This is a genomic window from Butyricicoccus faecihominis (assembly GCF_024462775.1).
Classification (GTDB): Bacteria; Bacillota; Clostridia; order Oscillospirales; family Butyricicoccaceae; genus Agathobaculum; species Agathobaculum faecihominis_A.
In genome coordinates, this window is the sequence record NZ_JANGCE010000026.1 from 1 (window position 1) to 56,179 (window position 56,179).

Here is a 56,179-nt window from a genome sequence, read left to right on the forward strand (position 1 = left end):
AGAATGACAAAATTGGTAGCATTCTTCGCTTTGCAACAGTTTTCTATTCATTTGTAAGAACTTATTTTACAGCCCCTTTGCACAGGGTGTGGATAATTTGAGCGCGGCGCGCAGGGTGAAAACGGTGCCGTCCTGCCGGACATCGAGCGCGCCGTCGTAGCGCTCGGCTACGCGGCGCATGGCGGGGATGCCGAGACCGTGGCTGTCTGGATCAGTTTTCGTGGTGGAGAAGTTGTCTCCGGTGTGCAAGAGGGCGGAATTGCTGCACGAAAGGATGAAAAGCCCTTTTTTGACCGCGAGGGAAAGCTCTATGAACCGATCTTGGTCTTCGGGGAGCCGGTCGCAGGCCTCGATAGCGTTATCCACCGCGTTTGTGAGCAGGGTGCATAGGTCGGCGTCCGCCATGCCGAGAACCTCCGGCACATGGGCGTGACAGCGCACGCGGATTCCGCGATCGCGCGCGGGACCTAGGCGCGCGGCCAAAATATCGTTCACCAGAAAGTTCTCCGCGTAGTACAGGGGCGGCAACGCGTCCCTTTCGCGCCGGAGCGAAGCGAGGTAAGCGCCGAGCCGCGCCTCGTCCCCTGCTTGATAGAGTGCGGACAGCGTGTCCACATGATGTCTCAATTCGTGCCCCAGCGTGCGTACCTCGTCGATGCCGCGCCTCATTTGGGCCGCGCTTTCGGCGGCAAAACGGTTTTGCAGCGCTTCGGCGCGCAGGTCGGCGCTTTCCCGCAATAGGTCGGCGTTGCGGCGCACCATTAGTGCGCCGAACAGCAGAACCAGTGCGAATCCGGCGTATTCATTTTGCCAAGCGCCGTAGATCGGTTCAAAGGCGTTGGAGTCGCCGATACCCGCGAGCAAGCTCACGCCGAGCACGCCGCAGGCGGAGAGGATGAAAAACACCGTGCCCCCGCCGCCGCGCGCTAGGCCGAACGCCGCGCACAGCGCGAAACCGGCCCATACGGCTATTTTGTACCCATCGACCAGCGCGCCATATAGGCCGATCAGCCCGGCCGCGTGCGGTAAGATCCAGAGTACGGCGGCAAAACAAAGAAGGCAAAGCAACAACGAGAGCGGGCGGAAAAACCGCCGGTACCAGATACGATGATCGACACCCGCGGCGATCGCGGCCAGCGCCGCGGCTTGCGCCAGCACCAGCAGCCACGAAGCATCCTCTACGGCGTACCACAGCCGCGAATAGCCGCAGAACCGCCAGACAAAGGGATGGACGCAGTGCACGGCAAACGCAAGGCACAGTAAGCCAAAGTGGAAAAACAACCGATCGCGCGAGCGGGTCAGCCACAAGCTGAGCGAAAACAGGGCGAGCGTGAGCGCCGCGACGCACAGCACCGCGTAGGTGAGCGTGCGCGTGAGCAGCAGCCGGTCCATCACCGCCGGGGCGGCGAGGGCGGGGGGATAGGTCAATCCGCTGTAATAGTGCGAACGGTTGACGGTATCCAGTTCCAGCACGGTTTCGCCGGAAACGGGCACGCTGACTACGCCCGCGCCTGTTGCGGCGGCGGGCGCGCCGTTGATGCGAAGCGTGTATTCCGTAAAAATCGGCGGCAGTTCCAAAAGGAGAATGCGCGGCGCGCCGTCATAGTGCAGGGTCAAGCGGTAGCGCCCCTCGCCAAATGGAGAACCGCCGCCGGGCAGGAAAGAAAAATTGGAGTATTGGCCGATGAACACGGTCTGCCCGTTCAGCTCCCACCCGTCGATGAGGAACAGCGGGCGATCAAGATCGGCTTCGGAAAAGGAGAAAACGCCGTTCTCCCCATAGGGCGGACCGGCGGTGTACTTGTTGTCATAGCGGAAGGTTAGGGCCAAAAGCAGCGCGAAAAGGGCGAGCAGAAGCACGCTCCGCAAAACGGAGCGGTATATTTTTGTATCAAGTTTCTTCATCGCGCGCCCCCCTTTTTACCTATACCGTACCATGGAAACACAGGCGCCGTCAACCGCCCCGCGCTGCATTCGTGCCGCGTTTCAGGGCGCGAAGATTATGAAGGATGAGAACGTATTGGACAATCAGGCGCTGATCACCTACCTGTCCGATACGTTGTGGGGCATTGCCCCGTGAAACACTGGGCGGCGGCGTGAAGTGGCCCGCGATCTATGCGCTTATGCGCGATCAGATCAGCGACCCGCGCTATATTTACCCCGGTACGGTGCTGCGGCTGCCCGCGGCATAAGTGCGCGGAGGATTGATTCAAGGCAAGAGGGCGTGGAAAACCGTCAAGGTTTTCCGCGCCCTCTTGCCTTGAATTTAGTGGTGGCCGTGGTGCGAATGGCATACGGCAGCAGTGGAGCCGGTGTAATTGCAGCCATCGTAATTCCGGCACGAGCCGGTGCCGGTGCAAGAACCGTCGCACACGCCGTTTACCATGCAGACGGACGAATCGCACTGGCGGGCGGCGGCGCGGTGGTGGCCGCCGTGCGCGCTCGCCGTGCCGATGAGCGAACAGACGATCATAGCGGTGACCGCGACGCTCGAGAGCAATCTTCTCATGGGGTTCACCTTCCTTGTTGTTTGCCCCATTATACACCAGCGGCTGAGAAAGCGCAATCGCTTTTATGGCACAAGCAAAAGGGCCGGGACTTATGCCCGGCCCCTGCTGCCGTCAAGGATACGAAAAACCAAAATATGCGAGTAAGCCGTTATAAATGCCCTGCGCGAAGCCGTAGGGATCATCGCGCAGCTTGTTGGCGTCGTTTACGTTGGTCAGGTACGCCAATTCGACTAGGATAGAGGGCATATTGGTACGGCGCAGCACGTATAAACTGGGGTTTAGCCGCACGCCGTTGTCCCGCGTGCCCACACGCTCCACAATGCCGTTCAGCACATGCTGGGCCAGCCAGTAGGATTGGGAGTACTGCTGGTAAACGTAGACCTCTGTGCCGTTGATGGCCGGGTTGGTATTGGCGTTGCAGTGGATGCTGATAAAGTAATTGGCCGGCCAGCTGTTGGCCATGTTGACGCGCGTGGCAAGGCTCGTGGCGTTGCTGGTGCCGAGTACCTCATCCGGCGTGTTGCGGCTGAGCCGCACCTCGAACCGTGGATCGGCGCGGAGCATGTCGGCCAGATAGTGCGAAACGGTGTAGGTTACATCCTGTTCGCGCAGGCCGTTGCCTTCGGCCCCCGTGTTCGGGCCGGAGGGGTTGTGCCCCGGATCGATAAAAATTTTAATAGCCAAGGTAAAATCACCTCGCTGTATTTTATGCCGCGCGCCCGCCCGCGGTGCGGCGGGGAGAGTTTACATTTATCCGCTTGAATCCTCATTCGCCATGCGTTATACTGGCGCTTAGAAAGGATTTCGATATTTGTGGAACTGAAAATTGAGCCGGTATCGGCAAAAAACCGGAAAAGTGTGCTGGCGCTCACCGCCGCGCCGGGGCAGGAGGGCTTTGTGGAAACGCCCGCCGCATGCCTGCGGGAGGCGCGGCGGCTGCGGCTATGGCGGCCCGTGGCAATCTTAGCGGAGCAAACGGTGATTGGCTTTGCCATGTACGGTTTTTTCCCGCGCGAGGGCGCGAACGGCCGCGTTTGGCTGGATCGGCTGCTCATCGGCGGCGGACAGCAGGGCAAGGGCTACGGCAAGGCGGCCATTGGCCTGTTGATCGACCGGCTGCGGCGGGAATACGGCTGCGGCGAGGTATTTTTGAGCTGTTACCCGCAAAACACGGCGGCCATGCGGCTGTATCAAAAGCTAGGCTTTGCTCCAAACGGGGAAAAGGATATAAACGGTGAGGACGTGCTGGTGCTGCCCCTTGCCGAAACCGGTAACAGCGGCAAGCCCGGCGGCATATCGTGATAACAGATGGGGGCGTACTTACCTTAATGTAAAGGAGGGAATAGTATGTGCCGCCTGTCTGGAAGAAACCGCCGGTGTTGCTGCTGCTGTTGCTGCTGCCGCACGCGCTTTATGTCGGATGCTGCAAACGTTGATTTTGAAGCGATCCGCAGAAATGAAATTGCCCAAGGCCGGCTGAAGTGCTGCAAATGCTGCTGCTGCCGGTAATAGCATAAAGAGGCCGCTGCTTTCTGGTAAGCAACGGCCTCTCCTTTGCGCGGGTGGTTCGGTTGTATCATTTATAGAAACGGCTTCATCTGTTCGACGTTCGACTGTTCCGTGTGGAGCAGCTTTTCGGCAAGGCCGCGCACCTGCTTATCATCGCCCGCGTAGTCGTGCAGGTGCTTTAGGCCCTTGGTAATGCCCATGTTGTTGCCCTGAATGACCATTTCCGCGATCTTGGACGAGGAATTATCGGTCAGCGTTTCTAGGGTGGACATGACTTCGCTGGAAACGCGCGCCATAAGGCCGGGGTTTTTCGGCGTTTCGCCCTTGGAACGCAGCATGGAGCCGGATTGTTGCGCAATATCCTGATACTCCACAATTTGCGATTCGACGGCTTGGCGAAGCTTTGGGTTTTCTATTTGGCTGGTCACGTTTTGCAGACCTTCTATGCCCATTTCGGCGGTTTCGTGTACATATTGAAGCAGTTCAATGTCTTGCATTTCTTTCACCTCGGTTAAAAATTAATCCCCACAAGAGGATAAAATAACGAATAAAATAGGGAGAATATAACCACTTTCTTTTGCTGAATGAAAAAACAAGAAAAGTGGGGAAAACTATCCGTTTAGAGCGGCGTTTACCGCGTCGCCAAACGAGCGGGCGATCAGCTGCGGGCGCGTAATAGCGCTGCCGACCACAACGGCGTGCGCGCCAAGGCGTATGGCCTCCGCCGCCTGCTCGGGGGTGTTAAAATTGCCTTCCGCAATGACCGGGTGGCGGCACTCCGCGATCAGCCGACGCAGCACCTCGAACTTGTCCAGACCCTTGGACTGCGTGGTATAGCCGATCAGCGTGGTGCCGATATAATCGAAATCCAGCTTGTCGGCGCGCAGGCCCTCTTCCGCGGTAGAAATATCCGCCATAAAGGCTTGGCCGGGCCAGCGCTTGTGCAGGGTGGAAAGGAAGGTTTCATCCTGATCGATGGTCGCGTCCAGCGCGATGACCTCTGCCCCGACGCGGACAAGCGCTTCGATCTCCGCGTCGGTCGGCGTGATATAGGGCGCCATGCCGGGGTACTCCCGCTTGATGATGCCGATCACCGGCAGGGGCACAAGGCTGCGGATTTCGGCCACATCCTCCGCGCCGTTGGCGCGGATACCGGCCGCGCCGCCCTGCTGAGCGGCCACGGCCATGCGGCCCATAATGAAGGGGGAGTGCAGCGGTTCGTTTTCAAGCGCCTGACAGGAAACGATCAGGCCGCGCGGCAGTTTTTTACCCATATCAGCCCACCTCCCCGATGATCTCGTGGATTTTTTGCTTGATCAGGTCGGCCTTCGCGCCCCAAACGGCTTGGATACCGCCGCCCTTTACCTCTAAGACAGCCGCCGCGCCAAGGGATTTGAGCGCGTCCTTATCCACCTTGCCGGGGTCCTTCACGGCAACGCGCAGGCGGGTGATGCAGGCGTCCACGTCCTCCAGATTATCGCGCCCGCCAAGGGCTTCGATCACGTAGCGCGCGGTGTCGTGAAGCGAATCCTTGGTGGTCACGGCTACCTCGTCGTCCGCGTTTTCCTCACGGCCCGGCGTAGGCACATTGAAGCGGCGGATCAGGAAACGGAACAGCAGGTAGTAGATTACCGCCCACAAAATGCCGACCGGAATGACCAGCAGCCAGTTGGTGCGCTCGTTGCCCTGCAAAGCGCCGAAAAGCGTAAAGTCGATCAGGCCGCCCGAAAATGTGTTGCCGATGCGGATGGAAAGCAGATCGGCAACGAGGAAGGACAGACCGTCCAGTGCCGCGTGCACCACGTACAGCCACGGCGCGATAAAAAGGAACATGAACTCGATCGGTTCGGTGATACCGGTGAGGAACGAGGTCAGCGCGGCGCTGAGGAACAGGCCGTATACGGCCTTGCGGCGTTCCTTGGGCACGCAATGGTACATGGCAAGGCACGCGGCGGGCAGACCGAACATCATCGTCGCGAAGCGGCCCGCGAAAAAGCGGGTGCCGTGCGTGAACAGGCCCACATGAGTGGGATCGGCCAGTTCCGCAAAAAAGATGTTCTGCGCGCCGACGATTTGCTGGCCCGCAACCATCTCCACGCCGCCCAACTCGGTATACCAGAACAGCGGATATACCATGTGGTGCAGGCCGACTGCGCCGGTCAAGCGCAGCAGGAAGCCGTACAGGAAGGTGCCGATCGGGCCGAGCTTTGCGATAACGCCGCCCAGCGCGACAAGGCCGGTCTGTACGGGCGGCCAGATGAGGAAAAACGCCATACCGACGAAAATAGCGGCAAAGGACGAAATGATGGGGATAAACCGTGAGCCGCCGAAGAAGCCTAAAAAGGCGGGCAGCTGAATGCCGTTATAGCGCTTGTGGAAAAACGTGACGATCAGCGCGATCACGATGGAGCCGACCACGCCGGTGTCAATCGCGTCCGCGCCGGGGTGGAAAATATCCAGCATCATGGCGATCGTCGCGTTCATGACGAGGAAGGAGACCGCGGCGGCAAGGCCCACCGTGCCCTTGTCCTTCGTCGCAAGGCCAACGCCAAGGCCGATACAGATGATGAGCGACAGGTTGCTGAAAACCGCGTTACCGGCGGCGGACATGATTTGGAAAACCGCCTGCAACGCGAAGTGGTTTAGGAAGGGGTAAGCGCCGACGGTGTTCGGGTTGGATAGCGCCCCGCCGATGCCGAGCAGCAGGCCCGCCGCTGGCAGGATCGCGATCGGCAGCATAAACGCCTTGCCCAGTTTTTGCAGTTGCTTAAACATACGCATTCCTCCGCAATTTGGATTGGGTGTTAGCGTGCCCGGTTTTGGGGAGAAAAATGCGCAGGGGAGAAACGACCAATGACTTAAATATAGATAAGCATAGGTATCTGACAGCAGATCGCCCTGAATTATACTATTTGCATAATTCAGGGCGATCTATTTTCCTTTATTTAAGAAGTTCCCTAATTAGTTGGTCTTACTAGCTTGGTTCAACAAGCATTGATCCGCTTGCGTAACTCTGTAATCAGAAAATGAAAACTTGGGGATTGATTAGAGTCTAAACTCATATGTACGCCGATCATTTCTGCCCATTTGGCTTTTTCCTTCCCTATTTCTCGATAGGACGGGCAATCCTTTTTCATTCGCTTTAAGCCCCCGGGATAAATTGCTTCCGCAAGAAGTTCCCACGTCCCACAAATCGAGTCCTGCTCATAGGTATGAAGAATTTGCAGTTTTGCATTTGGATAAGCTTTCGCAAGCGCGGTTTCATCGCCTAGTAGCCAAGCTTCTACTTCTTCTACTGCAATGCAAAAAATGTGGTCAACAGTTATATCGTTTTTAATCGCAACTGTTTCAAGTTGCCGTCTAAAGTCTTCGGTGTTATTATCATCATTATCCAAGATAACAAAAATAGCAGAAGGTATATTTTGCAAACTTTTGTTAAAACCCCTTAAGTACGTAGCTAAATCATTCAAAAGTTTGCCAGTTCGTGTCTCCTTTACCGTATTCTTTTTGGTAAAGCCACCGATTCCTTGAAAGGCTTTGCAATTATACGTTATTTGTGAATTCTCATCTTGCAGCTTTGCCATAAGCGCTTGAATGAGTTTCTCGCTTGACTGATCCTCTAGAAGAAACTGAATGTGCATGGTATTATATCCCCCGTCAGCCAAAATATTTACTATACCATAGATCACCCATAAAAGCGCCTTCGTCAACTAAGTCAGTAACGAAGTCGTAATCAGAAGCCCTTGCGGCAGTCGAAAAGCCATCGACACTTTTTTCTAGTACCCAAACCTGTTCTGGTGATAAAGCGTTTACAAAGAAAGGACTGTGTGTCGTAACAAATAATTGCTTTCCATAACCCGCACCGACATTTTTAGCCATTTGAGTCGCTAAGTCGGCTAAATATTGATGGTAGAGTCCGTTTTCGGGTTCCTCAATAAATACAAGTTGACGCGGATTTTTTTCGTGCAACAGAAGATAATAGGCAAACAACTTTAAAGTGCCATCTGACATGCGCTGCGAAAAAAACGGCTCGGTAAATCCGCTCTGATAAAATTCCAAAACCATTTGGCCATTTTGTAGCTTAACAGGCTTGATTTTGGTTATATTTGGAATTTTGGTTTGAATATCTATAAGAATGCGCTCAAACTCTTTCGGATTTTCGCGATACATATATTGAGCGACATTGTTTAGGTTGCTTCCTTCTCTATTGAGATAAGGTGCGGGAGCTGCAGACTGAATTTGCCGTGCAGTATCCGGAGTAAAGTAACACAAATACCAGCTCTGTAAAAACGCAAGGAATTTTTCAATACGAAAGTACTGTTTCATTGCACCTAATGTTACAATACCTAGTTTACGAGTGTCGTTTAACTCTACATCAACTTTATTGCCGGTGATTTTTCCTTCATCATCTTGGCCGCCTTCAGACCCTTCGAAGGCATAGCCTTTACCATCAATTAAATATAAAAATGAGAGAGGACGGCCCATTTTTTGAACACGCTGCCTAAGTCTTTCTTCTTTTACATAAGGGCGGTCGTTTTTATCTTTGTCAATTGTTAACTCATAAGTGATTGGGCGTGTATTGCTTGTCTCACGATAATATATTTCAAAGTGAAGCGGCTGATCAGTTCCTTGTGAAATAATTTGATCATATCCCCCGCGATTCTTTGCATCACATGCACTTTCAACATCGGTAGCAAGGCAGTCTGAGATAAAACCAAAAGCATCGGCTAGCGTGCTTTTTCCGTTTCCACTTGGTCCAATAATTGCAACCATATTACCTAGTGGTGTTCCACCACGATCGCTAAGTAATTGTCCCATTTTTATACTTTTTAAAGAGCCATAATTTTGAATAGCAATGCCTAATATTTTACCCATGCGAGTACCTCCCAATAACATTGTAAAAGAACTAAAACTTATTTACCGCACTACTAAGCTTTTTAAGCAAAGCCTTTTTTATATAGGTTGTGATTAGTATACCACGATATTTGAATTTAAAAAAGCCTGTAGCAGTTGTTTTTGATAAAATTATCCAAGTTGCTTTTTTGAATAGGAAATAATTATCTGTTATAATTAGGCTGTGCTACAGAAAGAGCTAGATGCATACTGTCAGTTATCGTCAGGTTTAGACGTAGACAAATACATCAAAGGGTAATTGACATTTTACCTCTTGTGCATTAGAATAAATATGTAAAGGGGCACTGTCGGCAGACGGCTGACCCGGAAATGCGTTACAAAGTAGCCGCTATCTCTTGGTCGGAGGGGCGGCTACTTTGCATATGTGATAAAAATATGTAGCAAGATGATTGCACATATTGAAATTCGCAAGAATTTCGGTATATCCATATACACCACCCCTTTCAAAAGGAGTGGTCAGCCGCCTGCCCCGTCTGGTAACAGTGCCCGTAACTATAAAATACCACGATTCGACAAGAAGCGCAATGATAGGAATATAAAAACAGAACCGCAGGTCAGTTTGACTTGCGGTTCTGTTTGCGTTAGCGGCTATTTTCGTAATATGCGATCAGGCATTCGGCTAGGGGCGTGGTACGGTTGGGAACGCAGCCCAACTGGCGAAGGCGCTGGGCGGCGTAGCCCGCGAAGGGGAGGAAACGCTCAGTAACTTGCTTGGACTTCTGGTAAGCGGCGAGCGTTTCGGCAAGCTGGGTTTGGCGGTGCAGGCCGACGTATAGGGAGCTGAGTCTATGATAGCTGATTTTTGCTTGGCGGCGTGTTGTGACAGCGACGGGGGAAGAATCAAACGCCTCGCGCTTTTCATCCAGCGTTTGCAGGAACGCGTCCACATCCTGTGGAGAAAACCATTCAAGCAGGGCTAGGGTTTGTCCGAAGGCATAGTAAAACCGGTTGCCAAGTTCTATGAAATCTGTAACGAGATAAAAGTGCACTTCCACGATGGCGGTCTGCGCGGTATTCAGTTCATCAAAAAGCACGGCGGTTTTGTGAATGCATTCCAGATCCGCCGCGACGTAGTCGGGATTGGTTTTGATGAGAAAACGGTGTGTGCAGTCGAAATTTTCCCAATAATCATCCATATCGTTGCCGTTATTCGATAGAGATTGGAGAAAAGGCGTGTAGTTGGTCATGATTTGGCCTCCGGTGCTAGTTCATGTATTCAAGTGCGCTGCGAATCATTGTGGTTACAAGTTCGATTTGTCCGGGGGTAGCGCTTGACCAGAGCTGTGACAATACTTCAAAGTCGGTCAATTCGTTTTTCGTCAAGGTATCTTCCAACAAGTAAGTAGGTGAAACCTCTAATAGATTACATAAGGTAATAAATACCGGAAGGCTGGGTATTTTTCGGCCAGCTTCAATTTGGCGTAGGTACGTCGCATTGATATGACACATTTCAGCCAAACGCTCTCCGGTTAAATCTTTATTTTTGCGTGCGGCCTTGAGCCGCAACCCCATGAATTTTCTGTCCATATTATCCTCTTGTCGTGTGAACAAACTCTTTTTTAATGTATACTACTAGCTTATATGAAAGGTGCTTTCGGTGGTAGATTCTTGAGGAAGGGGCCTAAAAGCCTGTGGACTACGAATATTGGCTTATGGAGTCTATTATACACGAAAGTATATGCTAAAAGGACATCTAGCGAATGTCAAACGCAAAAAAGTTGCATTTTTTCAGGTGGCTCGCTGCGCTCGCGATGAAATGCGCGGCGGTAGCCGCGAAGGACGGTCGCGCCGCCCGGCGCGGGGGCAAAGGGGAAGGAACAACCATACGGTTTTTCCTTCCCCCTTGACCTCCATTCTTTTCCCTTCTCCTGTATGGGGGCGGCGTGTGCCGCCCTTTTGTTATAGAAACAATTTGTGGCGGTGCCGGATCGGGTGCCTAGGGATTCAGTGGACGGGTTGCTTTGCTCGGCCGGACCGGCCTGTTATGCGCGCCCACATTTGCTGGCGCTTCGCTTTCGGCGGGCTGGGGCAGCAATGTCATTCATATAAGGTCAGGCAAGACAAAAAGGTAACGCAAACACAGAACATGTAGGGCGCGACGCCCTCGGCGCGCCGAGAGCGAAGCACCGGGATAAGTGAGAGCATCAAACAGGCTGGTACGGCCGAGCGAAGGGACATGGTTTCTCAGCAAGTGTTACGTCCCTTCGAGACGGCGCGCCGAGGCGTGGTCCAGACCAGCTTCTCTTGGCCTTCGGCCAATTCACCTTCTCGCGCCCTGCTAGCTCGGTAATTCCCTTGTTTTTTCCTATGCGTTTCCCTTAACTAAATGACATTGCTGAGGTAAGCCCGCCATTATCGCGGCTACTGCCGCGTATTAAATTATGAGCGCAGCGAACTACCAGCGTTCACGATATGATGCTGTCCACGAGCTGCTGCATCTCGGTTTTGGAGGTGACCGCGTGCGTGCGGTTCACGATCTCGCGGCGCTCGCTTTCAGGCATACTGCTGAAGCGGCGGTAAGCATCCTCGTTTTGCATCAGCGCCATGCCGAAGCCCATGGGAAGCTCGCGTAAAATATCCATTTTAGTGCCCTCCTTCGCTGACGATCTGTTCCAGTACGGCGATCAGATCGTTCAGGGTATCGATTTGCACATCGCGCGAGAGAATCTCGTTTTTCAGATCAATGGAAAGGGTCTCGAACTGCGGCTGGAGCCGCGGGGCGATATGGGACATGTAAAACACCTCGTTTGAATTTTATTTAGCGGTAGTATGTGCCGTTTACGCCCCGCATATAACATAGAAAGGCACGGATAAAAGGGGCTGATCGTATCAAAAAGTTTGTTCACCATATTCCGATCGCGTTGATCGGCGGGGTGCTGTACATGGGCGTGGAGATGCTGTGGCGTGGCAAAACACACTGGACAATGGGTGTTTTGGGCGGCTTGTGCTTCGTTTTGATCGGGCTTTTAAACGAAACGCGCGGCAAGCGCCCGCCGCTATTGCTGCAAATGATAGAAGGGGCGTTCATCGTCACGGCGCTGGAGCTTGCGGTCGGGCTGATTGTGAACACGCATTTGGGCTGGAACGTATGGGATTACAGCGATATGCCGTTTAACTTTCTCGGCCAGATCACGCCGCAATTCACCTTTGCGTGGTTCTTTTTAAGCGCAGCCGCCGTTTGGTTGGAGGATCGCACGCACGTCGTTTTGCGCGACGCGCGCGACGAAGCGGAAAAGTTGCTGAAAAAATAAAAGCCCGCCCTTTACAAACCGGGCGGCGCAGGTATAATAAAAGCAACTAGAAGATAAGGATGTGAACAAAGATGCTGGAATATCCCGAAGTAACGGCGCGGGCGGAAGAACTGCGCGCACATGTGGCAGGCAAGCGGATCAAGGCGGTGCTGCCGCCGACAAAGCCGCATAAATTTTGTTGGTTTAGCGGAGAAGCGGGGGATTATGAAAAAAAGCTTGCGGGAAGCACGGTTGCCGGCGCGGAGGGCTTCGGCATTTTTGTAGAGCTTGTTTTTGACAACGGGCAGCGGCTTTGCATCAACGACGGGGTGAACGTGCGCCTTGTGGACAGTGGGGATAAAATAAAGGACTGGCAGCTTTTCCTTGCGTTTGAGGACGGCGCGGCGCTGGTATTCACGGTGGCGATGTACGGCGGCATCTACTTGCACACGGGCGAGTACGACGATCCGTATTACCTGAAAAGCAGAAAGGCGCTCGCGCCGGGGGACGACGGCTTTGCCGCGTACTACCGGCGGCTGCTCGAAGAGAGCAAGCCGAATTTAAGCGCCAAGGCGCTGCTTGCGACCGAGCAGCGCTTTCCCGGCATCGGCAACGGCGTGGCGCAGGATATTTTATTTCAGGCGGGTATCCACCCCAAACGCAAGCTGGGCACGCTGACCGAGCCGGACCGCGTGCGGCTGCTGGAAAGCATCCGCTCTGTTTTGGCGGAAATGGCGGCAAAGGGCGGGCGCGATACGGAAAAGAACATTTTTGGACAAAAGGGCGGCTATCAGACCCGCATGAGCAAAAACGCGCTTGCGGGCGGCTGCCCCAAATGCGGCGGCCCGATTACGAAGGAAGCGTATCTTGGCGGTTCGGTGTATTATTGCGCCGCGTGCCAGCCGCTAGAGCCATAAAACCATAAAAACGGGCGACCGGCGGTCGCAATGTCATTAAGATAAGCTTTACCCGATTGTCATTCTGAGGAACAGCGTGACGAAGAATCTCGCGCGAACGCGCGATTTCGGTAAATTCCGCGCGTTCGCGCGAGATCCTTCGCTTCGCTCAGGATGACAAACTTATAAAAATTTCTTAACTGAATGACATTGAACCGCCGGTCGCCCGTTTTTTTATGATTCCGTATCGGCCGCGCGGCTTTTGCGCAGGCGTTCTCTGCCGGGACATTTTTCGGGGTCTACCTTCCACATGCAAAGCGCGCAATTCAGGCAGCGGCCCGGGTAGCGTCCCGCGTTCACATCGTTTGCCCAACTGTAATTCACCAGCGAGCCGCGGCCGATTACTACCATATCCACCGCCGTTTCCCGCAAAATTTCTTCCGCCTGCTGCCCGTCACCAATCTGGTAAACGGCGAAAACAGGGATGGAAACGGCTTTTTTCACGCATTGCGCGCCGTAGATGCAGGAATTGAACGGATAATCCATGGGCTTTGTCAGTTCGGCTTCCCAATCGCAGCCATAAAAAGCATCGATAAAATCCACGCCCTGCGCTTCCAGCCACCTCGCGTTGCGTATGCCGGTTTGCAAATCGGGTTCAAACGCGCCCATGCGCACGCCTAAAATAAACTGCGGCGGCGTGACGCGCCGGATGCCTTCCAGAATATTGCGCAGCATGAAAAGATCGCGCGCGTTATAAGCGTCGGCGCGGCGGTTAATCTTGGGGTTCATAAATTCGCTAAGTAAATAGCCGTGGCTGGCATGGAGTTCCACACCGTCATACCCGGCTTGGTAAGCGCGCTTCGCGCCGTCGATGAACTGCTGTTCGATCGTATGGATTTCGGCCACAGTCAATCCGCGGCCCGCGCGCTCCTGCCCGTTACCCGTGCAGCGGTACGCGCTTGGCGCGACCTGATATGACGGCTTCGCCCCCAAAAGCCCCGCGTGGCTGAGCTGGATAATGGCGGGCATATGCGCGCGGTGCAGCACATCCGCGATGCGTTTCAGACCGTCGATCTGCCCATCTTCCCAAATGCCAAGCTGATCGAGCGTCAGGCGGCCTTCCCGGCAAACGCTGGTCGCTTCCTGTATCACCAGACCGGCGCCGCCATTCACAAGCGCTTCGTAATGCGCGATCCGTTTGTCGGTCACGCTGCCGGTATCGTCGCTCCACGTATAAATGACCAGCGGCGGCACACAAACGCGGTTTTTGATCGGAAACCCTTTTAGGTCCCATTCGCTGAACAGATGTACGAACCGATTTTCCATGCTACTCATTTCCTTCCTGCTTCAAAATGCGCATTTAGAGGAGCATTCTACTTTCATGATAGTCGCGCGCCCCCGCCATGTCAATATGTAGGGCGCGAAAAAAAGGGCACTATCCATTAAGAATAGTGCCCTTAGACTGATATAAACTGTGTTTATTGCAGGGCTTCGATAGAGGAAGCCAGCTTTGTGAGATGTTCGCGCAGGCTGTCCGCCTTGGCGCGTTCGACCGCTACGACCTTTTCCGGGGCCTTGGCGGTGAAGCCGGGGTTATCCAGCTTCTTCATGACAAAGGCGAGGTCGTCCTCTACCTTGGCCTTTTCCTTGAGCAGGCGCGCGCGCTCGGCTTCAAAGTCGATCAAATCGCCCATGGGCATATAAAGCTGCGCGTCCTCGGTGACGACGGAGGCCATTTTGGCCGCGTCCGCCGGGGCCTGCGCGATCAGCTCGATCTCCGAAGCGTAGGCCAGCTTGGGGAAGAAGCCGCTGCCGGCGTTGAAGGTGGCCGTCTTTTCGGTCAGGATCAGAACCTTGGCCTTTTTGGAGGGCGGCACGTTCATTTCCGCGCGGCGGTTGCGGATGGCGCGCACGGCGTTCATCAGCGTTTCCATCTGCGCTTCCTCGGCGGCGAAGTTCAGTTCTTCCTTATATTCCGGCCACTGGGAAATCATGACGCTTTCGCCCTCGTGCGGGAGCGCCTGCCAGATGGTCTCTGTGATGAAGGGCATGAACGGGTGCAGCAGCTGCATCGCGCCGGAAAGAACGTAGCACAGCACCTTCTGCACGTTCTCGTCCCCCGTTTGCAGGCGGGTCTTGGCGATCTCGATATACCAATCGCAGAAGTTGTCCCAAATGAAATCGTTCAGCTTGGACGCCGCAAGGCCCAGCTCATACTGGTCGATGTTGCGGGTAACCTCGCGCGCAAGGGTGTTGAACTTGGAAACAATCCACTTGTCTTCCAGCGTGAGGGTCTCGGGCAGGTCGGCCTTCTCTATGGTCAGGTTCATCTGGATAAAGCGCGAAGCGTTCCAAATCTTGTTGCAGAAGTTGCGGGACGCTTCCACGCGCTCGGTGGAGAAGCGCATGTCGTTTCCGGGGCTGTTGCCGGTGGCGAGCGTAAAGCGCAGCGCGTCCGCGCCGTACTGGTCGATCACCTCGAGCGGGTCGATGCCGTTGCCAAGGGATTTGGACATTTTGCGGCCCTGCGCGTCGCGCACCAGACCGTGGATATAAACGGTATCAAACGGGGTCTCGCCCATGTGCTCCACGCCGGAAAAGATCATGCGGGCGACCCAGAAGAAGATGATATCATAGCCCGTGACAAGAACGGAGGTGGGGTAGAAATATTCCAGCTCCTTGGTCTTTTCCGGCCAGCCGAGCGTGGAGAACGGCCACAGCGCGGAGGAGAACCAGGTATCGAGCACATCCTCTTCCTGCCGGACGTTGTGCGAGCCGCACTTGGGGCAGGTGTGGATATCTTCCTTGGAAACAATCATTTCGCCGCAATCGTCGCAATAGAACGCGGGGATGCGGTGGCCCCACCAAAGCTGGCGGGAGATGCACCAATCGTGCACGTTTTCCATCCAGCGCAGATAGGTCTTAGAGAAGCGGTCGGGCACGAACTTGGTTTCGCCGTCCGTAACGACCTTCATGGCGGGCTTCGCAAGCGGCGCCATTTTCACAAACCACTGGGCGGAGGTCATGGGTTCCACCGTGGTGCCGCAGCGGTAGCAGGTGCCTACGTTGTGCTCGTGCTCCTCGATCTTAACGAGGTAGCCGCCCTCTTCCAAATCCTTGACGACGGCTTTCCGGCACTCGTAACGGTCCATGCCGTTATACTTGCCGCCGTTTTCGTTCACGGTAGCATCCTCGTTAAAGACGAGGATCTGTTCCAGATCGTGGCGCTGGCCCATCTCGAAGTCGTTCGGGTCGTGGCAGGGCGTCACCTTGACGCAGCCGGTGCCGAACTCCATATCGACGTATTCATCGCCGAAGATCGGAATTTCACGGTTCATGATGGGCAGGATGCAGGTCTTGCCGATCAGGTGCTGATAGCGTTCGTCGTTCGGGTTGACGGCCACGCCGGTATCGCCCATGAAGGTTTCCGGGCGGGTGGTTGCGACGATCAGATCGCCCGAGCCGTCCGCGAGCGGGTAGCGGATGTGCCACAGCTTGCCGGGCTGGGTTTCGTATTCGACCTCCGCGTCGGATAGGGCGGTGGTGCAGTGCGGGCACCAGTTGATGATGCGGTGGCCCTTGTAAATAAGGCCCTTGTGATACAGATTGACAAATACCTCGCGCACGGCCTTGGAGCAGCCTTCGTCCATGGTGAAGCGCTCGCGCTCCCAGTCGCAGGACGAGCCGAGCTTTTTCAGTTGGTCGATGATGCGGTCGCCGTATTTGTTTTTCCAATCCCAAACGCGCTCTAGGAACTTTTCGCGGCCAAGGTCGTAGCGGGTCTTGCCCTCTTCCTTGCGAAGGGCTTCCTCTACCTTGATCTGCGTGGCAATGCCCGCGTGGTCGGTGCCGGGCATCCACAGGGCTTCGTAGCCCTGCATGCGCTTGGTGCGGATGAGGATATCTTGCAGGGTCTCGTCGAACGCGTGGCCCATGTGAAGCTGGCCGGTGACGTTCGGGGGCGGGATAACGATGGTGAAGGGCTTTTTATCCGGGTTTACCTCGGCATGGAAATAGCCCTTGTCGTTCCAGAAGCGGTACAGCTTGTCTTCTACCGCTTTGGGGTCATAGGTCTTGGGCAGTTCGCTCATAAATATGATCTCCTTTAAAAATGTGGCGGAAAATAAAAAAAGCTCCGTCCTATGACAGGACGAAGCATGGCTCCGTGGTACCACCTGATTTTCCGGGCGCTGACCCGGACACTCAACAGCCCGTAACGGGGGCCTGCCGGAACGGCTTACATACGCTTCAGCCGTTCTGCTCGGAAGCGACCTTCTCCCCGTCCGCCCAAGGGCTTGCACCAGCCGCCCTCTCTCTAAAAGGCCCGGAAGCGGGAATACTCCTCTTCTTCGCAGCATTTTTCTGCTATAACTTTTTTAGTATAGCGGGAAAAGCGGGGTTTGTCAAGTCAAGGCGGGCAGTTTCCTTCATTCCGTGCGGCGCATAGGATGAAACTGTCACTATCCTTAGGCTTCGCAGTATGGTATAATTTTATGTGTAAAAAACTGCGATTTAAGGGTAATATGGTAAGCCGATATTTTGAGATAAGAAACGCCGCCGATATGGGCAGGAGGGCACCTGATGAAGAAAAGATGGACCGCTGGAATACTAATTTTGTGCATGGTGGTTTCCTTGCTGCCGGGTACGGCGCTCGCGGCGGAGGAACAAGCGCCGCCCGCTGTCTACAGCGAGGGGCAGAGCATCGATTATGAGCGGCTGTACACCACGGCGGGCGCGACGGGCGGGGTGTCCATTATTGGGCTGAACACCGATTATGTAAAGACTCTCTCGCCTGACGAGGATGGGATCACGCGTATTCCGCTCGTTATTCCCGCGCAGATTGGCGGCAGAGATGTGGTGGAGATCGGCGCTGAAGCGTTGGGCAAGCATAAAATGAAAGATCCGGTTTATGAAAACGTGCGGTTTACAGAGATCGATCTGTCGAACGCAACCGAATTGCAGAAAATTGGGGAAAGAGCGTTTTACAATATGACAGGTTCCTATGAGGTGTACGAGAAACTGGACAGTACGCTGACTATTCCCAATGGGATCACGACGATCGGCAGTAATGCTTTTGGTAATCTTAAGGGTTTGCACGGCGACCTGCTTTTGCCGGACAGCGTGGAAACGATAGGCGACAGCGCGTTTGCTTGGACCGGGCTGGACGGTACCTTGAAACTGCCGGATAATCCGGCGTATACCAAGGTAAGCATGCAGTTTGCGTATGAATCGCCGTTGACGGCGATCGCGGGGCTGACGGCGGAAGGCGCTTTTCCATCCGCTATCACGGAGCTGGGTAAAAACGCGTTTGGGGATACCAATATAACGGGCGACGTGGTTTTGCCGGATACGATCACGATCTTAAACTCCGCCTTTCAGGGGTCTCAAATTGATTCGCTGTATGTGCCGAAGAGCGTAACGGCCATTGCTTCGACAATCATTGCGAGCTGCGACCAATTAAAATGGGCGCGGCTGGATTTTGATTCCACCATTCGTGTTCTAAAAGCGGATGATATGAACACAGAAGCTAGGTTTATGGGATGGGGCGATTACAGAAGCGATTTAAACGTCGTTTTAAATAATAAGGAAGCGTACGACTATTTAAAGGAAAAAACGTATTCCGCATATCAAAATAGGCTTACCTACCAAACCACGCTGTCGTTTTCCGGTTTGGACAGCAGCTACGACCGGCCTGTGCTGTACGACCGGCCTATCAACTGGGAGCTGAACAGCGACGGCTACACGTATTTTGAAAACACGGATTACAAATTTCCCAAGGGCGCGGGGAACGCGTGGAGCTTTACGGAAGGCGACGTGATTAACACCGTGGCCGAGACCGACAAGGCCACGGGCACGGTGCTGTATCCGGTAACAGCCGAGCCGAAGGTGACGATCACGACCAGCGGCGATATCAAGAAGGTGTATGACGGGGAAACCACGTACTTCACGATCACCGCCACCCTGCCCGAAGGGTATGAACTGAAAACCTCGGCCACCGCGCAGCCCGGCGACTATTTTATGCATTACCAGTGGTATAGCTGGTCGCAGGGCGTCAACGCGCCGGTGGAATATACCAAGATCTATTCCGGGCCCGCCAACGCCATTGGGTTTTCCGATGTGGCGGACAGCATGGATGGGCAGTACGACAGCAATAATATCGCCCACGGATATTATGTAATAGCGGTTTTTTATAAAAGAAACGAGTCCACCAATACGTTGCTGCACCGGGAAGATATTTATTTCAAAGTAAGCATTACCAAGGCCACCCCGACCGTCGCGCCGGAATATCCGGCGGTGTCGATCGCGGGCAAAAAACTGGCCGATCTGCCGCTTGCGGCGGGGAAGGACGCGGGCGCGGGAGTGATCGCTTGGTCGGAAGCGGAGGAAACCGTCCGCGAGGGCGGCGGCGAATATAACTGGGTGTTCACACCGGAGGATACTGAAAATTATGAGACCGTGACCGGCGCGGCGAACATCACCGGCAAAAAGGGCTATTCCATTACGATAACCGACAGCGCGGGCGTGGGCGCGGCGGGTTCGCGGGTGCACGCGGACGACGCGGTGAGCCGGTTGGAAACACAGGGAGATCAAACGACGCTTTTCGTTATTCCCGATGAAACAGTGACCATTTTGCCCGGCTCGCCCGCGGCGGGCAACGGTATCGGCGCGGTCACGGTAAAGACGGCGAGCGATGGCGCGCCGGTCGCCGCCGAGCGGCAGGAGGACGGCGCCTATACCTTTTCCATGCCGGACGCGCCGGTGGCAGTCACGGTCACCTATCGGCAAGAGCACACGGTAACGGTAACAGCGGGCGCGCACGGCACGGTCTCGCCCGCCGGAACGGTAAGCGCGGCGGCCGGAGAAGCGCTTACCCTTACCTTTACACCGGATTATGGCTACAAGCTGGCCCGCGTAACGGTGGACGGCGCGGCGGTGCCGGTCAACGGCAATACGTTTACGCTGATTCCGGAAAAGGACTGCGCTATAGAGGCCCTATTTGAACAACTGGTGGTAGACGATCTGGATGAAATCGTCGATAACCTGCCGGAGGCCCCTTCGAGCGGAGACCAAAGCGAGATCGACGCGATACTGGACGCAAAAATGCACTATGAAGCCGTGAAGGATGAGTTGGAAGGCGCGGACGAAGCCGCCGAAACGCTCAACGACAAATTGGCGCAGCTGCCGAACGTGAAGGTGCGCGTGGAGGCCGACGCCGCGCCCGCCGCGCCGCAAAACACGGGCAGCCTACTGGAAAACATGACGAGCGAGGACGCGGAGGCGCTGAAAACAGGCGCGGCCGCGCAGTTTGAGATCGTGCTGGAGGTAGCGGAGGCGAAACCGGAGGACGCGGTGCAAGAATCGATCACGAACGCGCTGGGCGGCGCGTCGGTCGCAAGCTTTGCGGATGTGACGGTGAAAAAGATCATCACCGACGCGCAGGAGAAGCAAGAGATCGTGGAGCTGAGCGAGCTGAAGCGGCCGGTCGAGTTGGTATTCCCGATCCCGGCGGAGCTTCGGCAAACGCCCGGCAATATCAGCCGCGAATTCCTCATTTTGCGCACGCATCAGGTTGACGGTGCGCTGGTGACCGAGGCGCTTCTGGATGAAGACGACAACCCGAATACCTACACGGTGCGCAGCAGCCGGTTTTCCGTTTATACGCTGGCCTATCAGGATATGCAGCGGGAAAGCTCCGGTTCGAGCGGGAGCGCGACCTATCGGGTCGCTGTGGCGGAGGGCGCGGCGCACGGCGCCGTAACGGTGGACCGGTATTATGCGGCCCGAAACGCGGCCGTGACCATTACCGTGAAACCGGATGCGGGCTATACGCTGGGTGAGCTGACCGTGACCGGCCCGAACGGCAAAACCGTGGCGGTGACGGATGCGGGGAACGGCGTTTACAAGTTCCAAATGCCCGCGGGCAAGGTGACGGTGGCGGCTTCCTTTTCCGCATCGGATGGCTGCGCGTACAGCGACCACTGCGCGGCAAAGCGCTTTACCGATGTACCGCCGGCGAGCTGGTACCATGAAGCGGTGGATTACGTGGTGGGGCACGGGCTGATGAAGGGCGCAAGCGACACCGCGTTCGCGCCCGATGGCGATACCACGCGCGGCATGCTTGCCGCGATCCTGTACCGGCGGGAGGGAAGCCCCACCGTCGGCGCGGAAAGCGCGTTTACCGATGTGGCAACAAACCGGTATGATACCGCCGCGATCACTTGGGCCAGCGCTGAGGGCATTGTGACCGGCTATGGCGGCGGCCTTTTCGGGCCGGACGACGCGCTCACCCGCGAGCAGCTTGCGGCCATTCTGTACCGCTATGCGCGGCTGCGGGGGCACGATGGTTCCGCCGGGGCCGACCTGTCCGCGTTCAGCGACGCGGCGCAGATCAGCGCCTATGCCACGGACGCGATGCGCTGGGCCAACGCCGCCGGACTGATCACCGGCAAGGGCGGCGGCCTTCTGGACCCGAAGGGAAGCGCCAAGCGCAGCGAGACCGCCGCGATCCTCATGCGAATGAATCGGTATTTGGAAGCGTAGGGCGGCTGAAAATAAAGCAAAGCCAAGCGTACCCACCTTGAAAGTGTGGGCACGCTTGGCTTTTATTTTACCGATGAAATTGGGTTTTTTAGGAATGAAATAGACTATAAATGCGCCAGCTGCGCACGACATACGTTGGATTCATGAACAAAAGAGATAATATGGAGTCGGTATGACAGTCGACAAATTGAGAGAAAAAATTATAATTTGTATTGACATTTAACTAAGCTAGTTATAGAATATAAACATAAAAACACCTTGAAGGTGAATCGATATTTGAAAAGGTGAAAACACTGGGGATTGAGCAGACGGGTCGCTTTTTTTGACTTGAATCCGCTAATCAATTTGAAGATTGTGGGTTGCTTCCAAAGGAACCGACCTGTAATCATAAAAAGCTGTTAGATTAAGGAAAGGGTGTTGCGTATGATTGCATTAAAAAATCCACATAAAACCGAAAGGCTGGACACCTTGCCGCAGAGCGGCAACTCGGATTTGTGTGGATGCCTTAATTATAGCATGGTTAGTAGAAAAAAGCAATAGATCATAATTAAAGAGAAATGCATTGTCCATATAACTATAAAGAGAAAGGGATTTTTTCATCGCTATTATTTACCGTAAAAATCTTCTTGTTAATGAATAGACGTAAGAATTTAATGAGATGGTTTGACGATAATAGAGTATCCTGAAATGAATTACTAAATGACAGTCAAGCTTTTTAGTAGTTATATAGACAATTACCAAAGCTGTACGATTGAGCATGACAATGAATTATTTAGACTACTGAACAAACCTTATTAGATGTACAAACAAATAGGAGGATACTAAAATGAAAAAAATTAGAAAAATGCTGTCACTCATCTGTGCACTTACTCTAATGTTTGGTGGAAGTAATGCTTTTGCGGCTGCGAATGAAGTCCATGAGTTGGTTCCGGTTCCACCGGTTGATAGCGAAATCATGCCCTTTGGAACGGATTACCCTACAGTTTCTAAACCCACATACGATCTTTCGTCTGAAACATATTCTTATGATTGCAAAGAAATTATGAGCACCCTATATACCGATGCATGGTTTAAGGGTTCATCTACCATGGTTGTTAAAATTCAAAATTATAAGTGCACATCTAATCCGGAATTTGGTGGTGGAAGTATTACCGTAAGAGTGTATAATACCCATAATGAAGTCGTTAAAACGAAAACTGTAGATATGGCCTTGACAACCAGCGCAACAGTTGATTTTTCTGGCTTAAAAGCGGGAAGCAAGTATTTTGTTTCTTTTAGTGTAGGTGGAGGTCTTGGCTATAAGTATTCCTTTTATGGCACTATATCTAACTGGATTTAAAATATATGAAAAAGCATGGTCACAGGATAGCGGTTTTGGTTCTGCTACTATATGGAATTGTTTTGGCGCGGCTCAAGATATGGAAAAGCATTGGAACGTTTGGAGAAAATCCGACCCGACATAGGGAAATCGTTAACCTTTTTTCAGATGGATTGGTTGAAATTGAATGGAATCCTTTTCATACTTTGCAGCTCTCCTGTACGACTATTCCTGAGCTGATGCCTGTTGTGCTATTCAATTTTCTGATTTTTTTGCCTGTAGGTTTTTTGTTGCCGCTATGCTTGCATTCTAAGAAGTGCGGTCCTTGTTTGCTTTGGTTTCTTATTATAAGCCTGATATTAAATCTGACATCATTTGCGTTACAACATAGTATTCTCGATCTGGGTGACATACTTCTGAATGTACTTGGTGGTTTATTTGGATGGGCACTCTATACCTTGCTAGTCAAAAAAATGAACCAAAAGCAAAACGAGCGGATAAGTACAAATTGACCACTCCTACATCAATTCTATCTATGCAAAAAGCTTCTCTTTGAAAAGGGAAGCTTTTTGTACGCTATGGGTGAGTTTTAACGTGCGGTTGGCCTCGGTAGCGATATGAGGTGGTGGTGTGTCCCAGCCCTAAAAGATGTAAATATTCAGATTTTCATTGACAAGCGGTTGGGCTATATATACAATAAAATCAAACGAATCATGATAAAGGTGAACTGATATCTCTGTGGGTGAACAGAATGACATACGGCATAAAGAGCTGACTGCATGCCTCTGAATGGCAAAGGAGATGGAAAAGAAATCATGAAGAAAATATTCATCGCTTGCGTTTGTTTTGCTGTGCTGGGGCTTGTCGGTTGCGGTGCGGATGGCGCAAATACATTACGGATCGAACAACGGGAGATTAGTATTCCGTCGGAAATTTCCGTAGTTACGTCTCTTGAGGACAGACAAAGTACCTTTATGAAAGATGATATGGTATGTGGCGGTATCCGGTTTTACGAGGTGACAGGGGATCGGTTAACGAGTGTTGAGTCCCTGCTCAGTGACCGGGATCAATTTGATACGTCCATGGATAAAAAACAGTTTTTGTGGGAGATTACGGCTGACGAGGATTTGAAAAACGCAGATCCCTTTTTTATGTCCAGTTCGTCTTTCGGCGCAATATACGAAGTAACCTATAAAAACGCGGAAGGGGAAGAGACAACACACTATTATTTCATAGCTTCCGATACGGGGTTCTATGATGTTTTTAGCGTTGATTCGCGTATGCAGGAAGGGACAAAAACGAAAATTCTTGAACAATTTCGTTTGCAGGACGAGTGAGCAGGCGACAAGCAAAAGGAGCGACTAGACAAAATTCTACAAAAAAATAAAAGTTTATGTTGACATTTGGCCGGACTATATATACAATAGAAACAGAAAACGGAACACCTTGAAGGTGAATTGATATCTTGGTGGGTGAACAAAATAGAACCGGCGTTTCTGGTGCGGTCTGCAAAGCGCCGCGTTGGGTTCCCCCCGCATAATAACGACCACTCCTATCATTTCTATCATAGCAAAAAGCTCCTCCTTTAAAAGGGGAGCTTTTTGTATTCTGCCAAACCGCTCCGCGAAGGCAGGCAGCGTTTAGCAAAATTTTAAAAATTTTGGCAAATACGGTTGACAGATAGAGCGGTTCGAGATACAATAAAAGCACAAAAACACCGCATGGGTGATTTGATATTTGTAAAGGTGAAATAAATGCGAAGCATTAAATTGTCAAACTCGGAAGAGATATTAATGAATATTTTTTGGCGGGAAAACGTGCCGCTTACCAGCGCGCAGCTTGTCAAGCTTTCCACTGACCAAAATTGGAGCAGTAACTATATTCATAAACTTCTTAGTTTGCTGCAAGAAAAAAAGTTTTTAACGATGTGCGGCGTTTTGCAAGAAGGCAAACATTACTCCCGGCAGTTTACACCCTGTTTTGATAAAGAACAATATATATCAAAAATCTTAGAATCGCAGGGTGTGGGCACGGCTTCTTTGGCAAAAATTGCAGTTGCTCTTGTGAAAAAGCAAGCTGGTGAAAAACCGGACGATAAAAACGAGCGACTGATCAAGGAACTCGAAAAAATGGTAGAGCAATTTGAAAAACATAATGTAAAGAAACCGGATGGAGACAAAAATAATAAATAACATTATAGAGATGTGACATGCAAATAACTTTGTTTTCTTTTCTGTCGGCAGTTCTTTGGAGCAGCGTTTTAATCATTGCCATTTATTTTTTGCGGAAAACACACTATAAGCATTACTTCGGTATGTTTACAATCGTGCTGTTATACTTGTTTTGCGCCGCCAGAGTATTTTTGCCGCTGGAATTTCCACATGCGTATATTATCAATGATCAGACCGTTTATCCGCATATTTATCAAGCGCTGACAAACGATGACGGTTTCGTTAAGGGAATATCATTATTACACGTTCTGTGCGTGATTTGGATCGGCGTGTTTGGTGTTTTGCTAATACGCTATATTCATAATTATTACAAGGCGTCGAAAAGCATTGAGCAATATGCTGAAATCTGCGGTGAGCATGTGCAGCATCTTGTGGACGAAGTAAAACGCATTGTCAAAAAGGATATTGACGTTTCTGTTTTCATAGTGGATAATATTGATACACCGTTTGGATTCGGCATGTTCCGAAAAAAGATATTACTGCCGCGCATAGATTATTCCGAAGAAGAATTACTGTATATCCTGTTGCATGAATATATCCATTTTGCCAATCGGGATATTTTCGTCAAGCTTTTAGTTTCGCTTTTCTGCATGATTTTCTGGTGGGATCCGGTAGCCCATTTGCTGAAACAGGACTTGGAACAAACTTTGGAGATCAAGTGTGATTTGTCGGTTGCAAAGTGTTTGAACATGGAAGAACGCGCATGCTATTTGCGAACGATTATCAGCACGCTAAAACATAGCAATTTGCAGAATACGCCGCCATGTGCAGCAACCGCGTTTTTCAATGGCAATGGGAATGCAGAGGTGGAGGTCAAAGAGCGCTTTAGAGCGGTAATGAACTGCAATAAAGGTAAGGTTTATCAAGTAGCAAATACACTAATCATGTGTGTATTTGTTTTATTTCTTTGTTTATCATATTCTATTATTCCACAGCCTATATTTGATGCGCCGGAAAGCACCGAGCAGGATGCAGTGGATTTCGATCCGTCCTCATCTTACATAATACAGGATAAGAACGGAGGCTATTGGCTTTATGTGGACTCGGTTGAACCATTCAGCATTCCTGAAAACGAAGCTGAGTTTTATCAACAAACAGGTATTCAAATTGTAAAGGGGTGAGATAGATGAAGAAAAAGATTTTGCTCGCTTTGGGAGTTGCTGCCCTTCTTGCCAGCTCGATTCCGGCAGGCTTTGCCGCAGATTTTGCACAGGCACCGGTAGCGGCTGTCAGCACCAACAGCGAGGTGAACGGCGTTGAACCACGTGCAGATATTATTGAATATAAGTATCGCATCTTGGGAGACAAACGGCAATATCGCCGCTGGAACGCAACGCGCGGTTACTGGGTCGATCCCGAGTGGATTGATATTAATTAGTAACAAAAAGCTCCTCCTTGAAAAAGGGGGAGCTTTTTTGTGCCAATGCCAATCAGTTAAGAATGAGCAAGTAATAACTGGGTAGCAAACACCCTTTGGGCTCCCACCAACGAGGGCATATGCGTAAACTTAAGCAGCGTATGCATAGAGCGATCTTTGGGCTTCCCCCGACGAGGGGAAGCTGGCACGGCGAAGCCGTGACTGATGGGGGGGCGCATGAATTGGCAGCAAGATGTGCGTGGCTGCCTTAAAGTGCGCTATTCGTTAAGCCCCCCATTCGTCACGCGCCTGCGGCGCGCGCTACCTTCCCCTCGTGGGGGGAAGGCCAGAAAGCGGTCTTTGCCCCCCGCGCGTTGCTTAAGTTTACGCTTATGCCCTCGTGGAGGGAAGGCCAAAGGGATGCGCTAGGAGTCAGTTATTATTATTTTAATGACATTGGCTTTTTTGTGCTTTATCCTTTGCTATCCGCTGTCCGTCAGTTGGCCGCGCAGGTGGGCGATGGCGCGCTTTTCAATGCGCGATACCTGCACCTGCGACACGCCGATGAGCTTGGCGACCTGCTGCTGGGTCAGGTCGCGCGAGAAGCGCAGGGCGAGCACCTCTTGGTCGCGTTCGGGCAGGGTGCGTATGGCTTCGCGCAGCGAGAGATACAGGCAGGCGCGCTCTTCGAGTCCGTCGTCGCCGATCAGGTCGGATAGGTGGCCGCCGCCCGAAAGCTCGCGCTCAAAGGAATCCACCGTTACGTTGGACTGTTCGCAGGCCGCTACCTCTTCCGGGGTAAGCCCGGCGGCTTCGGCGATTTCAGAGATGGTGGGGGAATTGCCGGTTTTGGCGGTCAGCTCGGTTTCGATGCGGTGCAGCTTGGCCGAACGTTCCTTCATGGCGCGGCTGACCTTGACCGCGCCGTCATCCCGGAGAAACCGCCGTATTTCGCCCGCGATTTTGGGTACCGCGTAAGTAGAAAACTGCGTGCCGAGTTCCAGATCGAACCCGCGCACCGCCTTGATAAACCCAACGGCGGCAAGCTGGTATAGATCGTCCGGCTCGACGCCGCGCCCGTAATAGCGCCGCGCGATCGACCAGATCAGGCCGCTGTTCTCCTGCAAAAGACGCGCTTCGGCTTCGCGGTCACCCGCCGCCGCGTCGCGCAGCAGGTCGCGCGTTAGTTCGGTCATGGCCTATCGCTCCGATAGCGTCTTGATCATGGTCACGAGCGTGCCGCGTCCCTCGGTAGAGCGGACGCGAAGCTTGTCCGTAAAGGTCTCCATGATGGTGAAGCCCATGCCCGAACGCGTATCGTCGCCGGTGGTGAACATCGGCTGGCGCGCCTTTTGCACGTCCGCGATGCCGCGTCCCGCGTCCTTGATCTTGATCTCCAGCGCGCGTCCCTCGAAAAGGCGCACGGACACGGTGATAAAGCCCGCTTTATCCGCGTAGCCGTGGACGATGGCGTTGGTCACCGCCTCCGACACGACGGTTTTGATATCGCCCAGCTCCTCCATCGTCGGGTCGAGCTGGGAAACAAAAGCGCCCACGGCCTGCCGGGCGAACGCCTCGTTTACCGAGTGGCTTTCAAATTTAATGCTCATTTTATTGACTACGCCGCGCATCGTTCATTCCCCCTTTTCAAAAATCATGACCTGCGGCAGACCGGCCGCTTCAAACACGCGCATGGCCTGCGGCGGCGCGCCGCGCACGGCAAAATCGCGCCCGCTGCGCGCCGACGTGCGAAACAGGTGCATAACGACCGCTAGGCCGGAGCTATCCATAAACGTAAGCCCGTGCAGCTCCAAAACCAGCTTTTCACAGGGGTAGAGCGCGAGCAGATCCTCCGATTGCTCAATCGCAAGGCGCGCCTCGTGATGATCCAGGTCGCCCGCGAGGGAAACAATTAATGTGCCCTCTTTCATGGTTGGGGTGATTTGTAACATTAGCCACACCACACTTTCAGTTAATTAGTAGTTAGGAATTAGTAATTAGTAATTGGGAGCGGCGACAGTTTGAGCCGGGAAATAAGGCGTTGGCGCTTATGTAAGGCAGAAATCGTGAAGCTGAAGCGGAAACGCTAAAATAATTACTACCTACTAATTCCTAACTAAAAAAAACGGCTTGTACCGTTTTTTTTCGGTACAAGCCAAAGTTTACCATATAAAATGTTTTTATTCGGTCGCTTTCTGTCGCGTGCGGAGGATCTTTTCCGCTTCGCCGACAAGGTAGATCGAACCGCAGACCAGCACGCAATCGTTCGGGGCGGCGTTTTCGAGCGCGAGGGCGATCGCCCGCTCGGCGGTGCCGCAGTCGAACACGGCGTCGCAATCCTGCTCGGCCAGCGCGGCCAGCGTGGTGGTGATGAGCGCGCGGTCGTTATCCGGGGCGCAGGCGTAGAAGATATCGGCCCGGCGGGCGAGCTGCCGCACGCAGACTTCGTATTCCTTATCGCGCACCATGCCCATGACGACGTGCAGGCGCTTGCGGCCCAGCATTTCATCGATCGCGTCGCACAGAGCATCCGTGCCCGCCGCGTTATGCGCGCCGTCCAGCAGAACAAGCGGGTTTTCGCGCACGCGCTCCAAGCGGCCCGCCATGCGCGCCGAGGCAAGGCCGCGCACCACGGCGGAAACGTCGATTTTCCAGCCGCGCTCGCGCAGGGCCTGTATGGTGTGCAGGGCGGTGAGCGCGTTTTGCAGTTGGTAGCGGCCCGGCATGGCGAGCGTGTAGCCCTGCCCCTCGTACAGAAAAGCGGTGTTGTGAATATCGCACCGCAATACGGTGGTATCCGTCGGGAAGGAGCACCAGATCGCGCCCGCCGCGTCGCACGCGCGCCGCAGGACGGGGAGCGCCTCCGCCGGCTGATTGACCGCGCAGACCACCGCGCTGGACGGTTTGATGATGCCGGCCTTTTCCGCCGCGATCTCGGCCACGGTATCGCCCAAAGCGTCCATATGGTCGCGCGAAATGGGCGTAATGACGCAGACCTCCGGCGGGTCGATGACGTTCGACGCGTCGCACCGGCCGCCAAGGCCGGTTTCCAGCACGACGATATCGCACTCCTGCTCTAGAAAGTAGAGAAAGGAAATGGCGGTGGTAAACTCAAATTCGCCTATGGTCTCGCCTTCGGGCAGGGTAAGGCTTTCCGCCGCGAGGGCGACGCGCTCGGCCAGACGGGACAGGTCGCTGTCCCCAATCATGGCGCCGTCCACGCGGATGCGCTCGTGAAAATGGACAAGATAGGGCGAGGTGTTCAGCCCGGTGCGGTAGCCCGCGCAGCGCAGGGTGTTTGCGATCATGCAGGCGGTTGAGCCTTTGCCGTTGGTGCCCGCCAGATGCACGAATTTCAGGCGCTTCTGCGGATCGCCCAGCGCGGCGCAAAGCGCGCGGATGCGGTGCAGCCCGGGCGCGCCCGAAAAGCGGCCGAGCGAGTGGATGTATTCGATTGCGGTTTTGGGTTGATCCATAATGGGTAATAACCTTCACTTTTATCAATATTTGCATGTGGATATACAAATTATACCCCTTCTGCGCGGCCTGTCAAGGAGAACAAGTGTTTGTTTTGTAGGCTGAGATATGATATAATCATATTATCTTCTACTTAAACGAGGTAAGCTGAGAAAATGGAACCGACGAAATTCGATATGAAGTACGCCTCCATCCGCCGCGCGGTGATCGAGGCCCGCTTTGAACATTTAAACGAAAAGCAGCGCGAGGCAGTATACGCGACCGAGGGGCCGCTGCTCATCCTCGCGGGCGCGGGCAGCGGTAAAACCACCGTGCTGATCCAGCGTATCATCAACATGCTGCGCTTTGGGCGCGGATACGACGCCCAGCAGGCGCAGCCCGGCGCGACCGAGCAAGACCTGCTGTTTTTGACCGAATACCTGACCGACCCCAAGCCGGAAAACCGCGCGCGCGCCGAAGCGCTGTGCGCGATAGACCCCGCGAAGCCGTGGGAGATCATCGCGATTACCTTTACGAACAAGGCCGCGCGCGAGCTCAAGGAACGGCTGACCGGCGCGGTGGGCGAGGAGGACGCTTCCGCCATTTGGGCGTATACGTTCCACACCGCCTGCCTGCGCATTCTGCGCCGCAACGTCGATCTGCTGGGCTTTGAACAGCCGTTCACGATCTACGACGAGGATGAGAAAAAGCGCGTGATTATCGCGGCGCTGCGCCGCCTGAACATGGACGAGAAAATATACGACCCGCGCGCGGTGATGGGCATGATTTCCCGCGCCAAGGACCGCTTGATGACGCCGAGGCAGTTCATGACCGACGCGCACGGCGACCACTACCGCGAAAAAGTGGCCGATGTGTACAAGCTTTACGAAAAAGAAATGAAAAAGGCCTGCGCGCTGGATTTTGACGATATTATCATGAAAACCGTGCTGATGCTGCAAAACTATCCGGACGTGCTCGAATACTACCAGCGCAAGTTCCGCTATGTGCTGGTGGACGAATATCAGGATACCAACTACGCGCAGTATGTGCTGACCAGCCTGCTTGCGGGCGGGTACCAGAACATCTGCGTCGTTGGCGACGACGATCAGTCCATCTACAAATTCCGGGGCGCGACCATTACGAACATTTTGGAATTTGAAAAGCAGTACCAGAACGCGCGCACCATCCGGCTTGAACAAAACTACCGCTCAACCGGCAACATTCTTTCCGCGGCGAACGAGCTGATCCGCAACAACGCCCAGCGCAAGGGCAAGGAGCTTTGGACCGACCAGACCGGCGGCGCCAAGCTGCGCGTGCACCGCTCGGACAGCCAAGAGGGCGAGGCCGGCTATATCGCGGACACCATCCTAGCGGGCGTGGAAGGCGGGCGGCGGTTCAGCGATTACGCGATCCTGTACCGCAACAACGTTCTTTCGGATAATATTGCCGCCGCGTTCATTCGTAATGGCATCCCCTACCGGGTATACAAGGGGCGCGACTTCTTCTCCCGCGCGGAAATCCGGGATATGTTCGCCTATCTGTGGGTTGTGGAGAACCCGGCGGACACGCTGCGCCTGAAGCGCATCATCAACGTGCCCGCCCGCAAAATCGGCGACCGCTCGGTCGAGCTGGCCGAGCAGGCGGCGGAGGAAAACGGCCTGCCGCTGTTTGAAGTGGTGAAAAACGCTTCCGCGTACCCTACGCTTTCGCGCGCCGCTTCCGCGATGGAGCGCTTTGGCAAAATGATAGAGGATCTGCGCCAGCAGCGCGAGTTTTTAGGCCTTTCCGAGTGGTACGCTGAAGTGCTCAACCGCACGGGCTACGCCGAGGCGCTGGAAAACAAGGATGATATGGAATCCAAAAGCCGTTTGGAGCATATCGAGGAGCTGAAGAGCTACCTGCTTACTTATGAAGAAAAGAACGAAGAGCCGACGCTTGCCGGATTTTTGGAGGAAATGGCCCTTTACACCGACGCGGACAAGACCGGCGACGAAGAGGACGCGGTCACGATGATGACCATGCACTCGGCCAAGGGGCTGGAGTTCCCGGTGGTGTTCCTCGCGGGTCTGGAGGACGGGCTGTTCCCCGGCTTCCGCGCCATGGAAAAAGACGAGGACATGGAGGAGGAGCGCCGCCTGTGCTATGTGGCGGTGACGCGCGCGCGGGAAGAGCTGTACATGACCTGCGCCGAGCGCCGCTTGCTGTACGGCCGCACGCAGTACGCGCACCCCTCGCGCTTTTTGCAGGAGATTCCCGAGGAGCTGACGGACAGCAACGTGAACCAGCGCGCCTTTGACCCGCCGGTGCAGCCCGCCGCGCAGACCGCGCGCGAGGGCATCGTGCACGCGCGCAGCGCGTCGGTCGCGCCCGCTCCCGCCGCAAGGCCGGGGCGCGCCGCGGCTCAGCCCGCGCCGGACTTTGCCGTTGGCGGGCGGGTACGGCACCGCGCCTTTGGCGACGGCCTGATCGTTTCCGCCAAGCCGATGGGCGGCGATTGCTTATTGGAGATCGCGTTTGACCAGAAGGGCACCAAGCGCCTGATGGCGAAGAGCGCGGCGCAGTTCATGGAGAAGCTATAAAAAGGGGAAAGCGCGTTTCGCAATGTTATTGGACTTGTCGTTCTAAGGAATATATTGACGAAGGATGACAAATAAATGAAAATTCCTTAACAAAAAGGCAATGGGTGCGCCCATTGCCTTTTTGTGTCCGGCGCGGTTGTAACCGCACGGCGGGTCTGCTATACTGATAGAAAGAAAGAGAGGGGATCGGTATGGTACAACAACTGGCCGCGCTGCTCGCGGCGCTTTCACTGGGGGCGGGCGCGTCTGTTCCGCTATCGGGCAACGCCGCGACGTTCGCGGCGCTTTTGGAGGAGACCAACGCGGCGCACGCCAAAATCGACGCGCCCCGCGCCGATCTCGACCGTTACCGCTACGATTTCCAAAACGGTAAGCCGCTTTTCACACTGGAGGACGGCAAACGTATCCGCGCCTTTGACCAGAACAATCTGGATCTGCACGATCCGCTGCCGGCGGACGAGGCGCGGGCCGAGGTGGGCTGGGTGATGCGTCTGCTGCGTTCGCAATACGGCCTGTACACATGGTCGGGCGGGGACGCGGCGTTTGATAAGGCTGAAAAAGAAATACTGGCCGCGCTGCCGGAGACCGGAACGATCGCTCTTACAGACTATAAGGCGCTGATGATCCGGCACCTTTCCTTTATCGGCGACACACACTTTTCCTTTGACGGGCACAACTTCCAGCCGGACATACAGCTGTTTGCGGATGAGAGCCGCGCCTATTACCGCAAGAATGGCACGTTTTATATCGACGCGGCCTGTACGGACGCGGTGCGCGCGATAGACGGACAAGCGCCGGAGACGTATTTGAAGCGCGCCATTGGCCAGAACGGCGAGTTGACCTATTACCTATACCGGCTCGCGCCGCGCGCGGAAGCGCTGGAAATGAAGGTGGAGACCGCGGGGGGAACGTTTACGGCAAAGCTGCACCTTGCCATATCGCTCGATTCGCGCACCGCGCCGGAAGAAAACTACGTTTACAGCGTGCGGGGCGGCATTCCGTTTATGGAGCTGAACCGTACCGTGTTCGGTGAGGACGACCAGAGCGGTTGGTCCAACCAACACGACGAGGATGACAAGCAGGCGTTCCTCGCCTCCGCCGAAGCGATTAAGGAATACCCGGCGGCGGTGCTCGATTTATCGCACAACCCCGGCGGCAACGGCGACCTGCCGCCTGAATGGTTCTACCGGTACACCGGCGAGCAAGCGCAGCCGAATTACTGCACGCTGCGCATCCGCGCGAGCGATACATGGCTGCGTTCCTGCTACGGCGCGGAAAACGAGGAGCAATGCGCGGAGATCCGCGCACAGACGGACGCTTACCATGCGGCGGGCGGCCTGCGCGTGGACGGCGACTACTATGTCGGCGCGCCCGAGCCGCAGTTTTTGGAGCAGCCGGACCGCGTGCTGTTTGTGTTGACCGCGCGCCACACAGCCTCCGCGGCCGAAGCGTTTACCGACCTGATGCACAACCTGCAAAACGTGGTGACGATTGGCGCGAATACCGGCGGCGTGCTGACAAACGGCGCGAATTACGGTATTTCGCTGCCCTATTCTGGTCTGTTTTTCCAGTTCGGCGAGTGCCTGTTTTACTGGGATCCCGCCTATTTTCAAGAGGGCGCGGGTATGACGCCGGACGTGTACCTGACGGGAGACCGGCTGAATGAACGGCTCGAGCTCTTTTTGACCCGGTACGCGGGCATGCAAAGCAAAAAATAGAAAAGCTGAAGCGCGGCACAGAAAGCATTTCTTCTGTGCCGCGCTTTTTTAGTGTATGTATTTGAGTCGCGTTTTGCCGTATTCGGTGACCTGATAGTGGATCAGCAGTTCCCCTTGGGGATCAAATTCGAGCTGGGCGGCCTTTAAAAAGCCAATGCCGAGGAAGGAATCGACGTAATCGTTCACCGTTTTAAGGGTGAAAAGCTTTTCGCCGCCGTATTCATCCGCGAGATCGTGGTATACGTCGGACACTGTGAACGGGTTGCCGAGCAGAATGGCGTATTGCAGAATACGCGTTTTCAGCGGTAATTTCATCAGTCTTTCTCCTTCCTTACGACACGTCGCGCAGGTTGACCAGCTCGGACGGCTTGCAGATGATGAGGATCAGGCCGAGCACAACGATCACCGCGCCGGCCACGCCTAACGCATTGACCGAATAAGCCGCGACGCCAAGGGCCGCAAACAGGTAGCCGAAGGGGATGCTCCAGATCGGACGCGAGGAATCGACCGCGAGCGTGCGGGAGGGGCCGGCCTTGTTAAACGCGGTGTACGCGCAGTTGTAGTTGATCGCGCCGAGCAGCCCAGTGATGACGACGAATAAAAGCAGAATGGGCGTGGTGAACACCATGCGCAGAATGCCGGTAAAGGCGGCCAGATTGCCGGTGGCGGCGGACAGGATGGTCATGGCGATCAGGCCGATTACGCCCGAGCCAAAGCAGCGGTAAAAGCCGCAGCCGACATTTGGATCGATCATATCGCCCGCGTAGGTGGAGAACTGACCTTCAAGCGTAAAGCCGATGGGCGCCATCAGGGCGAGGATAAAGCCTAAAATAAAGTTGCTGCCGCCTTCGGAAAAGCCTGTCCAGCCCGAAACGATCACGCCCACGACCGTGATGCCGATGCCGAGATATACGCGCGCGCTGATATTTTCCTTAAGAAAGAACTTGCCGATGATCGCCGTGAGAATCGGCCCCAGACTGGTGACGACCGCGACCGTGGTGAGTCCGCAAAAGGGCGTGGCGGCCATCCAGCAGCCGGTGGCGAGCGGGCCCGCGAACGCGGCCGAGGCCAGCATCATCCACGATACCTTAAGGGAGATGGTGCGCTTATACTCGGTAAGACCTTTTCCGCGGGACGTGTTGTAGAGAAAGGTGAAAACACCGGCAAACAAGTCGCAAAGGCCAATCAGCGTGATGGAACAGAGTATGGAAACGATCACCTTGTCGGACAGGGTGGGGATGATGGTCGAGGTGACCGAGTTGTTAAAAATGTTTTGCAGGATCGCGGTGATGGGCATCAAGATCGCAATCTTCATTCCGCTTGTCGCCATCCGGATCTTCTTTTGTGTATATGCTTGTTCGGGCGTCATTTGGGATGCCTGTTTGTATACTTCTTCCTGTGTCGGTTGAGACACTGTCATGGTGGTTTCCCCTTTCTATGATACTGCTGAGGACAGGGATCAATGCTCTAAAATGAAGCTGACCTGCTCGCAGAAATCGTTGGTGCCGCAAACGCCGGTGTCGCGCACCAGATCCTGCACATCGACCGGCAGCTCGTTCCCGGGCAGCAGCGCGTTGAGCATGCCGCCCATCAGGATACGGTATTTTTTGCCGCGCTCCTTTGCAAGCGCGGTGATCGACTGCGCGTAGGACAAGCATTGGCCGCAGTGCGAGCTAACGCAGATGATATCGGTGCCTTCCTCATCCGCCAGATCGAGCACGGCGGCGGGCTCCATATCGACGCCGCCGTTGACCGGCTCGGCGTGTATTTCGCGGTATACCTCGGTGATGAGCATTAGACCGTAGCTGTGGCCGTCGGCCGATACGCAGACGATCTTTTGGCCGTTTAAACGAATGCCCTTTTCCTTTAGCTCGGCGACGATCTCGTCCTTCATCTCCATGGTCTGCTGGCCGAGCTGGCTCGGGAAGTAGGGATGGAACGAACCGGTCTCCTCGATACTGGGGTGGAAGCTCTGTTCAAATTTAGTCGGGCTAAAGCGCTTGAGCATCATGATCATTTGCAGCGGATCCTCGGTGTCGACGCCTGCCTCGCGGAAGGCGTTCATCACATTTTCGTAAAATTTGGCGCCCTTTTCGATCATCTTATCGCACATTTGCTCGATGGGGGTGAAATCCATCAGCGGCAGCCATTCCTTTGCCTTGTATTCGGCGCGCATACCGGCCGCGGCGATGTCGAGCAGTTCGTCGAGCGAGGGGGTGCGCAGCCGCTCGGTAACGGCGGTAGGACTGATGATGACCGGCAGGTTATATTTCAGGTTGAACAGCGTTTGTATGAGCGCCTCTTGCACGCCGGTACCGAAGTTGGCGTTGACGTCGTGGTCGAGCTGATCGACCGTGCCGCCGTTGTAGTAGACGACGCCCGGATGATCGGGGGTGGAAAACAGCTTGTGTATGGCAAGGGCGAACGCCATGCGGGGCTGCACCTCGGTCAGCAGACCGCCGTAGCTGACGGAAAACAGGGTGCCGCACAGCTCGGTGGCGATGTAGTGCTCGACCATCATGTAGCCGACCCAAGAGACAACGTCCAGAAAGTAGCCGGGGATGCCGTCCTCCGGGTAGGTGACAACGTCGATATCCAGATCCTTTTTGGTGGACAGGATGCCGAGCGAGCGGACCATGTCGGAAAAGCGGTTCACTTCCTCGTGGTAGCCGGTGTACTCCCAGATTAGCGTGGAAAAACAGCCCAAACGGTCGGTGCCCGCTTCCAGCGCGTTGATGGTCGTTTGCAGGGACGCGGGACAAGCCAAATGAAAATCCTGCCACGCGACCTGAATGGGCGCGGCGTCGGTATGCGCTTTCCAGTCGGCGGGATCAAACATTTCGTAGCTGGTCTGCTTCGGGAACGTGTCCCAGTATTCATGGGGCAGGCCGACGATCTGCGACGGGATGGACTGAATGCCCGAGATTTCCATGCCCTCGTCCGCATTTCGCTGGTTGAAAGCGTCAATCGCGCGGATCGCGTTCAATTCGTCTTCCAACGTGGCGAGACCGATCAGCAGCTGCCAAGTCTGCTTGCCCTCCGCCAGACGCTTCTTGCGGTATTCCAGATAAGTTTTACAGCCGTGCTTTTGCAGGAAGGGGGTGCGGGGGACGTTGATGGTGGGGCCCATTTCCCTGCCTTCCTTGAGCAGCTCGCGGCCGTCGGGAAAGTTTTCCGGGATCAGACTTTTGATATATTCACGCAGCTGTTCGTCCATATTGGCACTCCTCCTTATATCTATGTGGATGGTGAAGTTTATGAAAGTATTATTTTTAATATAAAAATAATAGAGGGAAAGCAGCCCGCCGTCAATCGACAAAAGCAATAGGATTCCGTATGTAATTTCGTAAGAATGAACGAAATTTCAAGCAATGGCGATGGACGGCGGGCAGAAAACGCAAAAACAAGTATTTTTTAGAAAACGCCGCGGCCCTGACGAGCCTCCACGACGCGCTTGACCGAGATCAGGTAAGCGCCGGTGCGCAGCGTGGTATCGCGCTGCTCGGCGATCTCCCACACGGCTTCAAACGCGGTATCCATAATGTTTTTCAGTTCGCTGTTTACGCGTTCTTCGCTCCAGCACAGCTCCTGAATATTCTGCACCCACTCGAAGTAGGAAACGACCACGCCGCCGGCGTTGGCAAGAATATCGGGGACCAGCTTGATGCCGCGCGCTTGCAGGATATCGTCGGCTTCCAGCGTGGTCGGGCCGTTGGCGGCTTCGACAACATACTTGGTCTTGATGCGCTCGGCGTTCTCGCCGTTGATCTGGTTTTCGAGCGCGGCGGGAACCAGTACGGTGGTGTCCAGCTCCAGCAGCTCGGCGTTGGAGATATGGTTGATGCCGGGCGCGTCGAAATCCTTTAAAAGGTTTTTGCCGCCGGACAGGTAAGCGAGGATGCCGGGGATATCCAGACCGTTCGGATCGTACACGCCGCCCGAAACATCGGAAACGGCAATGATCTTCATGCCCTGACGGTGCAGCAGCTTCGCGGTGATGGAGCCCACGTTGCCCATGCCCTGCACGACCACGCTGGTGCCTTCAATCGGGCGGTTTTCCTTTTTCAGCAGGTTGTTGATCGTGAACATGACGCCGCGGCCGGTCGCTTCGTTTCGGCCCAGAATGCCGCCAAGGCCGATCGGCTTGCCGGTGACCACGCCCAGCACGCTGTGCCCCTTGAGCATCGAATAAGTATCCATCATCCACGCCATGACGTGCGCGTTGCTGCCCACATCGGGCGCCGGGATATCCTGCTCCGGCCCGATCAGCGGGGCGATGGCCGCCGTGTATTTGCTGGTGAGGGCGTGCAGCTCGCGTTCGCTCATGCCCGACGGGTCGCAGATGATGCCGCCCTTGCCGCCGCCGTAGGGGATGTTGACAACGGCGCATTTGAACGTCATCCAAGCGGCGAGAGCCTTGACCTCGTCATGGTTGACGCCGGGATGGAAGCGCACGCCGCCCTTGGCCGGTCCGCGCGCGGTGGAGTGCTGTACGCGGAAGCCCTCAAATACCTTGAGCGAGCCGTCGTCCATCACAACGGGCATGGATACCTGAAGTTCGCGCTCCGGATATTTCAGGATGGCGTACTCTTTTTCTTTGTAGCCGAGCATCGAAGCGGCGTGGTCGACGACTTTGAGTACATTGTCGTAAGGGTTGTATTGCTGTTTCATTGCGTTTCTTCCTTTCTGCATTTAGAAAATGGCGGTGTTTGGTTCGGTCGCGCATGCGGGCGGTGCGAGTAAATTTACGACTTATTTCAAACGTTGTATATATTATATTTTACAATGACTTTTTTAAAAGTCAATACTTAAATTAAATATTTATTTAAGTATTAAAATAGAAGCCTACGAGTGAACGTTATTTCGCGCGGTCAGGTGGGAAACGGCGGTGATGATCACGCGGCGTTCGACAAAACGCGTTTGTCCGGTATAGCGGTCGGCGACCTCCACGTCCTCGACGCGGTCGGTCAGATCAAAGAAGGCGCCGGGCAGGTAAGCGGCGGCTTGCTCCGCGCCCAGCCGGCGCGCGCAATCAGTGGCCTGATCCAGCGTGGGCTCGCTGAGACGCTTTTGGGAGCCGAACACGGTATAGGTTTTGGTGATAGGGTCGGGCCGGATCAATATTTCGACCTGCTCGGTGGCCTGCCCTACCGCGGCGCCCACGGCGTTCGCGACCTCCGCGTAGGGCGGCACGATGACGCGGGTGCCCAGCGTTTCGGCCAGCGTGCCGACCCACGCCCCGGTGGGCGCGCCGATGGCGACGACCGGCTTTTTCAAATAATAGTGGCCGCCAAGCACGGGGCTTTTGTCGTTCAGGAAAATCCGGTTGACGAAATAATCCGCCGCTTCGCTGGAGCTGGCGTCAAAATCCTGCCGGTCAAAGTATAGGCCGCTCTGGATGCAGGCGCAGCCCAGCAAGCGGTGGATGGTGGCGCGCACCCGCTCGGCGCATTCGCCAAAGCGGATGGAAAGCTGATCGGCCATGATTTGCAGGACGAGCCGCGCGGCTTCGGCGTCCCACTCGACATACGCGCCGGTGGCGTGCAGAACATCGGTGGGCGAAAGGGCGATGCGGGAAACGTAGCCCGCCGCGAGCAGACGCTCCAGCGCGGAGATAAGGCTCGGCACCCCGATCTGCTTTTGCAGCACATAGAGCGTGTGGGGCGACCGGTCGAGCGTGCGCACGATCTGGCGTTCCAACTCGCTTAGCTCATTCTCTTCCGCGTAGCGCGCAAGCATGAAGGCTTCGATCTCATTGCGCCAAAAGTTCAGATAGGGCCGGTCCTCTTGCCCATAGATGTCTTGCAGCTCCCGCAGCAGATCGGGGAACCATGTGGCGGCGACGCAGTAAGGAATGACCTTTTGCGGCCCGACCGACACGCGGCGTTCACTGTCTAAATACACGCGGCTGTCGCCGCCAAGGCCGATGGTATAGACCTCGGCTGCGCGAATCTGGGTAAACCAGCCGCCGACCTTGGCGCCGTCGTTATTCATAAGCATGCGGCCTTCTTCCACATTGGCAAGATCGGTTGTCGTGCCGCCCATGTCCAGAACAATGGGGTTCGTTTCGCCGGATAGGAACACGCCGCCGATGATACTGGCCGCGGGACCGGAAAGGATGGTCTCGATGGGCTTATCCCGCGCGCATTCGGCGGTCATGAGCGTACCGTCGCCCCGGACGATCATAAGCGGCGCTTCAATCTGGTGGCCAAGCATGACCTGCCGGACCGAATCGATCAGCTCGCAAAGCAGGGGGATGAGGCGGGCGTTCAGCGTGGCGGTTACCGTACGGTCGTAAAAGCCGAGCGAACCGGTCAGATCGTGCGCGCAGACAACGGGAACGCCAAGCCTTTGCTGGATGCGCTGCTTGACATAGATCTCATGCTCCGGATTGCGCACACTGGCGTAGCCGGAGACCGCCAGCGCGTCGACCTCGCCGCGAAAGCTCTCGATCGCCTCGTCCACCTCGTTTGGATCGATGTTTTCACGCATGCGCCCCCGAATATCCGGTTTGCCCCGGATAACGCGATAGCGGGACGAAGGCATTTTGCCCTCCGGCCTGCCGCCGATTAAAATGAGGCCTTCCTTGCAGCCGCGCCCCTCGACGATGGCGTTGGTCGCCAGCGTGGTGGACAGGCAGACGAGGGATACGCCCTCCAGCTGGTCCGGGCGGAAGGCATGGATGCAGTTATTGATGCACAAGCGCAGGTTGCGGTGCGTGGTGAGCGTTTTGGTCTTACACAGTATTTCACGGGTACCGGCTGCGACGATAACGCCGTCGGTATAGGTGCCGCCGGTATCGATGCCCAATATCTTACGCATATGAAACCTCCTATATAATTTAGAATTATTTTAAATAGTAAAATAAGTAGATAAAACCGCTGCCGGTTTTGTGGATTGCTCCGCTCATATCAGAGTGGGGAAGAGCACATGGTCGAGCGTGAGGCGGACCAACCCTTCAGCGTAGTTATCAAAGATATTGTTATCGATGCGCAGCTCGGGCACGTTGTGGGCGGGAATGAACTGGCGGCAATAGCCGCAAATATCCGGCAGGTCGGTTTCCGCGAGCGCTTCGCCCATGATAACGATGCGGGGCGGGTTGATCGTGCACACGACCGTGGTTACGATTTGCGCGGCAAAGCGGCAGAACGCCCCGCGCTCTCGCGGCAGAGCGGCCTGATCGGCCGAGGAAAAGCCGAAGGCGCGGGCGATATAGCTCACTTCGCCGGAAAACATCGTCCAGCCCTTGTGCAGGCGGCCCCCAATGATGAAGCCGCCGCCGACAAAGGAGTTTTCCTGCGTGGGAAAATACAGGGCTGCAAAATCGTCCTGCGGGCAATCGAGCTCCTGATAGAGGCAATAGGTGATGATATTCATATCGTTTTCCACGACGACGGCAACGTCGTGCTTGGCGCGGATGCGCGATGCGAAGTCCACGCCCTCCAAAGCGGCGATGTCGCATTGGGTAATGCAGCCGGACTGCGCGTGGCCGGGGATACCGAGGCCGACCGTGCGGATGAGCGGGTCCTGCACGATACAGGTGGTGACCAGCGCTTCGAGCAGCTCGGCGCTGACGGAGGCGATCGGCTGGCTTTCCCGCTGGATGATTCGGCCGAGCGCGTCGGCGATGATGTATTCCACGGCATCCGTACCGTTTTTCATGGTGGTGCAGATGGCGAGGGTATGCAGGTGATCGGGGTTATAGGCAAATATATCGGCTGGGCGGCCGATGCTGACGCCGGTCTGGTCGATCTTGGCGATCTCGCCGCTGATCAGCATTTCGTTCAAGGCGGTGCTGGTGGTCGCCATGCTCAGTTCGGTCTCGCGCGCGATCTCTGTTTTGGTGCAGGTCTCGTGGCGCTGGATCGCGCTGCGGATGCGCTCTAAATTACGCTCACGGATGTCGATAGCGGTGTTGATAGTCATGGGTTAACCTCCCGAACCGCGCATTTCGGCACGGCAATATATTTTGCAATTTATTTTAAGTATTTTTTATTTATATTTTATCCTAAAAGCACCCTTTTGTAAAGCGAAATGAACAGTGTGGCGGTGACAAAATGTGTTTGTAAATTTTATAAAAAAAAAGCCTTGCTATTTATTGATATATAATATAAACTATTAGAATAAGTGCAAAAATAAATCCGCGCCATGAGGCGTTGACGGGGAAGGGAGGTGCTGCGATAGCGGAAAGGAACGCTGAAAACGCCGTGCCGCTGCGGCGTTATTGGAAAAACGCATGAAGCGGCCGCACAAAATCATAATATAACTGCATCGAACAACAAAGAAGCTGTCGCATAAGCGACGGCTTTTTTGTGTTGGGTGAAGCGCGGGAGGGGAAGCCGCAAAAAGGGCACGCCGCAAAAACGCGGCGCGCCCTTTTTCATACAGGTGCTTACATATCCTTCATCTGCTGCGCGACCTGCGCGCGGAAGTTGGAAAGGAAATCGCCCATGCCGTCGGCATGCTCGTACAGGCGCTCCTTGGGGGAAACGTCGCAGAAGCCGTAGGTCTTTAGGCGTGTGAACTCAGCGCAGGAGTAGCCCGCGCCCTCGTTGCCGATGCCGGTGCCCTTGCAGCCGCCGAACGGCTGGTCGTTATGGCGCAGCGCGCTGGAACCGTTGACCCATACCGCCGAGGATTCCACGTGCTCGGTGTAGTAGAAGGACTTCTTTAGGTCCTTGGTGATCACGCAGGCGGACAGGCCGTACTGGCTCTGGTTGGCGATCGCGACGGCTTCTTCATCGGTCTCAAAGGTGATGATCGGAACGACGGGGCCGAATACCTCCATATCGCACGCGATATCCATGTCCTTGGTCACGTTGTCCAGAATGGTCACGTCCATTTCGGGGCCGTTGCGCTTGCCGCCGTAAAGGAGCTTCGCGCCCTGATCGATGGTGTGCTGAATCTGCTTCTCGACGCGCTCGGCCGCCTTGGTGGAGACCAGACGGGTCAGCTGCGCCTCGGGATCGGTCGCGTGTCCGCGCTTGAGGGTGGAAACAAAGTTCACAAGGCACTTGACGAACACATCGTGCGCCTTCTTATGTACGATGGTGCGCTTGGGGGAGGCGCAGACCTGCCCGTTGTTCTCGTTGATGCGGCCCCAGCACAGGCACTCGATCGCCTTGGCGATCAGTTCGGGATCGTTCGCGGCTTCCTCGGTGATGATGAGGGGATCGTTGCCGCCCAGTTCCAGAATGACCTTCTTGATGGTGGGCGCGGCGTCGTGCATCATCTCTGCACCGGCCTCGGTGCTGCCGGTCATGGCGATGCAGGCGACCTTTTTGTTGGTCAGCAGGTTTTCGGTGCAGTCCTCGCGGCTGCCGGTGACGAATTGCAGCACGTCCTGCGGCACGCCGGCTTCGATCGCCAGATCGATCAGCTTCTTGACGCAGCAGGGGGCCGTGGTGGATGCCTTGACGATCATGGTGTTGCCCATCAGAAGCGCCGGAACGACCTTTTGCAGGGTCAGCTCGACCGGGTAGTTGAAGGGGATGACCGCCGCGACGACGCCCAGCGCCTCGTGACGGACCATGACCACGTGATCCTCGTAGCCCTCGGAGCTGTCGCACAGCACCTCGCCGTACATGTGCTTGCCCACTTCGATGTTGGCGCGGCCGATCTCGGCGGCGTAGGTGGTCTCCGCGCGGGACTGAAGGATGGGCTTGCCCATTTCGCAGGACATGTAGTTTGCGATCTCCTCGCGGTTCTGGTCGATCAGGTCGCAGAACTTGTAAAGGATCTGGCCGCGCTCGAACAGCGGCACCTTTTCCCAGCGGGGCTGCGCCGCGTAAGCGACGTCTACCATTTCCGCGATCTCCTTGCCGTCGTAGTGCGGGACGCTGCCCACTACCTTACCGGTCGATTCATCGATGATTTCCATCATGCGCATGATTTTGTTCCTCCTATTTTGACGATGTTGTATGGTGGAGCGACGTTTGACCGCCGCTTTTTATTAGCTTTAATTTAACATATAAAATATATGGTGTCAACACTTTTTTTAATAATTAAAAAATATAATGAAAAAGGGAGGCCTTGTCGAATGACAAATGCAATGTTTTGAATAGGATGGAAAACAGCAGAAAACCAGGTAAATTAAATTAACCATTAAAATAAGTGTTGACAGAATAGGGATTGAGTGTTATAAATAAAACATGACATATATCAACGGTTGAAATAATTAAGGAGCCGCTGATACACATGCTCAAATACAAACGATAAAAAGGAGTGGACTGTATGAGCCGCATACAGGAAATTTACCGCGAGGCCGAGCAGATCTTTGTGGCGGGCGCCTCGGCGGGACAGCGCTATAACGCAGTGCTGAAGCAGCCGCTATACATCGATCACGCGGATGGCAGCCATGTTTGGGACGCGGACGGCAAGGAGTACATCGATTACCACACCTGCGCCGGCGCGGGCCTTTATGGCCACAACCACCCGCGCATCCGCGAGGCCATCGGCCGCGCGATGGACAAGGGCTTTTTCATGAACTTTGATACCGCGTACCATGTGGAATTGGGCAAGCTTCTGCGCGAGGTGTTCCCGAGCTGCGAGCGCGTCCGGTTGGCCAACACGGGCTCAGAGGCGACGCAGGCGGCAATCCGTGTTTCGCGCAGCTTTACCGGCCGCGACAAGGTGCTGAAATTTGAAGGCCATTTCCACGGCATGCATGAGAACATTTGGTTCAACCACAACGGCGTGGGCAAGGCGGACGAGTACGGCGAGGTCGAGACCGCGGCGGATTCCGAAGGCTTCCCGCAGAACGCGAAGGACAGCGTCGTGAACGTGGTGTTCAACAATATCGACGCGCTGGAGCACGCGGTACAGAAGTACAAGGGCGAAATCGCCTGCGTTATTTTAGAGCCCATCAGCTTCAACTGCGGCTGCTATGAGGCGCGCAAGCAGTACTTAGAGCAGGTGCGCGAGCTTTGCACCCGCGAGAAGATCATCCTTATTTTTGACGAGGTTGTCTGCGGTCTGCGTATGCGTCCGGGCTCCGCGCAAAAATATTACGGCGTTACGCCGGATATGACCACCATGGCCAAGGCCATTGGCGGCGGCCTGCCGATCGCGGCGTTCGGCGGCCGTGCGGATATTATGAACTGCCTCAACCCCATCGGCAAGACCACGGTGAGCGGCACCTACACAGGCTCCTATATGCCGGTTATCGCGGCGATCGAGTGCATTAAGATGGCGATGGAGCCCGGCTTTTACGATCAGATCGAGAAGATCGGCAACAAGCTGTACCGCGGTATCGACGATCTGTTTGCCAAGCATGGCAAGAAGGGCCACTGCCGCGGCGTAGGCGCGCGCTTTGCCATTTACTTCGGCGTGGAAAACACCGAGGACGACTTTGATTTCCGCAAGGTCGCGGCCGAGCTGGATCGGTCCATGTATAAAAAGTTCGTTACCGAATGCCTGCCGCGCGGCCTGTGGTTCCACGATACGGCGGGCCCGGTATCCCCGGCGCACTATGGCATCACCATTGCACACACCGAGAAGGACATCGACGAAACGCTCACGCGGATGGATGATATTTTTAAGACCTTTTAAAAGATAGGAAGTCCACCGGATACTTGTTTCTCATTTTTCTATCGCTCTTCAGATTCTCTCTCAAAATCTTATGTAATGTTCGTATACGCGGCCGTGGCTGCGTTCGGCGTTCGGCTTGCCGCCGTTTCTGAGCATGGGCGGCGGCAAACCGAACGCGGCAAGTTAATCCCTGTCGATCCTTCTATTTCAGCACTCTGTCAGGCAGAGAAAAACCGGCCCCGTCTTTCGCATTCAGCGAAAGACGGGGCCGGTTGCCTTTGATCAAGCCGATTATTTCTTGCCCTTGGACTTGGCCCAGCCCTTACGGCGGGCGGGAGCGGGCTTCTTTCCGGCATACGCGGGCTTTGCAGTCTTTTTTGGGGCGGGCGGTCTTGTGCCCGGCGCGGGGCGGATCAGGCATTCCTTGCCAAAACCGATCAGATCCTCGCGGCCCGCCTTTTTCAGGGCGGCGAGCACGATGGGGCGCTTTTCCGGCTTGCGCCACTGCAAAAGCGCGCGCTGCATCGCCTTCTCTTCCGCCGTTTTGGCGGCATAGACCGGCTTCATTGTGCGCGGGTCAAGCTCCGCGTAATACATCGCGGTGGACAGCGTGCCCGGTGTGGGATAAAAATCCTGCACCTGTTCCGGCATATAGCCGACGCGGTTCAAATAGCAGGCGAGCTCTACCGCGTCCCGCAGGGTAGCGCCCGGGTGCGAACTCATCAGATAGGGCACAAGGTACTGCTTGCGGCCCAGCTTTTGGTTGATGCGGGCATACCGTTCTCGAAAGGATTCATATACAGAAAATGATGGTTTGCCCATATAATACAGAACGTTATCACTCATGTGCTCGGGCGCGACCTTGAGCTGGCCCGAAATGTGGTGCTCCACCAGCTCGCGGAAAAAGGCGTCGTTATGGTCGGCCATCATGTAATCATACCGCAGGCCGGAGCGCACAAAGACCTTTTTGACGCCTTCAACCTGCCGCAGTTCGCGCAGCAAATTCAGGTAATCCGAATGATCGGCCTGCAGGCTTTTACAGGCAGAGGGGAACAGGCAGCGCTTGTCCTTGCAAAGCCCATGCTCCTGCTGCTTATGGCAGGCGGGGAAACGGAAGTTGGCGGTCGGTCCGCCGACATCGTGGATATAACCCTTAAAGCCGGGGCTGGCGGCGATCTGTTCGGCTTCCGCGATCACGCTTTCGTGGCTGCGGGCCGAGATGAACCGGCCTTGATGAAACGCGAGCGCGCAGAAGTTACACGCGCCAAAGCAGCCGCGATTATGGATAATGGAAAACTGCACCTCTTGGATGGCGGGCACGCCGCCCGCTGCTTCATAGGAGGGGTGATAGGCCCGCTGATAGGGCAGGGCGTATACCTCGTCCATTTCGGCGGTGGTAAGCGGCTTGGCGGGCGGGTTCTGCACCAAAAGGTGCTTGCCATGGCGCTGCAGCAGCGCTTTGCCGGTGACAAAATCCTGTTCGTCATACTGCATTTTGACCGAGCGGGCATAATCCGCCTTGCTTTCGCAAACGTCCTCCAACGAGGGACATTGGACGGCGGGAAACGGCAGGTTTTCCGCCGTATGGGTCAGGTAGGCCGTGCCGCGCACGCCGAAAAGCGCTTCCGCGCCCTTTTTGCCGTGCTTTAGGTTGTTGGCCAGTTCGCGTACCGAGCGCTCGCTCATGCCGTACATCAGCCCGTCCGCGCCGGAGGAAACAAGGACCGAGGGCATCACGCGGTCCGCCCAATAGTCGTAATGGGCGAAACGGCGCAGGCTGGCTTCGATCCCGCCGAGGTAGACCGGCGTTTCTGGGAAGGCGCGGCGGGCCAGCATGGCGTATACGGTGGCCGCGCGGTCGGGTCTGGCGCCCGCTTTGCCGCCGGGCGTATAGGCATCGTCTGAACGGCGCTTTTTGGCGGCTGTGTAGTGGGCGACCATGGAATCGATATTGCCGCCGTTGACCAGCACCGCGTAGCGCGGGCGGCCGATCGCGAGAAAGTCCTTTTCGCTGCGGAAATCGGGCTGGGACAGGATCGCGACCTTATACCCCTCCGCTTCGAGAACACGCGAGATGATCGCGGTGCCGAAGGAGGGGTGATCGATATAAGCGTCGCCGGTAACGAGCAGAAAATCGCAGTAATACCAGCCGCGCGCGGTCATATCCTCTTTGGAAATGGGGAGAAAATCGTTCATTTTACACCTTTGCAAAAAAATAACCGTTTCCCGATTGAAGGAAACGGTTATTTATTGTTTCATCAGTTATCGAGATAGTACTGCACCAGTTCCTGCATCAACTCGTCGCGGTCGATCTTGCAGATCAGGCTACGGGCGTTGTTGTGGTTGGTGATGTAGGTGGGATCCTCGGAGAGGAGGTAACCGACGATTTGGTTGATCGGGTTATAGCCCTTCTCCTTGAGCGCATCGTATACCGCGGTGAGCGTGCGCTTCATTTCTTTATTGTTCTCATCTACAAGGCTGAATTTTCTCGTACCGTCAAGCATGTCTGTCTCCTTTCCGGGTCGTTCCTTCGTTTCGTCTACCTATAGGATAATACAAAACGAGGAAAAAGTAAAGTCTTATCCGCGAAGCTTCGCGCCAAAATCTTTTTCCAGCGCGGCGATGGCGTCGCGCATGGCCTTGTCGCATTCCTCGTCGGTCAGGGTACGGTCGGGCGCGCGCAGGCTCATCGAGTAGGCGAGGGACTTTTTCCCTTCCGGAATGTTTTCGCCCTTGTATACGTCGAACAGGCTGACGCTCTCCAGAATAGAGCCGGCGGCTTGCTCGATCGCCTTTTGCAGGGAAGCCGCGGGTACCGCGTCGTTCACGATGACGGCAATGTCGCGGGTGGAAGCCGGGAACTTGGGCAGCGCGTGATAAAGACGCGTCGGGTCCATGACGGCGAAGAGCACGTCCATGTGCAGCTCGGCGGCAAGCACCTCGCCGGACAGACCGTAGGTTTTGCATACGGTGGGGTGCACGGTGCCGAATACGCCGAGACGCTGATCGCCCGCCATGACGCGCGCGCAGCGGCCCGGATGGTACGACGGGTTTTCGGATTCGGTCTCAAAGGACAGGCCCTTGATGTTCAGTTCGTGCGCAATCGCTTCGATCACGCCCTTGAACTGGAAGAACGAACGGCTGCCGTACGAGCCGAGGGCGAGGATCTTTTCCTCGCGCGGGAGGATGGTCTGATCGGCCTTGCCGTCCCTTACGGTGGGCGTGTAGATGGTGCCCAGTTCAAACAGGGATGCCGACGGGTTGCGGTGCGCGTGGTTATGGGCCAGCGAATCCAGCATGGAGGGCAGGATGGTCGTGCGCATGATGCTGAAATCCTCGCCGAGCGGGTTCAGGATCGTGGTGGACACGCGGCGCGGATCGTTTTCCGGCCAGCCGATCATGTCATAGAACTTGGGGGAGATGAACGAATGGCTCATCGATTCGTCAAACCCGGCTTCGCGGCAGATGAGCGAGACCTCGCGCTCGGCCTGCTGCTTGGGGGTGTATTCGCCCTGCACCATTTCGCCCGCGTAGAGCGTGGTGGGGATCTGGTCGTAGCCGTACATGCGCGCGACCTCTTCGGCCAGATCGCACATGCGGAGAATATCGGTGCGGAAGGAGGGGACGACAACCTCGCCGCCCTCGACCGTGAAGTCCAGCTTTTCCAGCAGGCGCTTTTGCTCGTCCGCCGGGATCGCAAGACCGAGCAGCGCGTTCATCTTGTCCGGCTCGAACGGCAGGCGCTTCGGCGCGGGATCGGAGCTGTCCACATCGATCACGCCGTTTACGACCTCGCCGGCGTGGAGCTCTTCCACCAGCTCGCAAGCGCGGTCGACGGCGGACAGCGTCATGCGGGGGTCAAGCCCCTTTTCAAAGCGGCCGGAGGCCTCGGTGCGCATGCCGAGCGCCTTGGCGGTGACGCGCACGGTCGCGCCGTGGAAGCAGGCGGATTCAAAGACGACGGTCTTCGTATCGTCCTCAATCTCGGAGTTGGCGCCGCCCATAACGCCCGCGACGGCGACCGGCTTATCATGATCGCAGATGGCGAGCATTTTATCGGTCAGATCGTGATCGACGCCGTCCAGCGTTTGGATGGATTCGCCGTTCTGCGCGCGGCGCACGACGATCTTGCCGTCCGACAGGCAGGCGTAGTCGAACGCGTGCATGGGCTGGCCGTATTCCAGCATAACGTAGTTCGTAATATCGACGATGTTGTTGATCGGGCGCACGCCGGCGGCGTGCAGGCGCTCGCGAATCCACGCGGGGCTGGGCTCGATCTTGATATTTTTGACAAGACGCGCGGTGTAGCGCGGGCACAGGTCAGGATCGCGCACTTCGACGGACATATAGTGGCCGATATCGTCGCCCACGCCCTTCACCTCTGGCGTTTTGACGCTGAACGGACGGTCGAACGTAGCGGCGGCCTCGCGCGCCAGACCGATCACGGACAGGCAGTCCGGCCGGTTGGAGGTGATCTCGAAATCGGCCACATAGTCGTCCAGACCGACCACTTTACGGATATCCTCGCCCACGGGGGTGCCGTCGGGCAGGAACAGAATGCCGTTTTCGCAGGCGTAGGGCACGCAGCCGTGAGTCAGCCCCAGCTCTTGGAACGAGCACATCATGCCGTTCGAGGGCACGCCGCGCAGCTTGCCCTTCGTGATCTTGACGCCGCCGGGCAGCGCCGATTTGTGCAGCGCGACCGGGCAGATCTCGCCCACGGAGGCTTCCGTTACGTTGGGCGCGCCGGTGACGATCTGGACGGGTTCGCCCTGTCCAACGTCAAGCTGACAAATTTTAAGATGGTCGGAATCCGGGTGATCGGTAACGGAGAGCACCTTGCCGGTGACAACGTTTTCAATCTCCTCGCCAAGGTAGACGACCTCTTCGACCTTGGAACCGGACATGGTCATTTTGGCGTCGAACTCCTTGGGGGTGACGCCGGAAATATCAGTATAATCAGAAAGCCAAGAAAGCGGCAGTTTCATTTGAAGAACCCCTTTTTAATTTGTAATTAGGAATTAGAAATTAGTAATGGAAGGAATCGCGCGCAGCGCGATGATTTCAGAACAGTTAGTAGCGGCACCGCACGGAGCGCGTCATCTTATGACCGCCTTTGGCGGTGTCCACAATTACTAACTACTCATTACTAATTACTCATTCGTTGCAGGGCTGCACTACCGGGCAGCCGTTCGGCTCAGAACTGGTGCAGGAACCGTACGTCGTTCTCATAGAACAGACGGATATCGTCGATCTTGAAGCGGCCCATGACCATGCGCTCTAAACCGATGCCGAAGGCGTAGCCGGAGTATTCCTCGGGATCGATGCCGCTCATTTCCAGCACCTTGGGGTGCACCATGCCGCAGCCGAGGATCTCGATCCAGCCCTCGCCCTTGCAGAGGGGGCAGCCCTCGCCGTGGCAGCGGTAGCACTGGATATCCATCTCCGCGGAAGGCTCGGTGAAGGGGAAGTGGTGCGGGCGGAAACGGACGACGGTATCGTCGCCGTAAAGCTTTTTGGCGAACAGCTCCAAAATGCCCTTGAGGTCGGACATGCGGATGCCCTTATCGACCACAAGGCCCTCGATCTGGTGGAACAGCGGGGAATGGGTGGCGTCCACCGCGTCCGAGCGGTAAACGCGGCCGGGCGCGATGATACGGATCGGCGGCTTTTTCTTTTCCATGGTGCGCACCTGCATGGGCGAGGTCTGCGTGCGCAGCACGACGTTGTCCGAAATGTAGAAGGTATCCTGCGTGTCGCGCGCGGGGTGGTCCTTCGGGATGTTGAGCGCTTCAAAGTTATAATGATCCAGCTCGACCTCCGGCCCTTCTGCGATCGAGAAGCCAAGACCGAGGAAGATCTCCTTAAATTCATCCAGCACGATGTTCAGCGGGTGCTTTTTACCGATGATGACCGGCTCGCCGGGCAGGGTCACGTCGATCGTTTCGTTTTTCAGCTTATGGGACAGCGCGGCCTGTTCAATCATGTCCTTCTGCTTTTCGATGATGGTCTCGATCTCGGCGCGCACGTCGTTGATGAGCTGGCCGACGACCGGGCGCTCCTCCGCGGCAACGTCCTTCATGCCCTTGAGCAGGGCGGTCAGTTCGCCTTTTTTGCCCAGAAACTTAACGCGGGCGGCGTCCAGCGCGCGGGGATCTGCCGCCTTTGCAAGCTCGTCCTTGGCGCTCTGCAAAATGCCTTGCAGCTTTTCCTTCATGGTGATTTCTCCTTCGTGAAAGTTTGTTCCGGGATGAAAAAAACGCCTTTCGTCCCGTAAAAATAGGGACGAAAGGCGCAGCATACGCATTCCGTGGTACCACCCTGATTCCCGGCATGGCCGGGCCCTCATTGAACGCCGGTAACGGGGCGTCAAATCGCCTGCGCCTACTGAAAATGGTTCAGCGCCGGTGCTCGCAGGGGAACTTCGCGTCAAATCTCTTTCGGCGGTTCACAGCCAAAGGCCGCCTTCTCTGAAAAGAGGGGAAAGACGCTACTTTCCCTGTTCATCGCAGTTTTCCTATATAACATTTCTATTAAAGCACACTTTACGGCGCTTTGCAAGGGGGAAAATACAAAATTTCCGCCCGTCAGCCGGAAAGCGGGAGGGATACCGGGTTCGATGTATCAAAGTCCCAGTTGGTCATGTCGACGATGAGGGCGCGGTCGAGGTCTGCGGGAGAGACCGCTTCAAAATATACAAAGGAGATGCCGTGCCGTTCGGGAAAGGCGCCGCCGTTTTTATCCGGCAAGCCCTCAAGGTAGATATCCCGGTGGGGATCTTCGTTTTCGAGAAAGCAGACCAGCGTTTCCGCCTGCGGGTAATAGACGGCGCGGTGCAGGGTAACGCCGTCCACCATTACTTTGCCATTGCGTAGTTCTTGCCGCGTCAATTTTTCACCGCCAATCTGCTGTTCAAGCTGATCCATATGGACGGTGCGGATCTCGGCGTGCACGGCCCGATAGACCCCGACGGTGTGCCAGATGATAACGGCCAGCACTGCAATGACCAGAACGGTGAAAAGAAGAAGAACGCGCTTTAAGTGTTTCATTTGGGCTCCCTCACATCTAGCGATTCGCAAAACGCATCAGATCAGACACGCTGAAGATTGTGACAAAAAGGCTGACCGCGTTGGCCATAATGGCGTAGGTGACGCGTCTCCGTACCGAGCCGACACGGAAGAATTTTTTGTAGATAAGCGCTTCAAAAATCCAAATCGCCGCTTCAAGCAAAAGAAGCGGCCAAGGCGCCAGAAAGGCATCCACCTGAGAGAAATCACCGGAAATGACCATTGGACCCCATGTAAGGGTAAGAAAAATTTGTGTGCCTACATTGGTTAGCAGAAAGATAAGCCATGTGCGCCTGCCCGCTGAAAGACCGAAGAACAGTAGCAACACGCCCCCCTCAAAAAAGAGCGTCATACTACAGGTATAGGCGAATTGCCGAACGTAGGCCCGTACAGCGCTTTGGGCTGTCACGGTGTTCGCTGAGTAGTCATATGTAAATACCTGCTGAAAAGCAGTGCGTTTAACCAGCGGTGTTTGCTTAATTGTACCGTCCGCACACGCTACGGCGATTGAAAAAGACTTGGGTACGCTGTGATAGCCGAATATACTGGTATTGTTCTCTGGAATGAGAGAACCGGTTAGCGGACCAACGGTGCCACTGAGCAATGCGAGGGAAAACGTGCCTTTTTCAAGCGAGTGCAGCGCGTCAACAAGCGATCCATCAAGTTCATTCAAACCATTCCATGTAAGGTTATCACAATCACCCGCTTCCTCCACGGGGATGAGCAGGTCAAGATAATAGGGCTCCGACGGCGGATTGACCACGCGAACGGTGATCTGCGGCTTGGGGCCCATATCGGCCCGCGCGAAGACCGGCAGCGCGGCCAACAGCAAACAGACGATCGACAAAAAGGCAAACAGGCGGTGCTTTTTCATGACGGGCCCTCCCTGCGGCGCGGAAATCATTCCCGGCGGTTTCCCTCAGTATAGCACCGGAGAGAGGGCGGCGCAAGGGCGGACCGCCGCGGCGTTAACCACGCTTGGAGCGAGCGGCAAATCGGGTACGTACGCGGGCGCGCCTGCGGCCGCGCTGCCTGCCGCAGCGGTAAAAATGGTGCGCGCTTTCATTGGATAAACGCTCCGCCGCAAGGGCGTAAACAATGAAAGCATCCATTTTATCCTCCGGCATATCGGCGCATACCGCATCTTCCAGTTGGAGCAGCTGAAAGTAGGACTGGCGAAGGCGGCGCGGTTTGTTGGCGTTCCAGAAATGATAGAAGCCGTTGTAATGGGGCAGATACATTTTTTACACCTCATTTGCGATTTGATATTTTTGATTTGTTTATTGCAAAACTGCATATAATGATTATAAATGTTAATTTGCACATTGACAAGGAGTAAATAATCCCTTTGAAGAAATTTTTAAATGATTGCTTCAAAGATAAAATATTCTTGAGGTGGTATAATGGATTTTCGTCATTCAGACAAATATCGGAAACTGGGCTTAAATATTGCATATTATCGGAAGGACAACGGCTTTACACAGGACAATTTAGCGGAGAAGATCAACGTTTCGCGAAACAGTATCGGCAAGATCGAAACGGCCTCTGTCGGTATTTCCATGGACATGCTTTTCGATATCGCGGAAGCGCTCGACATACCGGCATACAAGCTGCTGGAATTTCGTGACTAAAAGAGTTGCAGGACGGCGCGCCATCGGTTACAATGGCTTTGAGGAACAAAAGCGATCGTCCGGCTTTACCGGCGCCGGCGGCGAGTCGCCGCCGGTTCGCAAATACAAACCGTATTCGCTTCGCTCAGCCGAAGCCGCGCCACGGTATATCGGCACACGCTGTGTGCAATTCCATACCGCGCCGCGTTTCGCCATGCACTTTGTTTTGTTCCGCCGGGAAAGGGAAAGGGAAAGGGGGGCCTTGCGTTGGATCGGATCATTTACCGTGAGGCTTCCACCCTTTCGCGTGATTTAGGGCTGCGGCTGCAAACGCTGTACGCGGTGAGCAACCAATTGGACGCGCACTACCGCATGGCACAAATACCCAAACGGGATGGCGGCGTACGGCTGCTGGCCGTGCCGGATGAAACGCTGAAATGCGTGCAGCGCCGTATCGCGGGGACGCTGCTGTGCCGCATGCCGATATCGCCCTATGCGACGGCGTACCGGTTTGGCGGCGGTATCATCAAAAACGCCCGCCCGCATGTGGGCAGGCGGACGGTGCTAAAGCTCGATATTTGTCGATTTTTCGACAGTGTGCTGTACCGGCAGGTGAAGGACGCGGCCTTTCCGGCGGATACCTATGCCGAACCGCTGCGCGTGTTGCTTGCCATGCTTTGCTACTACCGGGACGCGCTGCCGCAGGGGGCGCCGACTTCGCCATGGATTGCTAACCTGATCCTGCGCGAGTTTGATGAGGAAATGGGCGCGTACTGCGCAAAGCGGGCGATCCGTTATACGCGCTACTGCGATGACATGACCTTTTCCGGCGATGGATCGCTTGAGGGAGTGCGGGAATTTGCCGCCGCCGCGCTGCGGAAACGCGGCTTTTTATTAAATGAAGCCAAAACCAAACGCATGAACGCGGGGCAGCGGCAGGCCGTGACCGGCCTTACCGTGAATGAGAAAATGCGCACGCCCGCCGCATATCGCCGCGCACTGCGGCAAGAGCTGTATTACTGCCGCCGGTTTGGCGTGGAGGAGCATTTGAGGCGCACGGAAAGCGCGCTTTCCGTGGAAGCGTATTTGCGAAGCCTTGCGGGCAAGGCGAATTTTATCCTTCTGGCCGATCCTGCTAATCGGGACGCGATAGACTGCAAAGAATGGATTAGTCAGCAGACAAAAGGGAGGTAAAACAATGTATGTAGGGGATGATTTTGACTTAAACGGCATCGGCATGAGCTCGATGGAACGGGGCATATTTTCGATTGTGCCGATCATAGTGATCCTGACATTCGTCGTGGTGATTGGCATTTTCGTGGTCGCGGTGGTGCGCGGGGCCAAGCAATGGCATGAGAATAACCAATCGCCCATCTTAGAGGTACGAGCAAAGGTGGTTTCCCGGCGGACGGATGTGAACATTCGCCACCATCACGACGCGGACAATATGGGGATGGATCACACGACCAGCTCGACCGATTATTACGTCACCTTTGAGGTCACAAGCGGGGGCCGGATGGAGTTTAGCGTCAGCGGGCGGGAATACGGCATGTTGGTTGAACAGGATGAGGGCATGCTGAAGTTTCAGGGCACGCGGTACTTAGGCTTTACCCGAGGCGCCGCGGAATAAAACGGCGCTTCATAGGTGATATGGCGTTGCCGCGCGGCGGCTATTTTGATAGCCTGAAGGCCGGTTTCCAAACGGAAACCGGCC

Annotated in this window: 51 protein-coding genes and 2 other annotated features; of the genes, 18 read left to right on the forward strand and 33 right to left on the reverse strand. The window is 55.3% G+C overall.

Features of this window, described 5'->3' with window-relative positions:
• Positions 1 to 66: 66 nt before the first annotated feature.
• The gene (locus tag NE562_RS12765; RefSeq protein ID WP_280962815.1) at positions 67 to 1,905 is read right to left on the reverse strand and encodes a GHKL domain-containing protein; all 1,839 of its coding nucleotides are present in this window, start codon (positions 1,903 to 1,905) and stop codon (positions 67 to 69) included.
• Between the two features lie 31 nt (positions 1,906 to 1,936).
• On the opposite strand from NE562_RS12765, the gene NE562_RS12770 reads away from it, so the two are divergent.
• Together NE562_RS12770 and NE562_RS12775 are read left to right on the forward strand one after the other, a co-directional pair.
• Positions 1,937 to 2,080 (forward strand): hypothetical protein, encoded by a 144-nt coding sequence (locus NE562_RS12770; protein WP_280962816.1) that lies wholly within the window; start codon positions 1,937 to 1,939, stop codon positions 2,078 to 2,080.
• A complete protein-coding gene (locus NE562_RS12775) occupies positions 2,070 to 2,192 on the forward strand; it encodes a LysM peptidoglycan-binding domain-containing protein (RefSeq protein ID WP_280962817.1) in 123 nt (40 codons plus the stop codon). The genes NE562_RS12770 and NE562_RS12775 overlap by 11 nt, the downstream gene beginning before the upstream one ends.
• A 74-nt stretch (positions 2,193 to 2,266) precedes the next feature.
• Here NE562_RS12775 and NE562_RS12780 read toward each other — a convergent pair whose 3' ends face one another.
• Both NE562_RS12780 and NE562_RS12785 read right to left on the reverse strand, forming a co-directional pair.
• Positions 2,267 to 2,509 (reverse strand): hypothetical protein, encoded by a 243-nt coding sequence (locus NE562_RS12780; protein ID WP_280962818.1) that lies wholly within the window; start codon positions 2,507 to 2,509, stop codon positions 2,267 to 2,269.
• Between the two features lie 112 nt (positions 2,510 to 2,621).
• The gene (locus NE562_RS12785) at positions 2,622 to 3,194 is read right to left on the reverse strand and encodes an N-acetylmuramoyl-L-alanine amidase family protein (RefSeq protein ID WP_280962819.1); all 573 of its coding nucleotides are present in this window, start codon (positions 3,192 to 3,194) and stop codon (positions 2,622 to 2,624) included.
• 129 nt (positions 3,195 to 3,323) lie between these two features.
• Here NE562_RS12785 and NE562_RS12790 point away from each other — a divergent pair, with 129 nt between their 5' ends.
• Positions 3,324 to 3,812, forward strand: a complete 489-nt coding sequence (locus NE562_RS12790) for a GNAT family N-acetyltransferase (RefSeq protein WP_280962820.1) — start codon at positions 3,324 to 3,326, stop codon at positions 3,810 to 3,812.
• Between the two features lie 18 nt (positions 3,813 to 3,830).
• Here NE562_RS12790 and NE562_RS12795 read toward each other — a convergent pair whose 3' ends face one another.
• The 10 genes from NE562_RS12795 to NE562_RS12840 form a co-directional block, all read right to left on the reverse strand.
• Positions 3,831 to 4,025 carry a hypothetical protein gene (locus NE562_RS12795; protein WP_280962821.1) on the reverse strand — a complete coding sequence of 65 codons (195 nt, stop codon included), beginning with the start codon at positions 4,023 to 4,025 and terminating at the stop codon, positions 3,831 to 3,833.
• A gap of 65 nt (positions 4,026 to 4,090) precedes the next feature.
• Positions 4,091 to 4,516: a PA2169 family four-helix-bundle protein gene (locus NE562_RS12800; protein ID WP_280962822.1), complete on the reverse strand. Its 426-nt coding sequence runs from the start codon at positions 4,514 to 4,516 to the stop codon at positions 4,091 to 4,093.
• Positions 4,517 to 4,630: 114 nt separating this feature from the next.
• Entirely contained in the window at positions 4,631 to 5,293 is a 663-nt protein-coding gene (locus NE562_RS12805; protein ID WP_280962823.1) for an N-acetylmannosamine-6-phosphate 2-epimerase, read from the reverse strand.
• 1 nt (position 5,294) lies between these two features.
• Complete coding sequence (locus NE562_RS12810; protein WP_280962824.1) at positions 5,295 to 6,794, reverse strand: PTS transporter subunit EIIC; 1,500 nt, start codon at positions 6,792 to 6,794, stop codon at positions 5,295 to 5,297.
• Positions 6,795 to 7,003: 209 nt separating this feature from the next.
• Positions 7,004 to 7,603, reverse strand: coding sequence for a hypothetical protein (locus NE562_RS12815; RefSeq protein ID WP_330645962.1), 600 nt, complete (start codon positions 7,601 to 7,603; stop codon positions 7,004 to 7,006).
• A gap of 73 nt (positions 7,604 to 7,676) precedes the next feature.
• The gene (locus tag NE562_RS12820) at positions 7,677 to 8,894 is read right to left on the reverse strand and encodes an AAA family ATPase (protein WP_280962826.1); all 1,218 of its coding nucleotides are present in this window, start codon (positions 8,892 to 8,894) and stop codon (positions 7,677 to 7,679) included.
• Positions 8,895 to 9,514: 620 nt separating this feature from the next.
• The gene (locus tag NE562_RS12825; protein WP_280962827.1) at positions 9,515 to 10,120 is read right to left on the reverse strand and encodes a hypothetical protein; all 606 of its coding nucleotides are present in this window, start codon (positions 10,118 to 10,120) and stop codon (positions 9,515 to 9,517) included.
• 16 nt (positions 10,121 to 10,136) lie between these two features.
• On the reverse strand, positions 10,137 to 10,460 hold the full coding sequence (locus NE562_RS12830) for a helix-turn-helix domain-containing protein (protein ID WP_280962828.1): 324 nt from the start codon (positions 10,458 to 10,460) through the stop codon (positions 10,137 to 10,139).
• Between the two features lie 878 nt (positions 10,461 to 11,338).
• Positions 11,339 to 11,515, reverse strand: a complete 177-nt coding sequence (locus tag NE562_RS12835; protein ID WP_280962829.1) for a hypothetical protein — start codon at positions 11,513 to 11,515, stop codon at positions 11,339 to 11,341.
• Position 11,516: 1 nt separating this feature from the next.
• The gene (locus NE562_RS12840) at positions 11,517 to 11,666 is read right to left on the reverse strand and encodes a hypothetical protein (RefSeq protein ID WP_280962830.1); all 150 of its coding nucleotides are present in this window, start codon (positions 11,664 to 11,666) and stop codon (positions 11,517 to 11,519) included.
• Positions 11,667 to 11,794: 128 nt separating this feature from the next.
• On the opposite strand from NE562_RS12840, the gene NE562_RS12845 reads away from it, so the two are divergent.
• Positions 11,795 to 12,184 carry a putative ABC transporter permease gene (locus NE562_RS12845; protein ID WP_280962831.1) on the forward strand — a complete coding sequence of 130 codons (390 nt, stop codon included), beginning with the start codon at positions 11,795 to 11,797 and terminating at the stop codon, positions 12,182 to 12,184.
• Between the two features lie 71 nt (positions 12,185 to 12,255).
• Positions 12,256 to 13,080 carry a DNA-formamidopyrimidine glycosylase family protein gene (locus NE562_RS12850; protein WP_280962832.1) on the forward strand — a complete coding sequence of 275 codons (825 nt, stop codon included), beginning with the start codon at positions 12,256 to 12,258 and terminating at the stop codon, positions 13,078 to 13,080.
• A 213-nt stretch (positions 13,081 to 13,293) separates the two neighbouring features.
• Here the strand turns inward: NE562_RS12850 and NE562_RS12855 are convergent, their stop codons facing one another.
• Positions 13,294 to 14,385 carry an NADH:flavin oxidoreductase gene (locus tag NE562_RS12855; protein ID WP_280962833.1) on the reverse strand — a complete coding sequence of 364 codons (1,092 nt, stop codon included), beginning with the start codon at positions 14,383 to 14,385 and terminating at the stop codon, positions 13,294 to 13,296.
• Positions 14,386 to 14,537: 152 nt separating this feature from the next.
• Entirely contained in the window at positions 14,538 to 17,150 is a 2,613-nt protein-coding gene (locus NE562_RS12860; protein WP_280962834.1) for a valine--tRNA ligase, read from the reverse strand.
• A 52-nt stretch (positions 17,151 to 17,202) separates the two neighbouring features.
• Positions 17,203 to 17,421, reverse strand: a binding site (T-box leader).
• Positions 17,422 to 17,640: 219 nt separating this feature from the next.
• Between NE562_RS12860 and NE562_RS12865 the strand changes: the two genes are divergently transcribed.
• From NE562_RS12865 to NE562_RS12895, 7 genes are all read left to right on the forward strand, one after another.
• Positions 17,641 to 21,600, forward strand: a complete 3,960-nt coding sequence (locus NE562_RS12865) for an S-layer homology domain-containing protein (RefSeq protein ID WP_280962835.1) — start codon at positions 17,641 to 17,643, stop codon at positions 21,598 to 21,600.
• Between the two features lie 826 nt (positions 21,601 to 22,426).
• Positions 22,427 to 22,939 carry a hypothetical protein gene (locus NE562_RS12870; protein ID WP_280962836.1) on the forward strand — a complete coding sequence of 171 codons (513 nt, stop codon included), beginning with the start codon at positions 22,427 to 22,429 and terminating at the stop codon, positions 22,937 to 22,939.
• A 5-nt stretch (positions 22,940 to 22,944) separates the two neighbouring features.
• The gene (locus NE562_RS12875) at positions 22,945 to 23,430 is read left to right on the forward strand and encodes a VanZ family protein (protein WP_280962837.1); all 486 of its coding nucleotides are present in this window, start codon (positions 22,945 to 22,947) and stop codon (positions 23,428 to 23,430) included.
• A gap of 267 nt (positions 23,431 to 23,697) precedes the next feature.
• Positions 23,698 to 24,255 (forward strand): hypothetical protein, encoded by a 558-nt coding sequence (locus NE562_RS12880; RefSeq protein WP_280962838.1) that lies wholly within the window; start codon positions 23,698 to 23,700, stop codon positions 24,253 to 24,255.
• Positions 24,256 to 24,672: 417 nt separating this feature from the next.
• Positions 24,673 to 25,110 (forward strand): BlaI/MecI/CopY family transcriptional regulator, encoded by a 438-nt coding sequence (locus NE562_RS12885; protein WP_280962839.1) that lies wholly within the window; start codon positions 24,673 to 24,675, stop codon positions 25,108 to 25,110.
• A gap of 122 nt (positions 25,111 to 25,232) precedes the next feature.
• Positions 25,233 to 26,270 carry a M56 family metallopeptidase gene (locus NE562_RS12890; protein WP_280962840.1) on the forward strand — a complete coding sequence of 346 codons (1,038 nt, stop codon included), beginning with the start codon at positions 25,233 to 25,235 and terminating at the stop codon, positions 26,268 to 26,270.
• Between the two features lie 5 nt (positions 26,271 to 26,275).
• A complete protein-coding gene (locus NE562_RS12895) occupies positions 26,276 to 26,527 on the forward strand; it encodes a hypothetical protein (RefSeq protein ID WP_280962841.1) in 252 nt (83 codons plus the stop codon).
• 461 nt (positions 26,528 to 26,988) lie between these two features.
• On the opposite strand, the gene NE562_RS12900 is transcribed toward NE562_RS12895, so the two are convergent.
• From NE562_RS12900 to NE562_RS12915, 4 genes are all read right to left on the reverse strand, one after another.
• Positions 26,989 to 27,702, reverse strand: coding sequence for a sigma-70 family RNA polymerase sigma factor (locus NE562_RS12900; RefSeq protein ID WP_280962842.1), 714 nt, complete (start codon positions 27,700 to 27,702; stop codon positions 26,989 to 26,991).
• Between the two features lie 3 nt (positions 27,703 to 27,705).
• Entirely contained in the window at positions 27,706 to 28,116 is a 411-nt protein-coding gene (gene spoIIAB / locus NE562_RS12905; protein ID WP_305147482.1) for an anti-sigma F factor, read from the reverse strand.
• Positions 28,117 to 28,140: 24 nt separating this feature from the next.
• Positions 28,141 to 28,458 carry an anti-sigma factor antagonist gene (locus tag NE562_RS12910; RefSeq protein WP_280962844.1) on the reverse strand — a complete coding sequence of 106 codons (318 nt, stop codon included), beginning with the start codon at positions 28,456 to 28,458 and terminating at the stop codon, positions 28,141 to 28,143.
• Between the two features lie 228 nt (positions 28,459 to 28,686).
• Positions 28,687 to 29,982, reverse strand: coding sequence for a bifunctional folylpolyglutamate synthase/dihydrofolate synthase (locus NE562_RS12915; protein ID WP_280962845.1), 1,296 nt, complete (start codon positions 29,980 to 29,982; stop codon positions 28,687 to 28,689).
• A gap of 156 nt (positions 29,983 to 30,138) precedes the next feature.
• Between NE562_RS12915 and NE562_RS12920 the strand changes: the two genes are divergently transcribed.
• Together NE562_RS12920 and NE562_RS12925 are read left to right on the forward strand one after the other, a co-directional pair.
• Positions 30,139 to 32,541, forward strand: a complete 2,403-nt coding sequence (locus NE562_RS12920) for an ATP-dependent helicase (RefSeq protein ID WP_280962846.1) — start codon at positions 30,139 to 30,141, stop codon at positions 32,539 to 32,541.
• 191 nt (positions 32,542 to 32,732) lie between these two features.
• The gene (locus tag NE562_RS12925) at positions 32,733 to 34,259 is read left to right on the forward strand and encodes a S41 family peptidase (RefSeq protein WP_280962847.1); all 1,527 of its coding nucleotides are present in this window, start codon (positions 32,733 to 32,735) and stop codon (positions 34,257 to 34,259) included.
• A gap of 48 nt (positions 34,260 to 34,307) precedes the next feature.
• Here the strand turns inward: NE562_RS12925 and NE562_RS12930 are convergent, their stop codons facing one another.
• From NE562_RS12930 to NE562_RS12960, 7 genes are all read right to left on the reverse strand, one after another.
• Positions 34,308 to 34,574 (reverse strand): hypothetical protein, encoded by a 267-nt coding sequence (locus tag NE562_RS12930; protein WP_280962848.1) that lies wholly within the window; start codon positions 34,572 to 34,574, stop codon positions 34,308 to 34,310.
• 16 nt (positions 34,575 to 34,590) lie between these two features.
• The gene (locus NE562_RS12935; protein ID WP_280962849.1) at positions 34,591 to 35,574 is read right to left on the reverse strand and encodes a DMT family transporter; all 984 of its coding nucleotides are present in this window, start codon (positions 35,572 to 35,574) and stop codon (positions 34,591 to 34,593) included.
• 144 nt (positions 35,575 to 35,718) lie between these two features.
• Positions 35,719 to 37,476, reverse strand: a complete 1,758-nt coding sequence (locus NE562_RS12940) for a cobalamin-dependent protein (RefSeq protein ID WP_280962850.1) — start codon at positions 37,474 to 37,476, stop codon at positions 35,719 to 35,721.
• 197 nt (positions 37,477 to 37,673) lie between these two features.
• Positions 37,674 to 38,930 carry a Glu/Leu/Phe/Val family dehydrogenase gene (locus NE562_RS12945; RefSeq protein WP_280962851.1) on the reverse strand — a complete coding sequence of 419 codons (1,257 nt, stop codon included), beginning with the start codon at positions 38,928 to 38,930 and terminating at the stop codon, positions 37,674 to 37,676.
• Between the two features lie 174 nt (positions 38,931 to 39,104).
• Complete coding sequence (locus tag NE562_RS12950) at positions 39,105 to 41,081, reverse strand: hydantoinase/oxoprolinase family protein (protein WP_280962852.1); 1,977 nt, start codon at positions 41,079 to 41,081, stop codon at positions 39,105 to 39,107.
• Positions 41,082 to 41,165: 84 nt separating this feature from the next.
• A complete protein-coding gene (locus tag NE562_RS12955; protein ID WP_280962853.1) occupies positions 41,166 to 42,185 on the reverse strand; it encodes an ROK family protein in 1,020 nt (339 codons plus the stop codon).
• Between the two features lie 466 nt (positions 42,186 to 42,651).
• Entirely contained in the window at positions 42,652 to 44,148 is a 1,497-nt protein-coding gene (locus NE562_RS12960) for an aldehyde dehydrogenase family protein (RefSeq protein WP_280962854.1), read from the reverse strand.
• A gap of 344 nt (positions 44,149 to 44,492) precedes the next feature.
• On the opposite strand from NE562_RS12960, the gene NE562_RS12965 reads away from it, so the two are divergent.
• The gene (locus tag NE562_RS12965) at positions 44,493 to 45,809 is read left to right on the forward strand and encodes an aspartate aminotransferase family protein (RefSeq protein WP_280962855.1); all 1,317 of its coding nucleotides are present in this window, start codon (positions 44,493 to 44,495) and stop codon (positions 45,807 to 45,809) included.
• Between the two features lie 270 nt (positions 45,810 to 46,079).
• Here NE562_RS12965 and NE562_RS12970 read toward each other — a convergent pair whose 3' ends face one another.
• The 7 genes from NE562_RS12970 to NE562_RS13000 all read right to left on the reverse strand — a co-directional run bounded on the left by NE562_RS12970 (position 46,080) and on the right by NE562_RS13000 (position 54,096).
• Positions 46,080 to 47,984, reverse strand: coding sequence for a YgiQ family radical SAM protein (locus tag NE562_RS12970; RefSeq protein ID WP_280962856.1), 1,905 nt, complete (start codon positions 47,982 to 47,984; stop codon positions 46,080 to 46,082).
• 62 nt (positions 47,985 to 48,046) lie between these two features.
• Positions 48,047 to 48,292, reverse strand: coding sequence for an IreB family regulatory phosphoprotein (locus tag NE562_RS12975; protein ID WP_280962857.1), 246 nt, complete (start codon positions 48,290 to 48,292; stop codon positions 48,047 to 48,049).
• 75 nt (positions 48,293 to 48,367) lie between these two features.
• Positions 48,368 to 50,776, reverse strand: coding sequence for a phenylalanine--tRNA ligase subunit beta (pheT, locus tag NE562_RS12980; protein ID WP_280962858.1), 2,409 nt, complete (start codon positions 50,774 to 50,776; stop codon positions 48,368 to 48,370).
• Between the two features lie 209 nt (positions 50,777 to 50,985).
• Positions 50,986 to 52,005 carry a phenylalanine--tRNA ligase subunit alpha gene (gene pheS / locus NE562_RS12985; protein WP_280962859.1) on the reverse strand — a complete coding sequence of 340 codons (1,020 nt, stop codon included), beginning with the start codon at positions 52,003 to 52,005 and terminating at the stop codon, positions 50,986 to 50,988.
• A gap of 61 nt (positions 52,006 to 52,066) precedes the next feature.
• Positions 52,067 to 52,304, reverse strand: a binding site (T-box leader).
• A gap of 71 nt (positions 52,305 to 52,375) precedes the next feature.
• Positions 52,376 to 52,837 carry a hypothetical protein gene (locus tag NE562_RS12990; protein WP_280962860.1) on the reverse strand — a complete coding sequence of 154 codons (462 nt, stop codon included), beginning with the start codon at positions 52,835 to 52,837 and terminating at the stop codon, positions 52,376 to 52,378.
• Between the two features lie 16 nt (positions 52,838 to 52,853).
• Positions 52,854 to 53,729, reverse strand: coding sequence for a hypothetical protein (locus NE562_RS12995; RefSeq protein ID WP_280962861.1), 876 nt, complete (start codon positions 53,727 to 53,729; stop codon positions 52,854 to 52,856).
• A gap of 94 nt (positions 53,730 to 53,823) precedes the next feature.
• Positions 53,824 to 54,096: a hypothetical protein gene (locus NE562_RS13000; protein ID WP_280962862.1), complete on the reverse strand. Its 273-nt coding sequence runs from the start codon at positions 54,094 to 54,096 to the stop codon at positions 53,824 to 53,826.
• Positions 54,097 to 54,258: 162 nt separating this feature from the next.
• Here NE562_RS13000 and NE562_RS13005 point away from each other — a divergent pair, with 162 nt between their 5' ends.
• The 3 genes from NE562_RS13005 (at position 54,259) to NE562_RS13015 (ending at position 56,095) form a co-directional block, all read left to right on the forward strand.
• A complete protein-coding gene (locus tag NE562_RS13005; RefSeq protein WP_280962863.1) occupies positions 54,259 to 54,486 on the forward strand; it encodes a helix-turn-helix domain-containing protein in 228 nt (75 codons plus the stop codon).
• A 246-nt stretch (positions 54,487 to 54,732) separates the two neighbouring features.
• Positions 54,733 to 55,659 (forward strand): reverse transcriptase family protein, encoded by a 927-nt coding sequence (locus tag NE562_RS13010; RefSeq protein WP_280962864.1) that lies wholly within the window; start codon positions 54,733 to 54,735, stop codon positions 55,657 to 55,659.
• 4 nt (positions 55,660 to 55,663) lie between these two features.
• A complete protein-coding gene (locus NE562_RS13015) occupies positions 55,664 to 56,095 on the forward strand; it encodes a DUF2500 domain-containing protein (protein ID WP_280962865.1) in 432 nt (143 codons plus the stop codon).
• The last annotated feature ends 84 nt before the right edge of the window (positions 56,096 to 56,179 follow it).

What these genes read in the sequence shown, in the direction of transcription:
- NE562_RS12765 (WP_280962815.1), bottom strand. Translation starts at nt 1,905, where the DNA reads ATGAAGAAACTTGATACAAAAATATACCGCTCCGTTTTGCGGAGCGTG.
- NE562_RS12770 (WP_280962816.1), top strand. Translation starts at nt 1,937, where the DNA reads ATGGAAACACAGGCGCCGTCAACCGCCCCGCGCTGCATTCGTGCCGCG.
- NE562_RS12780 (WP_280962818.1), bottom strand. Translation starts at nt 2,509, where the DNA reads ATGAGAAGATTGCTCTCGAGCGTCGCGGTCACCGCTATGATCGTCTGT.
- NE562_RS12795 (WP_280962821.1), bottom strand. Translation starts at nt 4,025, where the DNA reads ATGCTATTACCGGCAGCAGCAGCATTTGCAGCACTTCAGCCGGCCTTG.
- NE562_RS12800 (WP_280962822.1), bottom strand. Translation starts at nt 4,516, where the DNA reads ATGCAAGACATTGAACTGCTTCAATATGTACACGAAACCGCCGAAATG.
- NE562_RS12805 (WP_280962823.1), bottom strand. Translation starts at nt 5,293, where the DNA reads ATGGGTAAAAAACTGCCGCGCGGCCTGATCGTTTCCTGTCAGGCGCTT.
- NE562_RS12810 (WP_280962824.1), bottom strand. Translation starts at nt 6,794, where the DNA reads ATGTTTAAGCAACTGCAAAAACTGGGCAAGGCGTTTATGCTGCCGATC.
- NE562_RS12815 (WP_330645962.1), bottom strand. Translation starts at nt 7,603, where the DNA reads ATGGCAAAGCTGCAAGATGAGAATTCACAAATAACGTATAATTGCAAA.
- NE562_RS12820 (WP_280962826.1), bottom strand. Translation starts at nt 8,894, where the DNA reads ATGGGTAAAATATTAGGCATTGCTATTCAAAATTATGGCTCTTTAAAA.
- NE562_RS12825 (WP_280962827.1), bottom strand. Translation starts at nt 10,120, where the DNA reads ATGACCAACTACACGCCTTTTCTCCAATCTCTATCGAATAACGGCAAC.
- NE562_RS12830 (WP_280962828.1), bottom strand. Translation starts at nt 10,460, where the DNA reads ATGGACAGAAAATTCATGGGGTTGCGGCTCAAGGCCGCACGCAAAAAT.
- NE562_RS12835 (WP_280962829.1), bottom strand. Translation starts at nt 11,515, where the DNA reads ATGGATATTTTACGCGAGCTTCCCATGGGCTTCGGCATGGCGCTGATG.
- NE562_RS12840 (WP_280962830.1), bottom strand. Translation starts at nt 11,666, where the DNA reads ATGTCCCATATCGCCCCGCGGCTCCAGCCGCAGTTCGAGACCCTTTCC.
- NE562_RS12850 (WP_280962832.1), top strand. Translation starts at nt 12,256, where the DNA reads ATGCTGGAATATCCCGAAGTAACGGCGCGGGCGGAAGAACTGCGCGCA.
- NE562_RS12855 (WP_280962833.1), bottom strand. Translation starts at nt 14,385, where the DNA reads ATGGAAAATCGGTTCGTACATCTGTTCAGCGAATGGGACCTAAAAGGG.
- NE562_RS12860 (WP_280962834.1), bottom strand. Translation starts at nt 17,150, where the DNA reads ATGAGCGAACTGCCCAAGACCTATGACCCCAAAGCGGTAGAAGACAAG.
- NE562_RS12865 (WP_280962835.1), top strand. Translation starts at nt 17,641, where the DNA reads ATGAAGAAAAGATGGACCGCTGGAATACTAATTTTGTGCATGGTGGTT.
- NE562_RS12870 (WP_280962836.1), top strand. Translation starts at nt 22,427, where the DNA reads ATGAAAAAAATTAGAAAAATGCTGTCACTCATCTGTGCACTTACTCTA.
- NE562_RS12875 (WP_280962837.1), top strand. Translation starts at nt 22,945, where the DNA reads ATGAAAAAGCATGGTCACAGGATAGCGGTTTTGGTTCTGCTACTATAT.
- NE562_RS12880 (WP_280962838.1), top strand. Translation starts at nt 23,698, where the DNA reads ATGCCTCTGAATGGCAAAGGAGATGGAAAAGAAATCATGAAGAAAATA.
- NE562_RS12885 (WP_280962839.1), top strand. Translation starts at nt 24,673, where the DNA reads ATGCGAAGCATTAAATTGTCAAACTCGGAAGAGATATTAATGAATATT.
- NE562_RS12890 (WP_280962840.1), top strand. Translation starts at nt 25,233, where the DNA reads ATGTTTACAATCGTGCTGTTATACTTGTTTTGCGCCGCCAGAGTATTT.
- NE562_RS12895 (WP_280962841.1), top strand. Translation starts at nt 26,276, where the DNA reads ATGAAGAAAAAGATTTTGCTCGCTTTGGGAGTTGCTGCCCTTCTTGCC.
- NE562_RS12900 (WP_280962842.1), bottom strand. Translation starts at nt 27,702, where the DNA reads ATGACCGAACTAACGCGCGACCTGCTGCGCGACGCGGCGGCGGGTGAC.
- spoIIAB (WP_305147482.1), bottom strand. Translation starts at nt 28,116, where the DNA reads ATGAGCATTAAATTTGAAAGCCACTCGGTAAACGAGGCGTTCGCCCGG.
- NE562_RS12910 (WP_280962844.1), bottom strand. Translation starts at nt 28,458, where the DNA reads ATGTTACAAATCACCCCAACCATGAAAGAGGGCACATTAATTGTTTCC.
- NE562_RS12915 (WP_280962845.1), bottom strand. Translation starts at nt 29,982, where the DNA reads ATGGATCAACCCAAAACCGCAATCGAATACATCCACTCGCTCGGCCGC.
- NE562_RS12920 (WP_280962846.1), top strand. Translation starts at nt 30,139, where the DNA reads ATGGAACCGACGAAATTCGATATGAAGTACGCCTCCATCCGCCGCGCG.
- NE562_RS12925 (WP_280962847.1), top strand. Translation starts at nt 32,733, where the DNA reads ATGGTACAACAACTGGCCGCGCTGCTCGCGGCGCTTTCACTGGGGGCG.
- NE562_RS12930 (WP_280962848.1), bottom strand. Translation starts at nt 34,574, where the DNA reads ATGAAATTACCGCTGAAAACGCGTATTCTGCAATACGCCATTCTGCTC.
- NE562_RS12935 (WP_280962849.1), bottom strand. Translation starts at nt 35,574, where the DNA reads ATGAAGATTGCGATCTTGATGCCCATCACCGCGATCCTGCAAAACATT.
- NE562_RS12940 (WP_280962850.1), bottom strand. Translation starts at nt 37,476, where the DNA reads ATGGACGAACAGCTGCGTGAATATATCAAAAGTCTGATCCCGGAAAAC.
- NE562_RS12945 (WP_280962851.1), bottom strand. Translation starts at nt 38,930, where the DNA reads ATGAAACAGCAATACAACCCTTACGACAATGTACTCAAAGTCGTCGAC.
- NE562_RS12950 (WP_280962852.1), bottom strand. Translation starts at nt 41,081, where the DNA reads ATGCGTAAGATATTGGGCATCGATACCGGCGGCACCTATACCGACGGC.
- NE562_RS12955 (WP_280962853.1), bottom strand. Translation starts at nt 42,185, where the DNA reads ATGACTATCAACACCGCTATCGACATCCGTGAGCGTAATTTAGAGCGC.
- NE562_RS12960 (WP_280962854.1), bottom strand. Translation starts at nt 44,148, where the DNA reads ATGCGCATGATGGAAATCATCGATGAATCGACCGGTAAGGTAGTGGGC.
- NE562_RS12965 (WP_280962855.1), top strand. Translation starts at nt 44,493, where the DNA reads ATGAGCCGCATACAGGAAATTTACCGCGAGGCCGAGCAGATCTTTGTG.
- NE562_RS12970 (WP_280962856.1), bottom strand. Translation starts at nt 47,984, where the DNA reads ATGAACGATTTTCTCCCCATTTCCAAAGAGGATATGACCGCGCGCGGC.
- NE562_RS12975 (WP_280962857.1), bottom strand. Translation starts at nt 48,292, where the DNA reads ATGCTTGACGGTACGAGAAAATTCAGCCTTGTAGATGAGAACAATAAA.
- pheT (WP_280962858.1), bottom strand. Translation starts at nt 50,776, where the DNA reads ATGAAACTGCCGCTTTCTTGGCTTTCTGATTATACTGATATTTCCGGC.
- pheS (WP_280962859.1), bottom strand. Translation starts at nt 52,005, where the DNA reads ATGAAGGAAAAGCTGCAAGGCATTTTGCAGAGCGCCAAGGACGAGCTT.
- NE562_RS12990 (WP_280962860.1), bottom strand. Translation starts at nt 52,837, where the DNA reads ATGAAACACTTAAAGCGCGTTCTTCTTCTTTTCACCGTTCTGGTCATT.
- NE562_RS12995 (WP_280962861.1), bottom strand. Translation starts at nt 53,729, where the DNA reads ATGAAAAAGCACCGCCTGTTTGCCTTTTTGTCGATCGTCTGTTTGCTG.
- NE562_RS13000 (WP_280962862.1), bottom strand. Translation starts at nt 54,096, where the DNA reads ATGTATCTGCCCCATTACAACGGCTTCTATCATTTCTGGAACGCCAAC.
- NE562_RS13005 (WP_280962863.1), top strand. Translation starts at nt 54,259, where the DNA reads ATGGATTTTCGTCATTCAGACAAATATCGGAAACTGGGCTTAAATATT.
- NE562_RS13015 (WP_280962865.1), top strand. Translation starts at nt 55,664, where the DNA reads ATGTATGTAGGGGATGATTTTGACTTAAACGGCATCGGCATGAGCTCG.